The 55,165-nt window shown below is 47.7% G+C and carries 69 protein-coding genes, 1 rRNA gene and 2 other annotated features (1 of these 72 cut by a window edge); of the genes, 2 read left to right on the top strand and 68 right to left on the bottom strand.

Annotated features, from left to right (window positions below; all coding sequences use genetic code 11):
- The 32 genes from ASG16_RS00395 to rpsJ form a co-directional block, all read right to left on the bottom strand.
- On the bottom strand, nucleotides 1-604 hold the 5' portion of the coding sequence (locus ASG16_RS00395; RefSeq protein WP_056493554.1) for an energy-coupling factor transporter ATPase. It extends 269 nt beyond the left edge of the window; 604 of the gene's 873 nt are visible here — the first part of the coding sequence; it begins with the start codon at nucleotides 602-604; its stop codon lies beyond the left edge, outside the window.
- Nucleotides 580-1,431 carry an energy-coupling factor transporter ATPase gene (locus ASG16_RS00390; RefSeq protein WP_056493524.1) on the bottom strand — a complete coding sequence of 284 codons (852 nt, stop codon included), beginning with the start codon at nucleotides 1,429-1,431 and terminating at the stop codon, nucleotides 580-582. Before ASG16_RS00390 ends, ASG16_RS00395 begins: the two co-directional genes overlap by 25 nt.
- A gap of 168 nt (nucleotides 1,432-1,599) precedes the next feature.
- Complete coding sequence (gene rplQ, locus ASG16_RS00385) at nucleotides 1,600-1,959, bottom strand: 50S ribosomal protein L17 (RefSeq protein WP_012684000.1); 360 nt, start codon at nucleotides 1,957-1,959, stop codon at nucleotides 1,600-1,602.
- A 56-nt stretch (nucleotides 1,960-2,015) separates the two neighbouring features.
- The gene (locus ASG16_RS00380) at nucleotides 2,016-2,960 is read right to left on the bottom strand and encodes a DNA-directed RNA polymerase subunit alpha (protein WP_005828801.1); all 945 of its coding nucleotides are present in this window, start codon (nucleotides 2,958-2,960) and stop codon (nucleotides 2,016-2,018) included.
- Between the two features lie 156 nt (nucleotides 2,961-3,116).
- Nucleotides 3,117-3,518 (bottom strand): 30S ribosomal protein S11, encoded by a 402-nt coding sequence (rpsK, locus tag ASG16_RS00375; protein WP_005828803.1) that lies wholly within the window; start codon nucleotides 3,516-3,518, stop codon nucleotides 3,117-3,119.
- 16 nt (nucleotides 3,519-3,534) lie between these two features.
- On the bottom strand, nucleotides 3,535-3,903 hold the full coding sequence (gene rpsM / locus ASG16_RS00370) for a 30S ribosomal protein S13 (protein ID WP_012683999.1): 369 nt from the start codon (nucleotides 3,901-3,903) through the stop codon (nucleotides 3,535-3,537).
- A 21-nt stretch (nucleotides 3,904-3,924) separates the two neighbouring features.
- Nucleotides 3,925-4,038 carry a 50S ribosomal protein L36 gene (gene rpmJ, locus ASG16_RS00365; RefSeq protein ID WP_003333770.1) on the bottom strand — a complete coding sequence of 38 codons (114 nt, stop codon included), beginning with the start codon at nucleotides 4,036-4,038 and terminating at the stop codon, nucleotides 3,925-3,927.
- Between the two features lie 34 nt (nucleotides 4,039-4,072).
- Entirely contained in the window at nucleotides 4,073-4,291 is a 219-nt protein-coding gene (gene infA / locus ASG16_RS00360) for a translation initiation factor IF-1 (RefSeq protein ID WP_003333772.1), read from the bottom strand.
- A gap of 118 nt (nucleotides 4,292-4,409) precedes the next feature.
- Nucleotides 4,410-5,156: a type I methionyl aminopeptidase gene (map, locus tag ASG16_RS00355; RefSeq protein WP_048035663.1), complete on the bottom strand. Its 747-nt coding sequence runs from the start codon at nucleotides 5,154-5,156 to the stop codon at nucleotides 4,410-4,412.
- 6 nt (nucleotides 5,157-5,162) lie between these two features.
- Nucleotides 5,163-5,807, bottom strand: a complete 645-nt coding sequence (locus ASG16_RS00350) for an adenylate kinase (protein ID WP_048035662.1) — start codon at nucleotides 5,805-5,807, stop codon at nucleotides 5,163-5,165.
- 60 nt (nucleotides 5,808-5,867) lie between these two features.
- Nucleotides 5,868-7,163: a preprotein translocase subunit SecY gene (gene secY, locus ASG16_RS00345; RefSeq protein WP_056493521.1), complete on the bottom strand. Its 1,296-nt coding sequence runs from the start codon at nucleotides 7,161-7,163 to the stop codon at nucleotides 5,868-5,870.
- Entirely contained in the window at nucleotides 7,163-7,603 is a 441-nt protein-coding gene (gene rplO / locus ASG16_RS00340) for a 50S ribosomal protein L15 (protein ID WP_007716272.1), read from the bottom strand. Before rplO ends, secY begins: the two co-directional genes overlap by 1 nt.
- Before the next feature lie 33 nt (nucleotides 7,604-7,636).
- The gene (gene rpmD, locus ASG16_RS00335; protein WP_012683995.1) at nucleotides 7,637-7,822 is read right to left on the bottom strand and encodes a 50S ribosomal protein L30; all 186 of its coding nucleotides are present in this window, start codon (nucleotides 7,820-7,822) and stop codon (nucleotides 7,637-7,639) included.
- Nucleotides 7,823-7,838: 16 nt separating this feature from the next.
- Nucleotides 7,839-8,336, bottom strand: coding sequence for a 30S ribosomal protein S5 (gene rpsE / locus ASG16_RS00330; RefSeq protein ID WP_007716268.1), 498 nt, complete (start codon nucleotides 8,334-8,336; stop codon nucleotides 7,839-7,841).
- A gap of 18 nt (nucleotides 8,337-8,354) precedes the next feature.
- Nucleotides 8,355-8,717: a 50S ribosomal protein L18 gene (rplR, locus tag ASG16_RS00325; protein WP_047074697.1), complete on the bottom strand. Its 363-nt coding sequence runs from the start codon at nucleotides 8,715-8,717 to the stop codon at nucleotides 8,355-8,357.
- A gap of 32 nt (nucleotides 8,718-8,749) precedes the next feature.
- Nucleotides 8,750-9,286, bottom strand: coding sequence for a 50S ribosomal protein L6 (gene rplF, locus ASG16_RS00320; protein ID WP_048035660.1), 537 nt, complete (start codon nucleotides 9,284-9,286; stop codon nucleotides 8,750-8,752).
- Between the two features lie 35 nt (nucleotides 9,287-9,321).
- Nucleotides 9,322-9,720, bottom strand: a complete 399-nt coding sequence (gene rpsH / locus ASG16_RS00315) for a 30S ribosomal protein S8 (RefSeq protein WP_048035659.1) — start codon at nucleotides 9,718-9,720, stop codon at nucleotides 9,322-9,324.
- A 27-nt stretch (nucleotides 9,721-9,747) separates the two neighbouring features.
- Nucleotides 9,748-9,933: a type Z 30S ribosomal protein S14 gene (locus ASG16_RS00310; protein ID WP_007716256.1), complete on the bottom strand. Its 186-nt coding sequence runs from the start codon at nucleotides 9,931-9,933 to the stop codon at nucleotides 9,748-9,750.
- 24 nt (nucleotides 9,934-9,957) lie between these two features.
- The gene (gene rplE, locus ASG16_RS00305) at nucleotides 9,958-10,500 is read right to left on the bottom strand and encodes a 50S ribosomal protein L5 (protein ID WP_007716254.1); all 543 of its coding nucleotides are present in this window, start codon (nucleotides 10,498-10,500) and stop codon (nucleotides 9,958-9,960) included.
- A 26-nt stretch (nucleotides 10,501-10,526) separates the two neighbouring features.
- Nucleotides 10,527-10,841, bottom strand: coding sequence for a 50S ribosomal protein L24 (gene rplX / locus ASG16_RS00300; protein WP_007716253.1), 315 nt, complete (start codon nucleotides 10,839-10,841; stop codon nucleotides 10,527-10,529).
- A 49-nt stretch (nucleotides 10,842-10,890) separates the two neighbouring features.
- On the bottom strand, nucleotides 10,891-11,259 hold the full coding sequence (rplN, locus tag ASG16_RS00295) for a 50S ribosomal protein L14 (RefSeq protein WP_012683990.1): 369 nt from the start codon (nucleotides 11,257-11,259) through the stop codon (nucleotides 10,891-10,893).
- A gap of 41 nt (nucleotides 11,260-11,300) precedes the next feature.
- A complete protein-coding gene (gene rpsQ / locus ASG16_RS00290) occupies nucleotides 11,301-11,567 on the bottom strand; it encodes a 30S ribosomal protein S17 (RefSeq protein WP_012683989.1) in 267 nt (88 codons plus the stop codon).
- A 22-nt stretch (nucleotides 11,568-11,589) separates the two neighbouring features.
- A complete protein-coding gene (rpmC, locus tag ASG16_RS00285) occupies nucleotides 11,590-11,787 on the bottom strand; it encodes a 50S ribosomal protein L29 (protein WP_012683988.1) in 198 nt (65 codons plus the stop codon).
- Complete coding sequence (rplP, locus tag ASG16_RS00280) at nucleotides 11,777-12,211, bottom strand: 50S ribosomal protein L16 (RefSeq protein ID WP_007716249.1); 435 nt, start codon at nucleotides 12,209-12,211, stop codon at nucleotides 11,777-11,779. Before rplP ends, rpmC begins: the two co-directional genes overlap by 11 nt.
- Before the next feature lie 2 nt (nucleotides 12,212-12,213).
- A complete protein-coding gene (gene rpsC, locus ASG16_RS00275; RefSeq protein WP_048035658.1) occupies nucleotides 12,214-12,876 on the bottom strand; it encodes a 30S ribosomal protein S3 in 663 nt (220 codons plus the stop codon).
- A gap of 13 nt (nucleotides 12,877-12,889) precedes the next feature.
- Entirely contained in the window at nucleotides 12,890-13,222 is a 333-nt protein-coding gene (rplV, locus tag ASG16_RS00270) for a 50S ribosomal protein L22 (RefSeq protein ID WP_047074707.1), read from the bottom strand.
- Nucleotides 13,223-13,251: 29 nt separating this feature from the next.
- A complete protein-coding gene (gene rpsS / locus ASG16_RS00265) occupies nucleotides 13,252-13,533 on the bottom strand; it encodes a 30S ribosomal protein S19 (protein ID WP_007716246.1) in 282 nt (93 codons plus the stop codon).
- Nucleotides 13,534-13,582: 49 nt separating this feature from the next.
- Nucleotides 13,583-14,413, bottom strand: coding sequence for a 50S ribosomal protein L2 (rplB, locus tag ASG16_RS00260; RefSeq protein WP_012683985.1), 831 nt, complete (start codon nucleotides 14,411-14,413; stop codon nucleotides 13,583-13,585).
- 32 nt (nucleotides 14,414-14,445) lie between these two features.
- On the bottom strand, nucleotides 14,446-14,736 hold the full coding sequence (rplW, locus tag ASG16_RS00255) for a 50S ribosomal protein L23 (RefSeq protein ID WP_007716243.1): 291 nt from the start codon (nucleotides 14,734-14,736) through the stop codon (nucleotides 14,446-14,448).
- On the bottom strand, nucleotides 14,736-15,359 hold the full coding sequence (gene rplD / locus ASG16_RS00250; RefSeq protein WP_016742844.1) for a 50S ribosomal protein L4: 624 nt from the start codon (nucleotides 15,357-15,359) through the stop codon (nucleotides 14,736-14,738). The genes rplW and rplD overlap by 1 nt, the downstream gene beginning before the upstream one ends.
- A gap of 20 nt (nucleotides 15,360-15,379) precedes the next feature.
- Nucleotides 15,380-16,009, bottom strand: a complete 630-nt coding sequence (gene rplC, locus ASG16_RS00245) for a 50S ribosomal protein L3 (protein WP_056493518.1) — start codon at nucleotides 16,007-16,009, stop codon at nucleotides 15,380-15,382.
- A 149-nt stretch (nucleotides 16,010-16,158) separates the two neighbouring features.
- A complete protein-coding gene (rpsJ, locus tag ASG16_RS00240; RefSeq protein ID WP_005828858.1) occupies nucleotides 16,159-16,467 on the bottom strand; it encodes a 30S ribosomal protein S10 in 309 nt (102 codons plus the stop codon).
- A 356-nt stretch (nucleotides 16,468-16,823) separates the two neighbouring features.
- On the opposite strand from rpsJ, the gene ASG16_RS00230 reads away from it, so the two are divergent.
- Entirely contained in the window at nucleotides 16,824-17,210 is a 387-nt protein-coding gene (locus ASG16_RS00230; protein ID WP_056493514.1) for a globin domain-containing protein, read from the top strand.
- Between the two features lie 25 nt (nucleotides 17,211-17,235).
- On the opposite strand, the gene ASG16_RS00225 is transcribed toward ASG16_RS00230, so the two are convergent.
- The 26 genes from ASG16_RS00225 to ASG16_RS00100 form a co-directional block, all read right to left on the bottom strand.
- Nucleotides 17,236-18,171, bottom strand: coding sequence for a DMT family transporter (locus ASG16_RS00225; RefSeq protein WP_056493511.1), 936 nt, complete (start codon nucleotides 18,169-18,171; stop codon nucleotides 17,236-17,238).
- A 153-nt stretch (nucleotides 18,172-18,324) separates the two neighbouring features.
- The gene (gene tuf, locus ASG16_RS00220) at nucleotides 18,325-19,515 is read right to left on the bottom strand and encodes an elongation factor Tu (protein ID WP_012683980.1); all 1,191 of its coding nucleotides are present in this window, start codon (nucleotides 19,513-19,515) and stop codon (nucleotides 18,325-18,327) included.
- 120 nt (nucleotides 19,516-19,635) lie between these two features.
- Complete coding sequence (gene fusA / locus ASG16_RS00215; RefSeq protein WP_048035653.1) at nucleotides 19,636-21,714, bottom strand: elongation factor G; 2,079 nt, start codon at nucleotides 21,712-21,714, stop codon at nucleotides 19,636-19,638.
- Between the two features lie 69 nt (nucleotides 21,715-21,783).
- Nucleotides 21,784-22,254 (bottom strand): 30S ribosomal protein S7, encoded by a 471-nt coding sequence (gene rpsG / locus ASG16_RS00210; protein ID WP_007716226.1) that lies wholly within the window; start codon nucleotides 22,252-22,254, stop codon nucleotides 21,784-21,786.
- A 57-nt stretch (nucleotides 22,255-22,311) separates the two neighbouring features.
- Nucleotides 22,312-22,746: a 30S ribosomal protein S12 gene (rpsL, locus tag ASG16_RS00205; protein ID WP_012683978.1), complete on the bottom strand. Its 435-nt coding sequence runs from the start codon at nucleotides 22,744-22,746 to the stop codon at nucleotides 22,312-22,314.
- Nucleotides 22,747-22,868: 122 nt separating this feature from the next.
- Entirely contained in the window at nucleotides 22,869-23,123 is a 255-nt protein-coding gene (locus tag ASG16_RS00200) for a 50S ribosomal protein L7ae-like protein (protein WP_017247041.1), read from the bottom strand.
- 138 nt (nucleotides 23,124-23,261) lie between these two features.
- Nucleotides 23,262-26,888, bottom strand: coding sequence for a DNA-directed RNA polymerase subunit beta' (rpoC, locus tag ASG16_RS00195; protein ID WP_048035652.1), 3,627 nt, complete (start codon nucleotides 26,886-26,888; stop codon nucleotides 23,262-23,264).
- A 29-nt stretch (nucleotides 26,889-26,917) separates the two neighbouring features.
- A complete protein-coding gene (gene rpoB / locus ASG16_RS00190; protein ID WP_048035651.1) occupies nucleotides 26,918-30,457 on the bottom strand; it encodes a DNA-directed RNA polymerase subunit beta in 3,540 nt (1,179 codons plus the stop codon).
- A 309-nt stretch (nucleotides 30,458-30,766) separates the two neighbouring features.
- Nucleotides 30,767-31,363 (bottom strand): class I SAM-dependent methyltransferase, encoded by a 597-nt coding sequence (locus ASG16_RS00185; protein ID WP_056493508.1) that lies wholly within the window; start codon nucleotides 31,361-31,363, stop codon nucleotides 30,767-30,769.
- Nucleotides 31,364-31,465: 102 nt separating this feature from the next.
- Nucleotides 31,466-31,828: a 50S ribosomal protein L7/L12 gene (gene rplL / locus ASG16_RS00180; RefSeq protein WP_047074728.1), complete on the bottom strand. Its 363-nt coding sequence runs from the start codon at nucleotides 31,826-31,828 to the stop codon at nucleotides 31,466-31,468.
- A gap of 55 nt (nucleotides 31,829-31,883) precedes the next feature.
- Nucleotides 31,884-32,399: a 50S ribosomal protein L10 gene (gene rplJ, locus ASG16_RS00175; protein ID WP_016742852.1), complete on the bottom strand. Its 516-nt coding sequence runs from the start codon at nucleotides 32,397-32,399 to the stop codon at nucleotides 31,884-31,886.
- Nucleotides 32,400-32,423: 24 nt separating this feature from the next.
- Nucleotides 32,424-32,587: a sequence feature (ribosomal protein L10 leader region), on the bottom strand.
- 42 nt (nucleotides 32,588-32,629) lie between these two features.
- Nucleotides 32,630-33,313: a 50S ribosomal protein L1 gene (gene rplA, locus ASG16_RS00170; RefSeq protein WP_048035649.1), complete on the bottom strand. Its 684-nt coding sequence runs from the start codon at nucleotides 33,311-33,313 to the stop codon at nucleotides 32,630-32,632.
- 89 nt (nucleotides 33,314-33,402) lie between these two features.
- Nucleotides 33,403-33,828 (bottom strand): 50S ribosomal protein L11, encoded by a 426-nt coding sequence (gene rplK, locus ASG16_RS00165; protein WP_005828886.1) that lies wholly within the window; start codon nucleotides 33,826-33,828, stop codon nucleotides 33,403-33,405.
- 186 nt (nucleotides 33,829-34,014) lie between these two features.
- Nucleotides 34,015-34,551, bottom strand: coding sequence for a transcription termination/antitermination protein NusG (nusG, locus tag ASG16_RS00160; protein ID WP_048035648.1), 537 nt, complete (start codon nucleotides 34,549-34,551; stop codon nucleotides 34,015-34,017).
- 45 nt (nucleotides 34,552-34,596) lie between these two features.
- Nucleotides 34,597-34,845 (bottom strand): preprotein translocase subunit SecE, encoded by a 249-nt coding sequence (secE, locus tag ASG16_RS00155; protein WP_012683970.1) that lies wholly within the window; start codon nucleotides 34,843-34,845, stop codon nucleotides 34,597-34,599.
- Nucleotides 34,845-34,994 (bottom strand): 50S ribosomal protein L33, encoded by a 150-nt coding sequence (rpmG, locus tag ASG16_RS00150; RefSeq protein ID WP_003392018.1) that lies wholly within the window; start codon nucleotides 34,992-34,994, stop codon nucleotides 34,845-34,847. The genes secE and rpmG overlap by 1 nt, the downstream gene beginning before the upstream one ends.
- 237 nt (nucleotides 34,995-35,231) lie before the next feature.
- Nucleotides 35,232-35,882, bottom strand: coding sequence for an RNA polymerase sporulation sigma factor SigH (gene sigH / locus ASG16_RS00145; RefSeq protein ID WP_005828894.1), 651 nt, complete (start codon nucleotides 35,880-35,882; stop codon nucleotides 35,232-35,234).
- Between the two features lie 83 nt (nucleotides 35,883-35,965).
- Entirely contained in the window at nucleotides 35,966-36,490 is a 525-nt protein-coding gene (locus tag ASG16_RS00140) for an NYN domain-containing protein (RefSeq protein ID WP_048035647.1), read from the bottom strand.
- A 1-nt stretch (nucleotide 36,491) separates the two neighbouring features.
- On the bottom strand, nucleotides 36,492-37,247 hold the full coding sequence (gene rlmB, locus ASG16_RS00135) for a 23S rRNA (guanosine(2251)-2'-O)-methyltransferase RlmB (protein WP_056493505.1): 756 nt from the start codon (nucleotides 37,245-37,247) through the stop codon (nucleotides 36,492-36,494).
- 1 nt (nucleotide 37,248) lies between these two features.
- On the bottom strand, nucleotides 37,249-37,653 hold the full coding sequence (locus ASG16_RS00130; RefSeq protein WP_007716204.1) for a Mini-ribonuclease 3: 405 nt from the start codon (nucleotides 37,651-37,653) through the stop codon (nucleotides 37,249-37,251).
- Between the two features lie 17 nt (nucleotides 37,654-37,670).
- Nucleotides 37,671-39,077, bottom strand: coding sequence for a cysteine--tRNA ligase (cysS, locus tag ASG16_RS00125; RefSeq protein ID WP_056493502.1), 1,407 nt, complete (start codon nucleotides 39,075-39,077; stop codon nucleotides 37,671-37,673).
- Nucleotides 39,058-39,723, bottom strand: a complete 666-nt coding sequence (cysE, locus tag ASG16_RS00120) for a serine O-acetyltransferase (protein WP_048035644.1) — start codon at nucleotides 39,721-39,723, stop codon at nucleotides 39,058-39,060. The genes cysS and cysE overlap by 20 nt, the downstream gene beginning before the upstream one ends.
- Before the next feature lie 89 nt (nucleotides 39,724-39,812).
- Nucleotides 39,813-40,072, bottom strand: a binding site (T-box leader).
- 27 nt (nucleotides 40,073-40,099) lie between these two features.
- A complete protein-coding gene (gene gltX / locus ASG16_RS00115; protein WP_056493499.1) occupies nucleotides 40,100-41,566 on the bottom strand; it encodes a glutamate--tRNA ligase in 1,467 nt (488 codons plus the stop codon).
- An 87-nt stretch (nucleotides 41,567-41,653) separates the two neighbouring features.
- Nucleotides 41,654-42,127: a 2-C-methyl-D-erythritol 2,4-cyclodiphosphate synthase gene (gene ispF / locus ASG16_RS00110; RefSeq protein WP_056493496.1), complete on the bottom strand. Its 474-nt coding sequence runs from the start codon at nucleotides 42,125-42,127 to the stop codon at nucleotides 41,654-41,656.
- Nucleotides 42,128-42,130: 3 nt separating this feature from the next.
- Nucleotides 42,131-42,817 carry a 2-C-methyl-D-erythritol 4-phosphate cytidylyltransferase gene (gene ispD / locus ASG16_RS00105; RefSeq protein WP_056493493.1) on the bottom strand — a complete coding sequence of 229 codons (687 nt, stop codon included), beginning with the start codon at nucleotides 42,815-42,817 and terminating at the stop codon, nucleotides 42,131-42,133.
- A 24-nt stretch (nucleotides 42,818-42,841) separates the two neighbouring features.
- A complete protein-coding gene (locus ASG16_RS00100; protein ID WP_048035640.1) occupies nucleotides 42,842-43,930 on the bottom strand; it encodes a PIN/TRAM domain-containing protein in 1,089 nt (362 codons plus the stop codon).
- 286 nt (nucleotides 43,931-44,216) lie between these two features.
- Here ASG16_RS00100 and ASG16_RS00095 point away from each other — a divergent pair, with 286 nt between their 5' ends.
- The gene (locus tag ASG16_RS00095; protein ID WP_007716195.1) at nucleotides 44,217-44,612 is read left to right on the top strand and encodes a nucleoside triphosphate pyrophosphohydrolase family protein; all 396 of its coding nucleotides are present in this window, start codon (nucleotides 44,217-44,219) and stop codon (nucleotides 44,610-44,612) included.
- 95 nt (nucleotides 44,613-44,707) lie between these two features.
- Here ASG16_RS00095 and pssA read toward each other — a convergent pair whose 3' ends face one another.
- The 10 genes from pssA to ASG16_RS00045 form a co-directional block, all read right to left on the bottom strand.
- The gene (gene pssA / locus ASG16_RS00090) at nucleotides 44,708-45,436 is read right to left on the bottom strand and encodes a CDP-diacylglycerol--serine O-phosphatidyltransferase (protein ID WP_016742861.1); all 729 of its coding nucleotides are present in this window, start codon (nucleotides 45,434-45,436) and stop codon (nucleotides 44,708-44,710) included.
- Nucleotides 45,437-45,550: 114 nt separating this feature from the next.
- Nucleotides 45,551-46,627 (bottom strand): DNA integrity scanning diadenylate cyclase DisA, encoded by a 1,077-nt coding sequence (gene disA / locus ASG16_RS00085; RefSeq protein ID WP_048036021.1) that lies wholly within the window; start codon nucleotides 46,625-46,627, stop codon nucleotides 45,551-45,553.
- 8 nt (nucleotides 46,628-46,635) lie between these two features.
- Nucleotides 46,636-48,003, bottom strand: coding sequence for a DNA repair protein RadA (gene radA, locus ASG16_RS00080; RefSeq protein WP_048035639.1), 1,368 nt, complete (start codon nucleotides 48,001-48,003; stop codon nucleotides 46,636-46,638).
- Nucleotides 48,004-48,109: 106 nt separating this feature from the next.
- The gene (locus ASG16_RS00075) at nucleotides 48,110-50,560 is read right to left on the bottom strand and encodes an ATP-dependent Clp protease ATP-binding subunit (protein WP_016742864.1); all 2,451 of its coding nucleotides are present in this window, start codon (nucleotides 50,558-50,560) and stop codon (nucleotides 48,110-48,112) included.
- A 66-nt stretch (nucleotides 50,561-50,626) separates the two neighbouring features.
- A complete protein-coding gene (gene mcsB / locus ASG16_RS00070; RefSeq protein ID WP_056493490.1) occupies nucleotides 50,627-51,700 on the bottom strand; it encodes a protein-arginine kinase McsB in 1,074 nt (357 codons plus the stop codon).
- A gap of 19 nt (nucleotides 51,701-51,719) precedes the next feature.
- Entirely contained in the window at nucleotides 51,720-52,238 is a 519-nt protein-coding gene (mcsA, locus tag ASG16_RS00065) for a protein-arginine kinase activator protein McsA (protein WP_048035637.1), read from the bottom strand.
- A 16-nt stretch (nucleotides 52,239-52,254) separates the two neighbouring features.
- Nucleotides 52,255-52,719 carry a CtsR family transcriptional regulator gene (locus ASG16_RS00060; RefSeq protein ID WP_048035636.1) on the bottom strand — a complete coding sequence of 155 codons (465 nt, stop codon included), beginning with the start codon at nucleotides 52,717-52,719 and terminating at the stop codon, nucleotides 52,255-52,257.
- A gap of 188 nt (nucleotides 52,720-52,907) precedes the next feature.
- Nucleotides 52,908-53,594: an HAD hydrolase-like protein gene (locus ASG16_RS00055; RefSeq protein ID WP_056493487.1), complete on the bottom strand. Its 687-nt coding sequence runs from the start codon at nucleotides 53,592-53,594 to the stop codon at nucleotides 52,908-52,910.
- Nucleotides 53,595-53,623: 29 nt separating this feature from the next.
- A complete protein-coding gene (locus ASG16_RS00050) occupies nucleotides 53,624-54,745 on the bottom strand; it encodes an MGDG synthase family glycosyltransferase (protein WP_056493484.1) in 1,122 nt (373 codons plus the stop codon).
- A 240-nt stretch (nucleotides 54,746-54,985) separates the two neighbouring features.
- Nucleotides 54,986-55,165: ribosomal RNA gene (locus tag ASG16_RS00045) — 23S ribosomal RNA — on the bottom strand; the annotation flags it as partial.

Below are 55,165 nucleotides of genomic sequence, written 5' to 3'. Positions count from 1 at the left end.
TAACCAATAGTGTCGTGAGGTTTTGTTCCCGATGAATCCGGTAGATCCCTTCCAGAATCGTTACTCGTCCAGCAGGATCAAGGCCCGCAGTTGGTTCATCCAATACCAGAACCTTCGGCTGCATGGCAAGAACACCAGCCAAAGCAACACGTCGCATTTGCCCGCCACTCAAATGAAACGGCGAGCGATCCTTGATCGTGGCATAATCTAGGCCAACAATTTCAAGGGACTCCTTTACGCGGGCTTCCACCATTTCCGTTGGCAAGTCAAAATTGAGCGGTCCAAAAGCAACATCCTTCGCAACCGTTTCTTCAAACAACTGATGTTCAGGATATTGAAAGACGAGCCCAATATCGCGCCTTTGAGCATGTGGTAATCGCCGCTTTGGAGTAATGACCGCATCACCCAGGGTAATCTGCCCTGAACTAGGCATCAGCAAACCGTTCAAGTGCTGAATCAGCGTTGACTTACCTGAGCCCGTGTGGCCAATAATTCCGACAAACGAACCGGATGGAATCGTCAGCGAAATATTGTGTAAGGCAACTCGTTCGAACGGTGTTCCCTTTGCGTAGATATGGCTTACTTGGTCAAAAGTAATTTGCATACGTGCTCCACCAGCTCCTCTTGATGCAGGACAAACGGTAAATCAATCCCTTTGGAATGAAGTGCGTGTCGCAGTCGAACGGCAAATGGCACATCAAGTCCCACCTGTTTCAATCGATCTACCTCATTAAACACTTCAGTTGGATTACCTTCCATCAGGACCTCACCCGCATTCATAACGATGACCTTATCTGAATAGATGGCTTCTTCCGGAAAGTGGGTAATGTTAATGATCGTGAGTCCCTCGTCACGGTTCAGTTGACGAGCCAGATTCAGCACTTCCATTCTCCCTTGTGGATCAAGCATCGCTGTCGCTTCATCCAAGATGATGACAGAAGGACGCATCGCCATAATCCCTGCGATCGCCACACGTTGCTTTTGACCCCCAGACAGACGATGTGGTTGTGCCTGTAAATAAGACTCCATCCCTACAGAAACGAGCGCCTCATCAATGCGTTCTCGCATCTCTTTGGGGTCCACACCCATGTTTTCTAGGCCAAAGGCGACATCATCTTCCACTGTAGCCCCAACAATCTGATTGTCCGGGTTCTGAAAGACCATGCCAACATGTCGTCGGATTTCCCAAAGCTGCTCCCCATCTTTCGTATCCATTCCACTGATAAGTACTGTACCGCCTTCTGGAAGCAACAGAGCATTCATCAGCTTTGCCATCGTTGATTTGCCGGAACCGTTGTGACCCAGTACGGATACAAAGGAACCTTTTTGAATGGTAAGGTCAACACCTTGTAATACCGGAACCCGTTGGCCATCCTCACCATCGTAGGTATAAGAAACATCTCGCAATGCCAGCAGGTTATCTTCATTCATGAGGCATTCACAACCTCCCCAGCCTTCACAGGGAACTGACTAGCAGGATTTCGATGAGAAAGGAAAAAAGGGTTGAATCAGAGTCCAGCCTATGACCAGATCTGCCCCCACCCTTTTCGCGGTAATCTACCAGGCTTAAAACCTGAGTAAACGACCAGTTTACATGTATTAAACGAATTCGATGTACGCCATTGGAGCAGCGTCGCCACGGCGAGGGCCGGCTTTCAGGATACGAGTGTATCCACCGTTGCGCTCTTTGAAGCGAGGAGCGATTTCATCGAACAGTTTTTGAACAGCATCGCGGCCTTCAGCATTCGCAACTTCTTTGCGAACGAAAGCAGCAACTTGACGGCGAGCATGCAGATCGCCACGTTTCGCGAGCGTGATCATTTTCTCAGCGATTGGGCGCAGTTCTTTCGCCTTCATCTCTGTAGTTTCGATGCGCTCGTTGATGATCAGGTCTGTTACCAAGTCGCGGAACAGCGCTTTGCGAGCTGAGCTACGACGACCCAATTTACGTTGTGCCATGTGGTTTACCTCCCTCTTAATCGAGAGAACAAAAGTTTGCCTCTTGGTTTGCTATTCTAATCGTCACTGCGCAGGGACAAGCCCAGTTCAGCTAACTTTTCTTGAACTTCTTCAAGAGATTTGCGCCCCAGATTGCGTACTTTCATCATGTCCTCTTCGGTCTTCTGCGTCAGCTCTTGCACGGTATTAATACCGGCACGCTTCAAGCAGTTGTAGGAACGAACGGAAAGATCGAGCTCTTCGATAGTCATCTCCAAGACTTTCTCTTTCTTGTCCTCTTCCTTCTCTACCATGATTTCTGCATCCTTCGCCTCGTCAGTCAAACCGACGAACAGGTTCAGGTGCTCCGTCATGATTTTTGCGCCGAGACTCACGGCTTCTTCCGGACTGATGCTACCGTTAGTCCAAACCTCAAGTGTTAACTTGTCATAGTTGGTCATTTGCCCTACACGGGTATTTTCCACTTGATAGTTAACGCGCTTGATCGGCGTGTAGATCGAATCAATCGGAATCACACCAATAGGCAGATCCTCAGATTTGTTTCCGTCAGATTGAACATAACCACGACCACGTCCAGCTGTCATGCGGATATGCAGACGACCGCCATTGGCCAACGTTGCAATATGAAGATCAGGGTTTAAGACCTCCACATCACTGTCAGCACGGATATCTCCCGCTTTGACAACGCCTTCGCCTTCTGCATCGATCTCGATTACTTTTTCTTCATCGGAATGGATCTTCAGCGCCAAGCCTTTGATGTTCAGGATGATCTCGGTTACATCTTCAACGACGCCTTCAACCGTAGAGAATTCGTGAAGAACCCCATCGATTTGAACAGTACGAACTGCCGCGCCTGGCAAGGACGAAAGAAGAATTCGTCTCAGCGAGTTGCCAAGGGTAGTTCCGTATCCGCGCTCTAGAGGTTCTACAACAAACTTTCCATACGAGTTGTCGTCGCTAACTTCCACAACCTCGATTTTTGGTTTTTCTATTTCTATCATTAAACAAACCCTCCTTCAAAACGTCGAAATCCTTGGGTGGGCCGCATACGTGCCCACTCAGGAATTTCCCCGGCGGTTTACCGTTTGCGTGCATGACAAGCTATAAATCAGAATTTACCATTCTAGTATGGACATGTTCTGAACGATATAAACCAGTTACACGCGGCGACGTTTTGGTGGACGGCAACCGTTGTGCGGAATTGGCGTCACGTCTTTAATCATGTTCACTTCAAGACCAGTTGCTTGCAGGGAACGGATCGCAGCTTCACGACCAGCACCTGGGCCTTTAACCGATACTTCAAGGGAACGCATACCGTGTTCCATAGCAACGCGTGCAGCCGCTTCAGCAGCCATTTGCGCAGCAAATGGAGTGCTTTTACGGGAGCCTTTGAAGCCGAGGGAACCAGCACTGGACCAAGAGATCGCGTTACCGTGTGGATCCGTGATAGTGACAATCGTATTGTTGAAAGTTGAGCGGATGTGTGCTACGCCGACTTCAACATTCTTACGGTCACGACGACGGGTACGAGTTGCTGTAGCTTGTTTTCTTTTCGCCATGTCAGATTACCCTCCTTTACTTCTTCTTGTTTGCTACTGTACGGCGTGGACCTTTACGCGTACGAGCATTTGTTTTAGAACGTTGACCGCGAACTGGAAGTCCACGACGATGACGGATGCCACGGAAGCAACCGATTTCCATCAGACGCTTGATGTTGAGGGAGATCTCACGACGGAGGTCACCTTCCACCTTCACAGTTTTGTCAATGTACTCACGAAGTTTGTTCACTTCATCTTCTGTCAGATCGCGAACACGAGTGTTCATGTCTACGCCAGTAGCGGACAGAATTTTTTGAGACGTGGGGCGGCCAATACCAAAAATGTAGGTAAGAGCAACTTCAACGCGTTTTTCGCGCGGCAAGTCTACGCCTGCAATACGTGCCATGTGTCAAAAGCACCTCCTTGTTTACCCTTGTTTTTGCTTATGCTTCGGATTTTCACAAATAACCATTACGTTACCTTTGCGACGGATAACCTTGCATTTCTCGCAGATCGGTTTAACCGAAGGTCTCACTTTCATGGTTCTTGCCTCCCTTTTCTAGGGGTTTTGCTTACTATTTATAGCGGTACGTAATACGTCCGCGGGTTAAGTCGTACGGCGACAGTTCAACAGTTACTTTATCCCCCGGCAGGATACGGATAAAGTGCATGCGGATTTTTCCTGAGACGTGAGCAAGGACTTTATGTCCATTCTCTAATTCTACTCGAAACATAGCATTTGGCAAAGGTTCGATTACCGTACCTTCCACCTCAATTACATCATCTTTTGCCATGGTAAACTCTCCTTTCTTCTGCTCTTCAGTCGGACCATGAGTTTTGCGAAATGATCACACAACGAACTTATCGTCGACACGTTGGACGACAATCCCGAACCGTTCGGAACTACCGTTTTTATGTCCGTGTAAAAATCTCATAGCCATCTTCCGTAATCGCGATGGTGTGTTCAAAATGAGCACAAGTTTTCCGATCCACTGTTACTACCGTCCAATTGTCCTCCAATGTGCGGACATAACGTTCGCCGGCATTTACCATTGGCTCAATTGCCAACACCATGCCTGGTTTTAACCGCGGTCCTCGATCAGGAGGTCCGTAGTTAGGAACCTGCGGATCTTCGTGCAAGTTTTGCCCGATCCCATGCCCCACATACTCGCGAACGAGTGTGAAGCCGGCAGCTTCTGCATGAACCTGAATCGCATGAGAGATATCGGATAAGCGTCCACCCGGAACAGCTTTTTCAAGCCCTTTGTACAACGACTCTTCCGTTACTCTGAGCAGCTTCTGGTTTTCTGTTGAAATCTGACCGACCGGATACGTCCAAGCGGAGTCGCCATGGTAACCCTGAAACTGGGCACCAATGTCGATACTGATAATGTCTCCTTCTTGCAACGCCCGTTTACCTGGGATCCCGTGTACGAGTTCTTCATTGACTGAAGCACAGATACTTCCTGAAAAGCCACCATAGCCTTTAAACGATGGAATTGCTCCCATGCTTCGAATAAAGGTCTCGGCAATTTCGTCTAGCTGCTTCGTCGTGACACCAGGCTTGATCGCCTTGGCCAGTTCTTGATGGGTGAGTGCGACGATACGACCAGCTTCGCGCATAACCTCAAGTTCTGCTTTCGACTTTAGGATAATCATTCGCAATTACCCTCGCAACAAAGACTTAATTTCCGCAAACACTACCTGGATATCTTGTTCTCCATCGATATCTCGCAGAAGTTCCTGTGCGGAGTAGTAGTCGATAAGTGGCTGTGTTTGAGCGATATTTACGTCAAGGCGTTGTGTTACCACTTCGATCTTGTCGTCATCACGCTGATACAGCTTACCACCATCTTTATCACATACGCCAGCCTCTTTTGGAGGATTGAACATCGTGTGATAGCTAGCACCGCAAACAGGGCAGATCCAGCGACCGGTCAGACGTTCAATCAATTGCTCGCGTTGAACGTTGATGTTAATTACATGGTCAATTTCGCGTCCCAGCTCTTTTACTGTAGCTGTCAACGCTTCCGCCTGAGGAACTGTGCGCGGAAAACCATCTAAGAGGAATCCCTTTGCGCAGTCATCCATCGAAAGGCGCTCCCGCACAATACCAATGACGACCTCGTCTGGGACGAGATGACCTTTATCCATATAGGATTTAGCCTCTAGTCCGAGCGGCGTTTCGTTTTTGACCGCAGCTCGGAACATGTCGCCAGTCGAAATGTGCGGGATGTCAAACTCTTTTACGATACGTTCTGCCTGTGTCCCTTTACCGGCTCCAGGCAGTCCCATCAGAATTATATTCACGTCCATTCCCTCCGTCCCATCAAAAAAGCTACAGAAGCTTTTCTGTAAACATCCAAGTCATTACTTGATAAACCCTTGGTAGTGGCGTTTGATCATCTGGCTTTCAATCTGCTTCATCGTATCCAAGCATACCCCAACCACGATCAACAGTGATGTACCACCGATGTAAATGGATTGCGGCAAGTTTGCAATACTACCGAAGAAGAATGGCAAAATCGCAATAAGCATCAAGAACAAAGCGCCCGCCAATGTTAACCGGTTTAAAGTACGAGTAATGAAAACCTCAGTGTTTTTACCAGGTCGGATACCAGGAATGTAACCGCCATTTTTTCTCATGTTTTCTGCCATTTGTACAGGGTTGATCTGTACGAATGTATAGAAGTAGGTGAATCCGAGAATCAAGATAGCGTAAAGCGTCATTCCTAATGGTTTGTTGACTTGGAAGTTCTGATAAATCCAGTTAGCAAATCCTTGTCCAGATGCATCCACCCAGAACTGAGCAATCGTTGACGGGAACATTACCAGCGATACCGCAAAGATAACAGGAATAACACCAGCAGAGTTGATTTTCAGCGGAATGTGGGTAGATTGACCACCGTACATTTTGCGTCCAACCACTCGTTTCGCATATTGCACTGGAATCTTACGAAGACCTTGCTGCATAAAGATAACCCCGACAATAATGGCGAGGACCACCAATAGGATAAGCAGAACTTTGACGATGCTGAAAAAGATATTTACAGATGGATCACCGAACATCGTGGAGTAGATCGTCGTAGCTGCATTAGGCAGTCCAGCAACGATCCCGGCAACGATCAGGATCGAAATCCCGTTACCGATACCCTTCTCTGTAATCTGTTCCCCCATCCACATCATGAATGCGGTCCCAGCTGTCAAAGTCAACGCAATGAGTGCATAGCTGCTAACCGACGTGTCGTTTAGCAAACCAGGCGCCATATTGTTGAATCCAATCGTCATCCCTACAGACTGAATCAAACCAAGGATAATTGTAGCGTAACGGGTAACGGTGGCAATCTTGCGACGACCAACTTCCCCTTCACGAGCCCATTGCGTAAGCTTAGGCACAACATCCATGGACATCAGCTGCATGATAATCGATGCCGTAATGTACGGCATGATACCCATGGCAAAAATCGAGAAGTTATGCAGTGCTCCACCAGAGAAGGTGTTCAACAAGCCCAATAGTTGGTTTGTATTCTGCTGAAACAACTCGACATTTACGTTAGGAACTGGCACATAGCTTCCGATACGGAAAACAACCAGCATCATGAGCGTAAAAAGGATCTTGCGACGAAGGTCGCTAATTTTAAAAATGTTAGTTAAGGACGCTAACATTAGATCACCTCGGTTGTTCCACCGACTTGAGCGATCTTCTCAGCAGCTGCTCCGGAGAACTTGTGAGCTTTTACAGTCAGCTTCACAGTCAGTTCACCGTTAGCAAGAACCTTAACACCGTCGCGCAGCGCGCTGATAACACCAGTTTCTTTCAACAGCTCAGGTGTTACTACAGTGCCCTCTTCGAAACGGTTCAGCGCGTCCAAGCTAACAATCGCAAATTCTTTGCGGCTGATGTTAGTGAAACCACGCTTAGGCAGACGACGGTACAATGGGTTTTGACCACCCTCGAATCCTGGGCGAACACCTCCGCCGGAACGAGCGTTTTGACCTTTGTGACCTTTACCAGCAGTTTTGCCAGTACCGCTACCAATACCGCGACCGATGCGCTTACGAGTGTGACGGGATCCTTCTGCAGGTTGCAGTTCATGCAATTTCATACGTTGCACCTCCTAACTAATTGAGATGTTCAATTAAGCTTCTACTTCTTTCACTTCTACCAAGTGCTTCACTTTGAAAACCATTCCACGAATTGCAGGATTGTCTTCCTTCACTACAGTGGAGTTGATTTTGCGAAGACCCAGAGCTTTTACAGTGTCTTGCTGATCTACTGTACGTCCGATCAGGCTGCGTTTGAGGGTGATTTGCAATTTTGCCATGTTCATTCCCTCCTTATTAACCCAACAACTCGTCAACAGTCTTACCGCGCAATTTCGCGACATCTTCCGCTGTTTTCAGACGGCCGAGACCTTCCAGCGTAGCGTTGACCATGTTGATAGGATTGTTGGAACCAAGAGACTTACTCAAAATATCGCCTACACCAGCCAGTTCGAGTACGGCACGAACAGGTCCACCAGCGATAACACCTGTACCAGGGGCAGCAGGCTTGATGAGAACCTTACCAGCGCCAAATTGGCACAGTACTTGGTGCGGAACAGTTGTTCCTCTCATCGGTACACGAATCAATTTTTTCTTAGCATCGTCAATCGCTTTGCGAATGGCGTCTGGAACTTCTTGAGCTTTACCCATACCAGCACCTACGTGGCCGTTACGGTCTCCCACAACAACCAAGGCGCTGAAGCTCATACGACGTCCACCTTTAACCGTTTTTGCTACACGGTTAACTGCGACTACTTTTTCTTCGAGCTCTAATTTGCTAGGGTCGATACGCATTCCTTACCCTCCTTGTTGTTAGAATTGCAGACCAGCTTCACGAGCTGCTTCTGCCAGTGCTTTAATACGTCCATGATAAATGTAACCACCGCGGTCAAAAATCACTTCTGTCGCACCTTTTTCTTGTGCACGCTTAGCGATCAGTGTGCCAACAGCTGTAGCAGCTTCCACGTTAGCGCCATTTTTCAGGCCCAGCTCTTTATCCAAAGAAGATGCAGATACCAGTGTTACGCCAGTTGCATCATCGATCAATTGAGCGTAGATATGCTTAGAAGAACGGAAAACGTTTAGACGCGGGCGAATGGTAGAACCAATCACGCGTTTGCGGATTCGCAGGTGGCGTTTTTTCCGAGCTTTGTTTTTATCAGCTTTCGTAAACATTAAGCGGCCTCCTTTCTCATGAAGCTAGAAGCTTATTTACCTTTTTTACCTTCTTTACGACGAACAACTTCATCGCTGTACTTGATACCTTTACCTTTGTATGGCTCAGGTTTACGCAGAGAACGGATTTCAGCAGCAATTTGGCCTACGCGCTCTTTGTTGATACCTTTTACCACCAAAGTGGTTTGGTTTGGTACATCGATTTCGATACCCTCTTCTGGAGTAACTTCCACTGGGTGGGAGAAACCAAGAGAGAGAGTAACACCGTTGCCAGACTTGGCAGCACGGTAACCTACACCGACCAGTTCCAGGGTACGAGTGAAGCCTTCAGATACGCCAGTTACCATGTTGGATACCAGCGCACGAGTTGTACCATGCAGGGAACGGTGAAGTTTGTTATCGCTTGGACGCTCAACGATTACTTCGTTTTCAGCGATGTTGATTTTGATATCTTCATGGAAGCTACGAACGAGTTGACCCTTAGGGCCCTTTACCGTCAGCTCAGTACCGTTCAGAGTGAGGGTAACGCCTGCAGGGACCACGATCGGTTTTCTACCGACACGAGACATGTGGTGCACCTCCTGTGCTATTTACAATCTGTTAATTACCAAATGTATGCGAGAACTTCTCCACCTACATGAGCTTGACGAGCTTGCTTGTCAGTCATTACACCAGTGGATGTAGAGATGATCGCGCAACCGAGGCCACCCAAAACCTTTGGCACTTCGTTGTTTTTCGCATATACACGAAGACCTGGTTTGGAGATACGCTTCAGACCTGTGATGACGCGCTCGTTGTTAGTACCGTACTTCAGGAATACGCGGATGATTCCTTGTTTGTTGTCTTCAACAAACTCCGCATCGCGGATGAAGCCTTCTTCTTTCAGAATGCGCGCGATTTCCTTCTTGATGGTAGACGCCGGGATTTCCACCTTCTCGTGGCGAACCATGTTGGCGTTACGGATGCGAGTCAACATATCTGCGATTGGATCAGTCATAACCATGAGAGAAAACCTCCTTCCCGTTTCAAATTACCAGCTTGCTTTTTTCACGCCTGGAATTTGACCTTTATAAGCAAGTTCACGGAAGCAAATACGGCAGAGTTTGAATTTGCGCAATACGGAGTGAGGACGTCCGCAACGCTCGCAACGAGTGTACGCGCGTACTGCAAACTTCGGCTCCCGCTGTTGCTTGATGATCATTGATTTCTTTGCCACATTCTTCCCTCCTTACGAGTGGGTTTATTTACGGAATGGCATACCCATTTGAGTCAGCAACTCACGAGCTTCCTCATCCGTTTTCGCGGAAGTAACAATAACGATGTCCATACCACGAACTTTATCAATTTTATCGTACTCGATCTCAGGGAAGATCAGTTGTTCCTTCAGACCAAGTGTATAGTTACCGCGACCGTCAAAAGCCTTGGAAGAAATTCCACGGAAGTCACGAACACGCGGGAGAGATACGTTCATCAATTTGTCGAGGAAGTGGTACATACGCTCGCCACGCAGAGTTACCTTCGCACCGATCGGCATACCTTCACGCAATTTGAAACCCGCGATGGATTTCTTAGCCTTTGTTACTACAGGCTTTTGACCAGCGATGATTTGCAGGTCTTCAATTGCAGTATCCAAGGACTTAGCGTTAGCTACCGCTTCGCCAACACCCATATTGATGATGATCTTTTCTACTTTCGGCACTTGCATGATGGAAGTGTAGTTGAACTTGCTCATCAAACCAGGCACGATTTCGCTCGTATACTTTTCTTTCAATCTTGTTGCCATCTAGGATATCCTCCTTTCCAACCTGACTACTTGTCGAGTACTTCGCCAGACTTTTTCGCGTACCGAACTTTCTTGCCGTTATCCAAAACTTTGTAACCGATGCGAGTAGCTTTTCCGGACTTCGGATCGATCAAAGATACGTTGGATACGTGAATAGCTGCTTCTTGAGTCACAATGCCACCTTGCGGGTTAGCTTGGGACGGACGGCTATGTTTCTTCACGAGGTTGATACCTTCAACCAGAACGCGTTCTTTCTTTGGATAAGCAGCGAGAACGCGACCTTTTTTGCCTTTATCTTTGCCCGCATTTACGATAACAGTGTCGCCTTTTTTAACGTGCATCGCTTGGTGCACCTCCTATCGAACAAACTGCCTGAGTTTTGCCGTTCAATTAGATAACCTCTGGAGCCAGAGAGATGATCTTCATGAAATCCTTATCGCGGAGCTCACGAGCCACAGGTCCAAAGATACGAGTACCACGTGGGGATTGATCGTCTTTGATAACTACAGCTGCATTTTCATCGAAACGGATGTAAGAACCATCGTTACGACGAACGCCGCTTACTGTGCGTACTACTACCGCTTTAACTACTTGACCTTTCTTGACAACGCCGCCGGGTGTAGCGGATTTTACGGAGCACACGATAACATCACCGATGTTCGCCGTTTTACGACCGGAACCACCCAGAACCTTGATGCACATGAGTTCCTTTGCACCGGAGTTGTCAGCAACAGCCAATCTCGTCTGAGTTTGGATCATTTACTGTTCCTCCTTTCGGAATTAATATCCGAAAATCTGACTTATACGATTACTGCCTCTTCGACGATACGTACCAAACGGAAACGCTTGTCTTTAGACAATGGACGAGTTTCCATGATTTCTACGATGTCGCCCACTTTTGCCGTGTTGTTCTCGTCGTGAGCCTTGAACTTTTTCGAGAATTTCATGCGTTTGCCGTACAAAGGATGTGTCTTGTAAGTTTCAACAAGAACAACAATGGTTTTATCCATTTTGTCGGAAACAACGCGACCTACAACTGTTCGACGCATATTGCGATCTGCGGTCATCGTTCAAACCTCCTTCCTATAATTAGCCGATTCCCAATTCTCTCTGGCGCAGGACGGTTTTCGCACGAGCAATATCCTTACGCACTTGTTTAATACGAGATGTGGTTTCGAGTTGACCCGTAGCCAGCTGGAAACGAAGGTTGAACAACTCTTCTTTCAAAGAAGTAACGTTTTGTTCGATCTCGGCAGTGGTCAAATTACGGTACTCATTAGCCTTCATGTGCGTCACCACCCACTTCTTCACGCTTCACGAACTTGCACTTGATTGGCAGTTTGTGCATAGCCAGACGCATAGCTTCGCGAGCGACTTCTTCAGGAACACCAGCAAGTTCGAACATGATCTTGCCTGGCTTCACTACCGCTACCCATTTCTCAGGAGAACCTTTACCGGAACCCATGCGGACTTCGAGCGGTTTTTGTGTTACTGGTTTATCTGGGAAAATTTTGATCCAAACTTTACCACCACGTTTGATGTAACGAGTCATCGCGATACGAGCTGCCTCGATCTGACGGTTAGTTACCCAAGATGGCTCCATTGCTTGCAATCCGTATTCACCGAACGCAACAGTAGTACCGCCTTTTGCGTTACCAGCCATTTTCCCGCGGTGTTGTTTACGGTGTTTCACGCGTTTTGGCGTCAACATGATTACTTGCCTCCTTCCTCAGTAGCGACGTTCTTTCTCGCTGGAAGGACTTCTCCACGATAGATCCACACTTTAACACCGATGCGACCATAAGTGGTATGTGCTTCAGCAGTACCGTAGTCGATGTCAGCGCGCAATGTGTGAAGTGGAACAGTACCTTCGCTGTAACCTTCAGAACGTGCGATGTCCGCGCCGCCAAGACGACCGCTTACCAAGGTTTTGATACCTTTAGCACCAGAGCGCAGCGTACGAGTGATCGATTGCTTTTGCGCACGGCGGAAAGAAATGCGGTTTTCCAATTGGCGTGCAATATTTTCAGCTACCAGAGTAGCATCCAGATCCGGACGTTTGATTTCGTTGATATTGATATGAACGCGTTTGCCAGTCAGCTCAGTCAAAGATTTGCGCAGAGTTTCAACCTCAGCTCCACCTTTACCAATTACCATACCAGGCTTAGCGGTGTGAATCGTAACGTTCACGCGATTAGCTGCGCGTTCGATTTCGATCGTGGATACAGCAGCATCTTTCAGACGCCCTTTTACATACTTACGGATTTTCAAGTCTTCGTGCAACAGAGTTGCGAAGTCCTTGTCAGCGTACCATTTGGACTCCCAGTCACGAATGACACCGATCCGAAGACCTACCGGGCTTACCTTTTGACCCACACGTAATCCCTCCTTATTTCTCGTTTAGTACCACTGTGATGTGGCTCGTGCGTTTATGGATGCGGCTAGCGCGACCCATAGCGCGCGGACGGAAACGCTTCAACGTAGGACCTTGGTCTACGAAGATTTTACCCACTACGAGGCTGTTAGGATCCATCTCATAGTTGTGCTCAGCGTTTGCAATAGCCGACTTCAGTAGTTTTTCAACAACTGGAGAAGCTGCCTTTGGCGTGTGTTTCAAGATCGCCAAAGCTTCACCTACTTGCTTGCCTCTGATCAAGTCTACCACCAGGCGGACTTTACGAGACGCGATGCGAATATTGCGTGCAACTGCTTTTGCTTCCATCTTTGTACCTCCTCTCTGTCAAGAGAAAATTAGCGCTTCTTGGACTTCTTGTCGTTGTCGACGTGACCCTTGAAGGTACGAGTTGGTGCGAATTCACCCAATTTATGACCAACCATGTCTTCCGATACGTATACTGGTACATGTTTGCGGCCATCGTAAACTGCAAACGTGTGTCCTACGAAATCAGGGAAGATGGTGGAACGGCGAGACCAAGTTTTGATCACGCGTTTCTCGTTCTTTTCATTTTGCTCGTCAACTTTTTTCATCAAGTGGTCATCCACGAAAGGACCCTTTTTTAAGCTACGTCCCATTAGTGAACCTCCCTTCGCCAAAGGCGTTCGGTTATAGTATCAGCCTACCTTACTTCTTGCGGCGGCGGATGATGTATTGGTCGGACTTGTTCTTCTTCTTACGAGTCTTGAGACCCAGGGTTGGTTTACCCCAAGGAGTAACAGGTGCTTTACGACCGATTGGCGCGCGACCTTCACCACCACCGTGTGGGTGATCGTTCGGGTTCATTACGCTACCGCGAACTGTTGGACGGATACCCAACCAGCGGGAACGTCCTGCTTTACCGATGTTCAGCAGTTCGTGATCGAGGTTACCTACTTGACCGATAGTAGCGCGGCATACGTTGTGGATGCGGCGAGTTTCACCGGAAGACAGGCGAACGATTACGAACTCACCATCACGACCAAGCAATTGAGCAGATGTACCAGCAGCGCGCACCAATTGGCCGCCTTTACCAGGTTTCAGCTCGATGTTGTGGATGGTAGTACCTACCGGGATTTTCTCCATTGGCAGTGCGTTACCGATTTTGATGTCGGCATCTGCTCCGGATACGATCTGGTCGCCCACTTTCAGGTTGTGTGGAGCGATGATGTAACGCTTTTCACCGTCTGCATAGTTGATCAGCGCGATGTTAGCGGAACGGTTTGGATCGTATTCAATGGTTGCTACGCGACCAATGATACCATCTTTGTTACGTTTGAAGTCGATAATACGGTATTTACGTTTATGACCGCCACCTTGATGACGAACGGTAATTCTACCTTGGTTGTTGCGACCAGCTTTTTTGCTGAGAGGCGCCAACAAGGATTTTTCGGGAGTCGACGTGGTGATCTCCTCGAAAGTAGAAACCGTCATTTGGCGACGACCAGGAGAAGTCGGTTTAAACTTTTTGATACCCATGTTAATACCCTCCTTTTCGGTAGTCGTCGAGGTTATACTCCCTCGTAGAAGGCCAATTCTTTGCTGTCATCAGTCAGCTTAACGATTGCTTTCTTCCACTCGGATGTGTAACCGGAGTATTTTCCGTAGCGTTTTGGTTTCGCAGGTACACGAACTGTGTTAACTGCTTCTACTTTTACGCCAAATACTTTTTCAACAGCTTGTTTGATTTCTGTTTTGTTGGCTTTGAGAGGAACTTCGAAAACGTACTTCTTCTCAGCCATCATATCAGTGGTGCGCTCGGTAATGACAGGGCGTTTAAGGACATCATGAAGGCTCTTCATTATGCGAGCACCTCCTCTACTTTCGCAACCGCTTCTTTCGTCACGATTACTTTGTCATGCGCTACCAGATCAAGAACGTTAATGCCTGCAGCATCTACGATTTTTGCACCTGGGATATTGCGGGAAGCGAGCGCTACGTTTTGGTCGTACTCGGAAGTAACGATCAGAACTTTGCGATCTACTTTCAGGCTGCTGAGTACAGCAGTCATTTCCTTAGTTTTAGGAGCTGCGAAGTTCAGAGCTTCCAATACCAGGAGTTCGTTGTTTTGTACTTTCGTGGAAAGTGCAGATTTCAGAGCCAAACGGCGAACTTTACGGTTCAGTTTGTAACCGTATTTGCGCGGAGTTGGACCGAATACAACACCGCCACCTTTCCATTGCGGAGAGCGAATGGAACCTTGGCGTGCACGACCTGTACCTTTTTGGCGCCATGGCTTGCGGCCACCACCACGTACTTCAGAACGGTTCTTTACATCATGTGTACCTTGGCGTTGGGATGCTTGTTGCATCACGATCGCATCGTACAGAACTGCGCTGTTAGGCTCGATACCAAATACGCTGTCTGCCAGATCGATTTCGCCAACTTGAGAACCGGTTTGGTTATAAAGAGCTACTTTCGGCATGTCAGTTCCTCCTTTCCTTACTAGTTCTTCTTGACTGCCGTGGATACCAGTACGCAGCTGTTTTTCGGACCAGGCACGGAGCCTTTTACGAGAACCAGATTGCGTTCTGCATCTACTTTAATTACTTCCAGGTTTTGAATAGTAACGTTGTCGCCACCCATTTGACCTGGCAGTGTTTGACCTTTAAATACGCGGTTCGGAGCTACAGCACCCATGGAACCTGGACCGCGATGGTAACGCGAACCGTGAGCCATAGGACCGCGGGATTGATTGTGACGTTTGATCGCACCTTGGAAACCTTTACCCTTGGATACGCCAGCTACGTCAACCATTTCTCCCTCGGCAAAAATGTCAGCCTTCAACTCTTGACCAACCTCGTAATCAGCGAGGTTAACTCCGCGAATTTCGCGAACGAAGCGCTTAGGAGCAGTATTAGCTTTTGCTGCATGTCCTTTTTCCGGCTTGTTAGCGCGCTGTTCTTTTTTGTCTTCGAAGCCGATTTGAATCGCTTCATAACCGTCAGTCGCAACGTCTTTCTTCTGAAGAACAACGTTGGAACCAACCTCGATGACCGTTACAGCAGTCGCTGTTCCGTTTGGACCAAAAACTTGAGTCATGCCAAGTTTTTTCCCTAAGATTCCTTTGGTCATTTGTGCCACCTCCTGTGCTTATTTCAGTAAAACGTTTTTATGTTGTATCAAGTCCCCACCGATGCGCAGGGGTGCCATTTTAAGGGTTTGTTGCTTGGTGTAACACGCTTATCAAGACAACGTCTGCGCGTGTATCGCTTTTTGGGACCTTACAGTTTAATCTCAATATCCACACCAGATGGCAGATCCAGACGCATCAAAGCATCTACTGTTTGTGGTGTTGGGTTCAAGATGTCGATCAAACGTTTGTGTGTACGCATCTCGAATTGCTCACGAGAATCTTTGTACTTATGAACCGCACGCAGGATCGTGTAAACTGCTTTCTCCGTAGGGAGTGGAATTGGACCGGATACGTTAGCACCGGAACGCTTCGCAGTGTCCACAATTTTTTCTGCGGACTGATCCAGGATTTTGTGATCATACGCCTTCAAACGAATACGAATCTTTTGCTTTGCCATTGAAGTCCCTCCTTTTTCGCCCATTTTTTAAACAGACATTTCTCCGTGGAAATATCCTGCACCCCGGTCATGGCAAAGGGGCCGGGTGTGTCAGCAACCTCCCACATCATCGCAAGTCCATGACCAACATTCAATATTGTACTAAAAAGATTTGGGCAACGCAAGTTTTTTCTTGGGTTTCCGTATATTTTTTTGTACATAGTGTGCCTACTGAATGGCTCACCTTGAACATATTACAGATTTCAGGGAAGAAAGGCAAGCGGGATTACCTACCAACTCTCCAACTCATCTTTCTATAATAGAAGGAAGACGTTATACTTATGGTTGTAATCGTTATGAAATGGAGGGTTTCCTCAATGTCTGATGTAAATCAAACCCCTTATGAAATCATTGGCGGTGCAGATACTTTGTCCCGTCTTGTCGATACCTTTTACGATCTGGTAAAGCAGCATCCCGACATTACCGAGCTCTTCCCTGAAGATTTAACCCACGTGAAAGAACGTCAATATCAGTTTTTAACACAGTTTCTCGGTGGCCCAAGCCTGTATTCGGACGCCCATGGTCATCCGATGTTGAGAGCACGACACATGCCGTTCCCTATTGGACCTATACAGGCAGAGGCTTGGCTCTCTTGTATGGATAAAGCCATGGACCTGACTGGCCTGGAAGGCGAAATTCGCAAGCAAATCTTTGATCGCTTGCGATTAACTGCTCACCATATGGTCAATAAGTGGGATCAATAAGAAAAAGCGTAGGACAATTACTGTCCTACGCTTTTGTTGTTAAATCAGAGGTTGCTGCCGCACGTGTAGCTTTCGGTCTCACCAAGCTACGAGATCCCAAATATACACCACCTACGATCATACACAGTGCTAGTAAGTGTACAAGTTGAAGGCTTTCTCCCAGGAATATCGCCGCAAATACCAAACTGGCCATCGGCATTCCATTTAGGAAAACGGCTGTTCGACTTGCTCCGAGCTGACGTATCCCATAATTCCAGCCTATCGAACCAAGTGCAGTTGATAGCGCACCTGAAGCAAAAATCACAAGCCACTGGAAGGAAGAAACGTCCAAAGATAGATAATAGGAAGCTGGTTGAACAGTCAATGCGACTCCCCACAAGAAGATGACCCCAAACATTTGCGATAAAGCCGTAATTAAGAGTACCGGTACACCTCTTACGACCAACTTCCGAATGAGTAAGCCACCCGTTACATACATGAGCATGGAGAAAAACATAATAGCATCTCCCCAGCCATTCATATGAAGTCCGCCGTGTTGAGAGATGACAACAATCAACACTCCTGCAAAACCCATTCCAATGCCAAGCGCTTTTTTCAACGACATGCCTTCCCCTAAGAAAAGCATTGCCAAGAGCGCCGTTGCCAACGGATTTAATCCAAGAATAAGCGATGCATTCCCTGCCGTCGTGTATTGAACACCGGCTGCAAGCGTTATTTGATGAAGTGCGATAGAACTAGCACCGACTCCAGCCAACAAGAACCAATCTGTTTTGCTAAAACGCAAACTCTTTCGGTATATGAAGATGAGTGGCGATAAACAGATTCCACCAACAGTCATGCGTATAGCCGCGACATATAATGGAGGAAACGTTGTTAAATACTTGACCATGACGACGTTCAAGCCCCACAGCGTGACAACACCCGCAAGCATAAGAAACAATAATCGCTCATTATTTTTCATCTCTAATATCCCCCATCCAATCCTGATGGTATTGTAGCATATTGCTACAAGAGGCAAATTGAATGATTTTGATGGGAGTTATTTAAAAGTTCGATAATTGCACATAAAAAAACCCGACAACCAAAGTTGTCGGGTTTTTTGTATCCGTATATCTTACGCGTCGATAGAAGCTACAACGCCAGCGCCTACTGTACGGCCACCTTCGCGGATCGCGAAGCGAGTACCTTGTTCCATCGCTACTGGAGCGATCAGTTCTACAGTGAACTCAGTGTTGTCGCCAGGCATGATCATTTCAACGCCTTCTGGCAGTTGGATGATACCTGTTACGTCAGTTGTACGGAAGTAGAATTGTGGACGGTAGTTAGCAAAGAAAGGAGTGTGACGTCCGCCCTCTTCTTTGGACAGAACGTAAACTTCTGCTTTGAACTTAGTGTAAGGCTTAACGGAACCTGGTTTCGCCAAGCATTGTCCACGCTCGATGTCGTTACGGTCTACACCGCGCAGCAGAGCACCGATGTTGTCACCAGCTTGAGCTTGATCCAGCAATTTGCGGAACATCTCAACACCAGTTACAGTTGTGTTTTTAGTTTCTTCAGCCAGACCAATGATTTCTACTTGGTCACCGACTTTAACAATACCGCGCTCTACACGACCAGTAGCAACAGTACCACGACCAGTGATCGTGAACACGTCCTCTACAGGCATCAGGAACGGCTTGTCAGTTGCACGCTCAGGAGTTGGGATGTAGCTGTCAACAGCTTCCATCAGTTCGCCAATTTTCTTAGCCCACTCGCCAGTTGGGTTATCCAAAGCTTCTTTAGCAGAACCTTTGATTACTGGAGTGTCGTCACCTGGGAACTCATATTGAGACAACAGGTCACGGATTTCCATTTCAACCAGTTCCAACAACTCTTCATCGTCTACCATGTCGCATTTGTTCATGAATACTACGATGTAAGGTACGCCTACTTGTTTGGAGAGCAGGATGTGCTCGCGAGTTTGTGGCATAGGGCCATCAGCTGCGGATACAACCAGGATTGCGCCGTCCATTTGAGCAGCACCAGTAATCATGTTTTTCACATAGTCCGCGTGACCAGGGCAGTCAACGTGAGCATAGTGACGGTTTTCAGTTTCATACTCAACGTGAGCAGTGTTGATAGTGATACCGCGCTCTTTTTCTTCTGGAGCAGCGTCGATAGAAGCATAGTTCATTGCTTGTGCTTGACCTGTTTGTGCCAAAACAGTTGTGATAGCAGCAGTCAGGGTAGTTTTACCGTGGTCAACGTGACCGATGGTACCAATGTTAACGTGCGGTTTATTACGCTCAAATTTCGCTTTTGCCATGAGAGAAAAGCCTCCTTATAGATAAGGGTTTTATGGTTTGAAGAAAGGTTTACCTTACGAATGGTTGTCCCTTCAATATTGTAAACCTTTCTGATTGCAAGATAAAGCTGTAACCTGTAATTATTCGCCTTTAGATTTCTTGATGATCTCTTCAGCGATAAATTTAGGTACTTCTTCGTAGTGGTCGATCACCATGGAGTAAACGCCACGGCCTTGGGTACGGGAACGAAGAATTGTGGAGTAACCAAACATCTCGGACAGTGGTACCATTGCACGGATTACTTGTGCATTTGCACGAGCTTCCATACCTTCGATACGACCGCGGCGGGAGTTCAGGTCGCCCATAACGTCGCCCATGTACTCTTCTGGCATTGTAACTTCTACTTTCATGATTGGCTCGAGCAGTACAGCGCCACATTTTTTCGCAGCTTCTTTCAGAGCGAGAGAACCTGCTACTTTAAATGCCATCTCGTTGGAGTCAACATCATGGTAGCTACCGTCTACGATAGTAGCTTTGATATCAACCAGCGGGAAGCCAGCGATAACACCATTTTTCATAGACTCTTCGATACCCGCTTGAACAGCAGGGATGTATTCGCGTGGTACTACACCACCAACGATTTTGTTTTCGAATTGGAAGCCTTGACCCGGCTCGAGAGGAGCGAATTCCACCCAAACGTGACCGTATTGACCACGACCACCGGACTGACGAACGAATTTACCTTCCACTTTGGCTGTGTTACGGAATGTTTCACGGTAAGCAACCTGTGGAGCACCAACGTTCGACTCAACTTTAAATTCGCGTTTCAGACGGTCTACGATAATCTCCAGGTGAAGCTCACCCATACCGGAGATGATTGTTTGACCAGTCTCTTCATCTGTGCGAGTTCTGAACGTTGGATCCTCTTCAGCCAGCTTGGACAGGCCGATACCCATCTTGTCTTGGTCTGCTTTGGATTTTGGTTCAATCGCAACAGAAATAACTGGCTCTGGGAAGTCCATAGACTCAAGGATTACAGGAGCCTTTTCATCACACAGAGTATCACCAGTTGTTGTATCTTTCAAACCTACAGCTGCAGCAATGTCACCGGAGTAAACCGTTGTGATCTCTTCACGGTGGTTTGCGTGCATTTGCAGGATACGACCAACGCGCTCACGTTTACCCTTGGTAGAGTTGAGAACGTAAGAACCGGAGTTCAGTACACCGGAGTATACGCGGAAGAAAGTCAAACGACCAACATACGGGTCAGTCATGATCTTGAACGCAAGAGCAGAGAACGGACCGTTGTCGTCAGCTGGACGATCAACTTCTTCTTCAGTATCTGGCAATGTACCTTTAATTGCAGGGATATCTACCGGAGACGGCAGGTAAGCAACTACGTTGTCCAGCATAGGCTGAACACCTTTGTTCTTGTAAGAAGAACCGCACATTACCGGCGTCAGTTTGCACTCGATAGTACCCTTACGCAGAGCAGCACGAATTTCGTCGTTGGTCAGCTCTTCGCCTTCCAAGTACTTCATCATGAGCTCTTCGTCTTGTTCAGCTGCTGCTTCAACCATAGCCATGCGAAGTTCTTCGCAACGTGCCAGAATGTCAGCAGGAATTTCAGCGGAGTCAGAAGTTTTACCCAAGTCATCAGTATATACGATTGCCTTCATTTCAATCAGGTCAACCATACCTTTGAATTGATCTTCTGCACCAATTGGATATTGGATAGCTACTGGATTTGCACCGAGGCGAGATTTGATCTGACCCAAGCACATATCAAAGTTAGCACCCATGATATCCATTTTGTTGATGTAGCACATGCGCGGTACGCCATAGCGGTCAGCTTGGCGCCATACTGTTTCGGTTTGCGGCTCAACGCCACCTTTTGCGTCAAAAACGGTTACAGCACCGTCAAGAACGCGCAGGGAGCGCTCAACTTCTACAGTGAAGTCTACGTGACCTGGTGTATCAATGATGTTGATACGATGACCAGCCCATTGAGCAGTAGTAGCAGCCGAAGTAATGGTAATACCGCGCTCTTGCTCTTGTTCCATCCAGTCCATGGTAGCTGCACCTTCGTGCACCTCACCAATTTTATGAACACGACCAGTGTAGAACAGAATACGCTCAGTAGTCGTCGTCTTACCAGCATCGATGTGAGCCATGATACCGATATTACGCGTATTCGGCAAAGAGAACTCGCGAGCCATTAGGTATGCTCCTTCCATACTCGAGTTTGAGAATAAACGGGTATCCAAAACGGACACCCGATTCAATTTCTACCAGCGATAGTGAGCAAACGCTTTGTTCGCTTCAGCCATCTTGTGCGTGTCTTCACGCTTTTTAACTGCTGCACCGGTGTTGTTAGCAGCGTCCATGATCTCGTTAGCCAAGCGTTGTTCCATGGTTTTCTCTCCACGGTTACGGGAGTAGTTAACCATCCAACGCAGACCAAGAGTGGTACGGCGCTCCGGTTTTACTTCGATTGGTACTTGGTAGTTAGCACCACCTACACGGCGAGCTTTAACTTCCAGTACTGGCATTACGTTTTTCAGTGCTTCTTCAAACACTTCCATCGGGTTGCGACCTGTGCGCTCCTGGATGATGTCAAATGCGTTGTAGAGAATGTTCTGAGCTACACCGCGCTTACCATCCAACATCAGGCGGTTAATCAAGCGAGTAACCAACTTGCTGTTGTGAATAGGATCAGGCAGCACGTCACGACGGGTTACAGGACCTTTACGAGGCATCGTATTCCCTCCTTCTTTTCGATATAAATTCACGCCACTTCACAGGCGCTTTTTTTATTACTTCTTCGCTGCTGCTTGACCTGGCTTCGGACGCTTAGTACCGTATTTGGAACGACCTTGTTTACGGTTGTTCACACCAGCAGTGTCAAGAGCACCACGAACGATATGGTAGCGTACCCCTGGCAAGTCTTTTACACGACCGCCGCGCACCAGCACGACGCTATGCTCTTGCAGGTTGTGGCCAATACCACCGATGTAAGCTGTTACCTCGATTCCGTTTGTCAAACGCACACGAGCGTATTTACGCAACGCGGAGTTCGGTTTTTTCGGAGTCATGGTACCTACACGAGTGCAAACACCACGTTTTTGAGGAGAGCTTTGGTTGGTTTGGCTTTTCTTGAAGCTGTTGTACCCCTTTTGAAGAGCTGGGGACTTCGACTTCACAACCTTATCCTCGCGACCTTTACGCACCAATTGGTTAATTGTAGGCATGATGTTACCTCCCTTCTTAATACCCAATCTTCAAGACCACAGATCCAGGTGAGTCATTTTTAGGTCAAATAGAAAGTCCTTGTCCATCATTACGCAACGTGTAACCACAGACAAAAACATCGTTAACCACTTTTTTTAATCGCAGCGGTAGCCGCTCCCACTTCAATTCCACACGCTTTGCCTAAACGACGCATGGAATCTACATGAATGACTGGAACACCCTTCTCTTTGCAAAGGAGCTCGACTTTTTGGGTCAAACGCTTATCTGCATCAACAGCGATATACACCGCTTCTACCTGTTGGCTTTCAACAGCTTTGATCGTCTGCTTAATGCCGATTGTCAAGTCCTTGGCCCGCTCTACTTTTTCATAAGACATGATTCTCATATCCTCCAAAGTACAGATGTCAGGCACACTTGAATATAATATCAGGTGGGCTAGTTGTTGTCAACGCCCATCTCATATTTTTTATTTAGGAAAGCGCCCACCAATCGGTGATGGGCGCTTTTCCCGCCATTACTCTACAGAAACTGCTTCTTGCTCAGCTTTCGCTGCTTCCAGCTCTGCTTCGTAATCTACTTGACTAGCAACTTTTACATTGCGGTAACGTGACATACCGGTACCTGCTGGAACCAGCTTCCCGATAATAACGTTCTCTTTCAAACCTAGCAAGCGGTCCACTTTTCCTTTGATCGCTGCATCGGTAAGAACGCGAGTCGTTTCCTGGAAGGATGCTGCCGACAGGAAGGAGTCGGTTTCGAGGGATGCTTTGGTGATCCCCAGAAGAACCGGACGGCCCACTGCTGGATTTCTGCCTTCCATGAGAACTTTTGCGTTCGCTTGCTCAAATTCAGGAACCTCAACATAGGAACCTGGCAAGAGGTCTGTATCTCCGCTGTCGATAACGCGCAGTTTGCGCAGCATCTGACGAATCATAACCTCTACGTGCTTGTCGTTAATTTCTACCCCTTGCATACGGTAAACTTTTTGTACCTCTTGCAAGATGTAGTTGGAAACGCCGCGCATACCACGAACTTTGAGCATTTCTTTCGGGTCTACGGAACCTTCCGTGAGCTCGTCACCGGCATTCAGCTTGAGACCAACAGAAACCTTGATGCGCGAGCCATACGGTGCTGCATACACTTTGTTCTCCGCTTCCCCACGTACCTCGATCTCGCGACGATCTTTCCCTTCGCGAATATCAACAACTTCACCATCGATTTCGGAGATGACTGCTTGCCCTTTCGGATTACGCGCTTCGAACAACTCCTGAATACGCGGCAAACCTTGGGTAATATCGTCTCCCGCAACCCCACCAGTATGGAAGGTACGCATGGTCAACTGGGTACCCGGCTCACCAATGGATTGTGCAGCGATAATACCGACTGCTTCTCCCACTTCCACCTCGGCTCCTGTTGCCAGGTTGCGTCCGTAGCACAATTTGCAAACACCATGGCTGGTGCGGCAAGCGAGTACGTTACGGATATAAACGTTAGTGATTCCTACTTTTTCGATATACTCGGCAACCTCTTCAGAGATCTCCTCATTGCGGTGCACGATGATTTCTTTTGTCTCAGGGTGGCGCAAAGTCTCGAAGCAAGTACGTCCAACCAGACGATCAGACAACTTCTCGATTTCTTCCTTACCATCCTTGATTGCTGTTACACGGATACCTTTATCTGTTCCGCAATCAGTTTCGCGTACAATCACGTCTTGGGCAACGTCTACCAGACGACGAGTCAGGTAACCCGAGTCCGCTGTACGCAAGGCTGTATCGGCGAGACCTTTACGCGCACCGTGCGTGGAGATAAAGTACTCCAATACCGTCAGACCTTCACGGAAGTTGGATTTAATCGGCAACTCGATGATTCGACCGGATGGGTTCGCCATCAGACCGCGCATACCAGCCAACTGAGTGATCTGGGATACGTTACCACGGGCACCGGAGTTCGCCATCATGAAGATCGCATTGAACTTATCCATGGACTTCATCAAAACGTCTGTTACTTCATCCTTCGCTTTGGACCAGATAGAGATTACGCGGTCATAGCGCTCGTCCTCGGTGATCAAACCGCGACGGAACTGCGTCATGACAGTTGCAACCTTTTCATCCGCTGCGTCGAGAATGTCTTTTTTCTTTCCTGGTACCGCAATGTCCGCTACGGCAATCGTGATACCTGCTTTTGTCGAGTACGTGAAGCCCAGTTCCTTGATTCTATCGAGGATCATGGACGTTTTCATCGTACCGAAGCGACGGAAGCACTCGGAAATGATGGTTCCCAAGAAGCCTTTTTTCACCGCGCCTGGATCAGGCAGGTTCTTGATGAATTCTGTAACGTTGGTACCTTTATCGAAAATAAAGTATTCGTCAGGAACCATGTTTTGCAGGTTGCCTTTCGTTGGTACGTTGATGAACGGCAGATCTGCAGGGAAAATTTCATTGAAAATTACTTTACCTACTGTCGTTACGAGAAGCGCGTTCTCTTGACGCTCAGTAAAGCTGGTTTTGCTCAAGCGTTTTGCTGGCAGTGCGATGCGCGTATGCAGGCTGATAAAGCCTTGCTGATAAGCGGCAATCGCATCGTGAGGATCGCGATAAATCGTACCCTCGCCTTTGTCGCCTTCGCGCTCCAGTGTCAGGTAGTAAGAACCAAGCACCATGTCCTGGGATGGAGTTACTACCGGTTTACCGTCTTTCGGGTTCAAGATGTTCTGCGCTGCCAGCATGAGGATACGGGCTTCCGCCTGTGCTTCAGCAGACAACGGAACGTGAACCGCCATTTGGTCACCGTCAAAGTCCGCGTTGTACGCTGTACAAACGAGCGGATGCAGACGGATCGCACGGCCTTCAACCAGAACTGGTTCGAATGCCTGGATACCCAGACGGTGCAAGGTAGGGGCACGGTTCAACAGTACCGGGTGCTCACGAATAACGTCCTCGAGAACGTCCCATACTTCTGGCTGAACGCGCTCAACCTTGCGCTTTGCGCTCTTGATGTTGTGAGCGAGGCCTTTGGAAACCAGCTCTTTCATCACGAACGGCTTGAAGAGCTCCAGTGCCATTTCTTTAGGCAAACCGCACTGATACATCTTCAGGTTAGGTCCTACAACGATAACGGAACGACCGGAGTAGTCAACACGCTTACCGAGCAGGTTCTGACGGAAACGACCTTGTTTACCTTTCAGCATGTGGCTGAGAGATTTCAAAGGACGGTTACCTGGTCCTGTTACCGGACGTCCACGACGACCGTTGTCGATGAGCGCGTCTACTGCTTCCTGCAGCATGCGTTTCTCGTTTTGTACGATAATGTCAGGAGCACCCAGTTCGAGCAGGCGCTTCAGACGGTTATTACGGTTGATTACACGGCGGTACAGGTCATTCAGGTCGGAAGTGGCAAAACGTCCACCATCCAACTGAACCATTGGACGAAGCTCTGGCGGGATAACCGGCAGTACGTCGAGAACCATCCAATCCGGGTGGTTACCGGAGTTGCGGAATGCCTCGAGCACTTCCAGACGCTTGATCGCACGGTTGCGACGCTGGCCTTGTGCAGTTTTCAAATCTTCTTTTAACGTTTCCACGTCTTTATCCAGATCGATTTCTGCAAGCAGGCGTTTGATTGCTTCTGCTCCCATCATCGCTTGGAAGGAGTGGCCGTATTTCTCACGATAGTTGCGATACTCTTTTTCGGAGAGCAATTGCTTTTTATCGAGAGGAGTGTCACCTGGATCTGTTACTACGTAAGAAGCAAAGTAGATTACTTCCTCCAGGGAACGAGGGGACATGTCGAGCACCAAGCCCATACGGCTTGGAATCCCTTTGAAGTACCAGATGTGAGAAACTGGGGCAGCCAGTTCAATGTGCCCCATACGCTCACGCCGTACTTTGGCGCGGGTCACTTCCACGCCACAACGGTCGCACACTACACCTTTATAACGAACACGCTTGTATTTACCGCAATGGCATTCCCAGTCCTTGGTTGGTCCAAAGATGCGTTCGCAGAACAAGCCGTCTTTTTCCGGTTTCAGTGTGCGGTAGTTGATCGTCTCTGGCTTCTTCACTTCCCCGAAAGACCACGAACGGATCTTATCGGGGGAAGCCAAGCCGATCTTCATATATTCGAAGTTGTTCACGTCAATCACAGGGCGTTACCTCCCTTGGTACCGGAATCTTACTCTTCGTTCAAGCTTCCGCCTTCGAGAACGAGGTTCAGTTTTTCACCGTTGCCTTCATCCTCGTCTTCCATTTCACGCATTTCAATCTCCTGCTCGTCTCCGGACAGAATCTTCACGTCCATACCCAAGCTCTGGAGTTCCTTAATCAATACCTTGAAGGACTCTGGAACACCTGGTTCTGGAACGTTTTCGCCCTTAACGATCGCTTCATACGTTTTCACGCGGCCCACGACGTCATCCGACTTGACAGTAAGAATTTCTTGCAAGGTGTAGGCAGCACCATATGCCTCCAATGCCCAAACCTCCATCTCCCCGAAACGCTGTCCACCGAATTGAGCTTTACCACCCAATGGCTGCTGCGTAACAAGAGAGTAAGGACCAGTAGAACGAGCATGGATTTTGTCGTCAACCAAGTGAGCCAGTTTCAGCATGTACACGCAACCTACCGTTACACGGCGGTCAAACGGTTCACCTGTACGACCATCAAACAAGATCGTTTTTCCGTCACGATCCAGACCTGCTTCTTCCAACGTTTCGAATACTTCTGCCTGACGTGCACCGTCGAATACTGGCGTTGCTACGTGGATACCCAGAAGTTTCGCTGCCATACCCAAGTGAGTCTCCAATACCTGACCGATGTTCATACGCGAAGGTACGCCCAACGGGTTGAGTACGATCTCTACTGGAGAACCATCTGGCAGGAACGGCATATCTTCTTCCGCCATGATGCGGGCGATAACCCCTTTGTTACCATGTCGACCGGCCATTTTGTCACCCACGGAGATTTTCCGTTTTTGGGCGATGTAAACGCGAACGAGTTGGTTTACGCCTGGTGGCAATTCGTCGCCATTCTCACGCGTAAATACTTTTACGTCTACGATGATACCGGAACCACCATGCGGTACGCGCAGGGATGTATCACGAACTTCACGAGCTTTTTCACCGAAGATAGCATGCAGGAGGCGTTCTTCTGCTGTCAGCTCAGTAACCCCTTTAGGTGTAACCTTACCAACGAGAATGTCGCCGTCCTGAATCTCCGCACCAACACGGATGATACCGCGTTCGTCCAGGTTTTTCAGAGCATCTTCCCCGACGTTTGGAATATCGCGAGTGATTTCCTCTGGACCCAGCTTGGTGTCGCGAGCTTCGGACTCGTATTCTTCAATATGGATAGACGTATACACGTCATCTTTTACAAGTTTTTCACTCAGAAGAATCGCGTCTTCGTAGTTGTATCCTTCCCACGTCATAAACGCAACGATTACGTTACGACCGAGAGCCAATTCACCTTTTTCAGTGGATGGGCCGTCCCCAATGATATCGCCTTTTTCAATCCAGTCTCCAGTGCTTACGATTGGACGCTGGTTGATGCAGGTACCTTGGTTGGAACGGATAAACTTGTGCATTTTGTATTTATCGAGATCGCCAGCAACTTTTCTGCCGTCGATTTCTTGGTAACGACGAATCCAGATTTCGCGAGCCGTTACGCGCTCAACTTGACCCGGGTGCTTGGCAACGATCGCTACACCAGAGTCTTGCGCTGCTTTATGTTCCATACCCGTACCGACAAACGGTGCTTGTGGAATCAAAAGCGGAACGGCCTGCCGCTGCATGTTTGAACCCATCAGTGCGCGGTTGGCGTCATCGTTCTCGAGGAACGGAATCAGCGCTGTCGCAACGGATACAACCTGCTTCGGCGATACGTCCATGAAGTCTACCTTGTCGCGCGGTACGCTCAAGATCTCACCTTTACGACGGCAGATTACCATGTCGTTTACGAAACGGCCATCTTCATCAAGTGGCTGATTCGCCTGTGCCACGTTGAACACGTCTTCCTCATCAGCAGTCAAGTAGCTGATATCAGTCAACACGAAGCCTGTTTCCGGATCAACTTTACGACGAGGTGTTTCGATAAATCCGTAGTCGTTGATGCGTGCAAAGGACGACAGGGAGTTGATCAAACCAATGTTTGGTCCCTCTGGCGTCTCAATTGGACACATCCGACCGTAGTGGGAATGGTGAACGTCGCGCACTTCGAAGCCCGCGCGCTCACGCGTCAAACCACCAGGTCCGAGTGCGGACAGACGGCGTTTGTGCGTCAGCTCAGCCAATGGATTTGTTTGATCCATGAACTGGGACAACTGCGAGCTACCAAAGAACTCCTTCAGTGAGGCAATCACTGGACGGATGTTAATGAGAGCTTGCGGTGTAATTTGGTTTTGATCCTGGATGGACATGCGCTCACGAACCACACGCTCCATACGGGACAAACCAATACGGAACTGGTTCTGCAACAGTTCACCAACGGAACGCAGACGACGGTTACCCAAGTGGTCAATATCGTCTGTGGAACCTACACTGTGCAGGAGGTTCATGAAATAGTTGATCGCCGATACGATGTCCGCCGGCGTAATATGTTTGAAGGACTTATCTACATTTCCGTTTCCGATTACTTTGATGATCTTGCCATCTTCAATCGGAGAGAAAATATTGATAGATTGCAAATGAATCGCTTCATCTTCCAGTACACCGCCATGTGTGCGAACGTCGATAAAGCCGACATTGCCTTCCAGCGCTGGCACGATGCGATCCAGGACACGACGGTCAATCATTTGACCTGCTTCGGCAAAAATTTCACCTGTTGTCGTATCGATCAGCGTTTCAGCCAAACGTTGGTTGTACAGACGGTTTTTCAAATGAAGCTTTTTGTTCATTTTATAACGACCAACAGAAGCCAAATCATAGCGCTTAGGGTCGAAGAAACGAGAGATCAAGAGGCTCTTCGCATTTTCGACTGTTGGTGGCTCACCCGGACGAAGACGCTCGTAGATTTCAATGAGCGCTTTTTCCGTAGAATCGGTATTGTCTTTTTCCAGCGTGTTCTTGATGTATTCATCTTCACCCAGCAAGTTGAGAATCTCGATGTCGGAACCAAAGCCCAACGCACGCAAAAGAACCGTTACCGGGATTTTTCGCGTACGGTCGATGCGGACATAAATAACGTCCTTCGCATCGGTCTCCAGCTCCAGCCAAGCACCCCGGTTCGGGATTACTGTAGCTGTAAACGTCTGCTTGCCGTTTTTGTCCACTTTGGTGTTGTAATATACACTGGGGGAACGAACAAGCTGGCTGACAATAACGCGCTCAGCACCATTAATAATGAAGGTTCCCGTTTCGGTCATGAGCGGGAAATCCCCCATGAATACTTCTTGTTCCTTCACTTCTCCCGTCTCTTTGTTCAACAAACGTACCTTCACACGCAGAGGCGCCGCATAGGTGACGTCACGTTCTTTCGACTCGTCAACATCGTACTTCGGCTCTCCCAAGCTGTAGTCGATAAACTCCAGCACGAGATTACCTGTGAAGTCCTGGATTGGCGAAATGTCTTGGAACATCTCACGGAGCCCCTCATCAAGGAACCATTGGTAGGACTTTTGTTGAATCTCGATGAGATTTGGAAGGCCCAGCACTTCGTTAATACGTGAATACGTACGACGCTGGCGGTGTCGGCCACTTTGAATCACTTTACCTGCCAACTTATTCACCCCTCAGGTTGTGTTTTCACACATAGAAACTCGGCATTCGGCAACTTTTTTCAGTCGCATTCGAATGCCTAAAAATAAAAATGGGTTAAAGCAGCTTCAACCATTTTTAACCCAGAGAAACTCTATTTTAAAAGAATTCCCATGTTTTCACGCAAACATTCCTATCTCAGGAAAAAAGTAGAAACGCTTGACAGACAGGGAATTGCTGAAAAATAGACATTTATCCCATATTGACATTTTATAATGCTACCACATTCAATTATTCACGTCAAGAAAACTTTTCTAATGATTTCTTCTTGCTTATTTGATTGCCCTGAATATGTGATAGCCTTTTTCCCGATCTACCTCTATTACTTCGCGGTACGTTTCCTGCAACTTTTTCAATGCGGACGGGGCACCTTGCTTCTTCTGAATGACAACCCACATTGCTCCGCCTTCTACCAACAGGTCGTATCCTTCTACAAAAATGCGATGAACGATTTCCTTACCCGCACGGATCGGCGGATTGGTTAGAATGACATCAAACAGCTCACCTTGTACGCCGCTGTAGACATCACTCACTCGAACCTCAACATTTTTTATTCCATTTGCTTCTGCATTACGACGAGCCAGGTTAACCGCACGCTCGTTCACGTCGATCATCGTCACCCGACCATGATCAGCAAGCTTGGCAGCCGTCAATCCCATCGGACCATACCCGCATCCCACATCGAGTACACGCGCATGACTGTCGATTTCCATGTTCTCGATGAGCAATACACTTCCAAAGTCAATCCGGTCTCGGGAAAAAACGCCAGCATCCGTTATGAAGCGAAGTTCATTACCACGGAGCTTGAACGTAAATTGCTGTTCATCATGTGCAGCGCCCGGTTGATTGGTATAGTAATGGTCTGCCACGTGTGATTCACCCTTCCTCATCGTTTAAGAAAAACTCTATCATCAAAAGTTTATAGAAAATCCCCCTGCCGCAGGCAAGGGGATATCCTAAAGGAAGCTAACTTACTTTACTTCTACTTGAGCGCCAGCTTCTTCGAGTTTTGCTTTGAGGGATTCTGCTTCGTCTTTGGAAACGCCCTCTTTGAGTGTTTTTGGAGCGTTGTCTACCAGGTCTTTTGCTTCTTTCAGACCCAAGCCAGTCAGCTCGCGAACAACTTTGATAACGTTGATTTTGGAAGCGCCGCCGCTTACCAGGTTTACAGTGAATTCAGTTTGCTCAGCAGCAGCTTCTGCTCCGCCACCAGCAACTACAGCTACAGGAGCAGCAGCAGTTACGCCGAATTCTTCTTCGATTGCTTTAACCAGATCGTTCAGTTCGAGAACGGACATGCCTTTAATGGCTTCCAAGATTTGCTCTTTAGACATTTGTAAATCCTCCATTCAAGGAATAGTATTTGTAAAACATTAACCGATCAGACGATTACGCGCCTTGACCTTCTTTTTGTTCTGCCACTGCTTTGACTGCCAGTGCAACGTTGCGCATTGGAGCTTGCAGGACGGAAAGAAGCATGGACAAGAGACCTTCGCGGTTCGGCAGGGAAGCCAGAGCTTTAATTTGCTCAGCATCAACTACTTTACCCTCGATAACGCCACCCTTGATTTCCAGCTTGTCGTTTTTCTTAGCGAATTCAGCGATAACTTTCGCTGGAGCGATGATATCGTCTTTGGAGAACGCCAGAGCGTTTGGTCCAGTCAGATATTGATCCAGTTCAGTCAGGCTTTCCTTCTCAGTAGCCAAACGAGTCAGGGAGTTTTTCAACACCTGGAACTCAACACCAGCTTCACGCAATTGCTTACGGAGCTCAGTTACTTGTGCTACTGTCAGACCGCGGTAGTCAGCTACCACTGTAGTTTGGCTTTCGCGAAGCTTAGTTGCGATTTCGTTGATCGCTTGTACCTTTTCTTCACGAATAACGGTTGGACGAATTTCTGCCATTGATTACACCTCCCGTGCTCTAATCCTAGAAAATGAAGAATGCCCTCGCAGACTCACGAGGGCATAATGCTATATCGTCAAAGGAAAACAGCGTTTCCTCATTCGTACATTACACGCCTCGGAGGGATATTAAGCGTTACTCTCACAAGCACCGCACCTTCTGTCTACGGCATATTCTTTTCATCAACAGGGACTATCTTAACAACTCCCATAAAGGAAGTCAAGTGTCATTATTTTACAGCTACGCGTACACCAGGGCCCATAGTAGAGCTCAGGGTTACGTTTCTCATGTAAACACCTTTAGCAGCAGCTGGTTTCGCACGGTTCAGTGCTTCAGTCAGAGCAGCCAGGTTTTCTACCAGTTTGTCAGCATCGAAGGATGCTTTTCCGATAGGAGCGTGGATGTTACCCGCTTTGTCTACACGATACTCAATTTTACCTGCTTTGATTTCGTTAACCGCTTTAGTTACATCGAAAGTAACTGTACCGGTCTTAGGGTTTGGCATCAGGCCTTTTGGACCGAGTACACGACCCAATTTACCTACTTCACCCATCATATCAGGAGTAGCTACTACAACGTCAAAGTCGAACCAGCCACCTTGAATTTTTGCGATCATGTCTGCATCGCCTACGAAGTCTGCGCCAGCTGCTTCTGCATCTTTCGCTTTATCGCCTTTTGCGAATACGAGAACACGTTGTACTTTACCAGTACCATGTGGCAATACAACTGCGCCACGGATTTGTTGGTCAGCACGCTTAGGATCTACGCCCAAACGGAAAGCTGCTTCAACAGTTTCGTCGAATTTAGCTGTAGCTGCTTTTTTAACCAGCTCAACGCCTTCAGCTACTTCGTATACTTTGTTTTTATCAACGAGCTTTACAGCCTCTTGATATTTCTTACCTTTTTTCGCCATGATTAAATCTCCCTTCAATGTGGTCGTAGCGGTTGATCCTCCCACAGACAGGGGGGCACAACCTCTGTGCCCCCTTGCACTCAAGACAATTAGTCTTCGATTACGATACCCATAGAACGAGCTGTACCTTCTACCATGCGCATAGCCGCTTCTACGGATGCAGCATTCAGGTCAGGACGCTTCAGTTCTGCGATTTCACGAACTTTATCACGCTTCAGCGTAGCAACCTTTGTTTTGTTTGGTACGCCAGAACCGGACTCGATACCAGCAGCCTTCTTCAACAGAACTGCAGCTGGAGGAGTTTTTGTGATAAAAGTGAAAGAACGGTCTTCAAACACGGTGATTTCCACCGGAATGATCATACCTACTTCGCTTTCAGTGCGAGCATTGAATTCTTTACAGAATCCCATGATGTTTACACCAGCTTGACCGAGAGCCGGACCTACTGGAGGTGCAGGATTCGCTTTACCTGCTGGGATTTGTAATTTAATTACGCGGATAACCTTCTTAGCCACGTAACACACCTCCTTACTTCACATGTGGTTATTACGGGGGAATGCCCCCTCCCACCGTTTTTTGAAAGTCTCTATGTAAAAGACTTTCGATCTATAGTGAGAGTGCAAGAAACCCCAATTAATGTTGTGGGATTGTTAAAACAAAATGAAATGTACCACATAGCGCGATACTTTTCAAGTTGAATCCTAATCCAATTTTTGAACTTGTGTAAAGTCTAGCTCTACCGGTGTTTCGCGACCGAAGATGTCCACCAACACGCGAACCTTCTGCCTGTCCGGGTAAATCTCGATAATCTCCCCGGTGCGATTGGAAAACGGACCATCTGTGACGCGCACCATATCGCGGAGAGCAAAATCGACTCTGATCTTGGGAATTTCGATTCCCATTTGCTTGAGAATCGTATCGGCCTCTTCAGGACGCAGCGCTGTCGGTTTAGAGCCAGCACCCGTGGATCCGACAAAGCCGGTAACCCCAGGGGTGTTGCGCACGACATACCAAGAGTCGTCCGTCATCACCATTTCAACAAGGACGTATCCAGGAAACACTTTTTTCGTGACGGTGCGCTTCTTACCATCCTTGGTTTCCACCTCTTCTTCAGTGGGAACAAGAACGCGAAAGATCTTGTCTTCCATGCCCATCGACTCGAGTCGCTTCTCCAGATTGGTTTTCACCTTGTTTTCGTAACCTGAGTACGTATGAAGTACATACCATGCTTTTTCCATATCCAACAGGACGTTAACCGTCCGTCCCTCCTAAGACTTGCATAATTACGTTCCTAGAATCAAATCGATCAAGCGCGAGATACCCAAATCAACGACGAAGAAGAATATTGCCAGGAGCACAACCGTAACAAGAACAACGAGCGTATAGGTCGTCAATTCTTTACGGTTGGGCCAACGGACTTTCTTTAGCTCGGACATTACGTCACTAAAAAAACCACCGGTACGGCGAAAACTGGCTCCGATTCGTGATAAAAAACCCACTTTGCCACCCCCTGACTTCGTCGCATCAACCATTACTTCGTCTCGCGATGAAGGGTTTGCTTCTTGTCACGGGAGCAATACTTTTTCAGTTCAACACGTTCAGTAGTGGTGCGCTTGTTCTTCGTGGAGATATAGTTACGCTCGCCACACTCGGTGCACGCCAACGTGATGTTTACTCGCATTTATTGCCACCTCCATCTCATTTCAAACCTGCTATTAGTTAAAAGTACCCCGATGATAAATAGTACGGGAAAACCGCTACTTTTTCCAGACCATTTCATTCACCTAAGTAACCATAGAACAGAGAGATAAGAGTCTATGGCTACCTAAATAAATTTATCATACCGAAATACCCATGTCAAACAAAATGACTTGACAAGAGGTAGTCCTTTTGCTTCCAAAATAAAAAGAGAGATTCTCTACAGATGAATCTCTCTTCCTTCCAAATAGCGCTCTAGCTTGCGCTTTACTCGCTGCAATGCATTATCAATAGACTTGACATGACGTTTCAATTCAACAGCAATCTGCTGATAGGATCGTCCGTCCAAGTAAAGCATAAGGACCTGGCGTTCCAAGTCACTCAAGATTTCGCTCATCTTGCCCTCAATGTCATCGAATTCTTCCCGATTGATAAACAATTCCTCTGGATCGGTCACCTTGGTTCCCGAGATCACATCGAGTAGTGTGCGGTCAGAATCTTCATCGTATATAGGCTTGTCCAATGAGACGTAAGAATTGAGCGGGATGTGCTTTTGGCGTGTCGCTGTCTTGATCGCGGTAATGATCTGACGGGTAATACACAGCTCGGCAAATGCCTTGAACGACGTGAGCTTGTCTCCTCGGAAGTCGCGAATAGACTTGTACAGTCCGATCATCCCTTCCTGCACGATGTCTTCGCGGTCAGCCCCAATAAGAAAATAGGATCTCGCTTTGGCACGAACGAAGTTCTTGTATTTGTTGATCAAATACTCCAAAGCTTCGGCGTCATTATCGCGAACCAGGTCGACTACTTCTTCGTCGGTCATTAGTTCATATTGGGCATGTTTTAACTCCTTGAGGTCAACACTCACAAATGATCCCTCCGCCAACCGGTTTCTCCAATAGATAGCGCTATTATACATGATGCCGTAAAAAAGCGTCAACCGAATCCAAGTTATTCCCTTCTCCATTTTTCGAATATTTTCGCTATTTCATCATTCAGCGTAATCCGCGTGGAGAAACGGTCTTCTTGCGTTTTTTCGACTTGTTTCTTGATTTCCTTGCCCGCATTTTCCATATCGAGCAACAACTCCCGCGCTGATTTGCGCAAAGCTCCCTGCCCAAATATGACACGTTGAGAGGTATAGTCAGAAGTTGCCACATAAATTTGTCGATTTTTATTGTGAAATTGGGAGACTAGCTGCTCAATTTTCTCGTCTGCTGTCTCCTTTTTCTTCGTGAAATACACGTCGACCTGGAAGTCCTCCATTTGACGGCCAATGCCAGGAACGTTGTACGCATCAAAGACAATGATGACCTTCACACCAGTGTAGCTCTGGTACTCTGCCATTTTTGCGATTAATTGATCACGCGCCTCGTCCATCCGCTCTTGATCCTTCAGCAGGCGCAGATCGGGCCAGGCGCCGATGATATTGTATCCATCAACGATCAACAGCTGCTTGGCTTTTCGTTTCGCCATGTCATTTCACCCGCGTCGGAATTGGACTCCTGGAGCGATATACTTCATACATCAACAAGGCAGCTGCTACAGAAGCGTTGAGTGAGGTAACATTGCCCGCCATCGGAAGGCTATACAGAAAATCACAGTTTTCCCGCACCAGGCGACTCATGCCTTTTCCTTCGCTGCCAATGACAATTGCGAGCGGCATCGTATAATCACCCTGGCGGAAATCTTGCTTGGCACTCGCATCTGTTCCTGCGATCCAAACACCGCGTTCTTTGAGCTCTTCCATGGTACGAACCAAATTCGTCACTCGCGCTACTGGCACGTAGTTGATCGCCCCTGCCGAAGCTTTTGCCACTGTTGCCGTAAGACTGACGGAACGTCGTTTTGGAATGATGACACCATGAGCACCGACTGCATCGGCTGTCCGCATGATGGAACCGAGGTTATGCGGATCTTCCAGCTCGTCCAACAGCAAAATGAACGGCGCCTCGTTTTTTTCCTCTGCCCGCTTCAAAATATCGTCTACTTCTACGTAATCGTAAGCTGCGACAGAAGCCACTACACCCTGATGGTTGTCTGACGACACGAGCTGATCCAGCTTTTTGCGGTTGGCTGTCGTGACAATGACACCCTGTTCTTTCGCCAAGGCAAAGACAGGTCCCATCAGATTTTTATTCGTTCCCTCTGCAATCCAAATCTTATTGATCGTACGGCCTGATCGCAAAGCCTCGATGACGGGGTTTTTCCCCAGAATCCACTCTTCACTCATTTCATGATTCTCCTTCCACTATGGCAAAAGCCTGCTGCACAATTTCAGCGATCCGCTCTTCTTTTCCACTCAAATACAAGTACCCGATCAATGCTTCAAAAGCCGTTGCATGACGGTAGTCGATAATATCGGCGTTTTTGGCACTGGAGCCGGATTTGGCATTCCGCCCCCGCTTCACTACATTCAATTCTTCCTCCGGCAATGTGGGCATTAACGTTAACAACACATTGGCCTGTGCTTTCGCTGAAACATAGCGGTTGGCCGCCTTGTGGAGCTGGTTTGGTTTAACCAGCCCCTTGGCGATCAAATGATACCTCACACAATGCGAATAGGTAGCATCCCCGAGGAAGGCAAGCACGAGTGGATTTGTCAGATTAGGATCTCGGGTTAGTTCTTCTTTTTGCATCTATTTTCTTCGGCCCCTTATTTTCGACGCCAGCGAACACCTTGTGGCGTGTCCTCCAGCACGATTCCTTTTGCTGCAAGCAGATCGCGGATTTCGTCAGAGCGGGCAAAGTTTCTTGCTTTGCGAGCTTCTGTGCGCTCTTCGATCAACGCATCAATCTCACTATCCAACAGCTCCTGCTCTTCAGCAATTTCAAGACCAAGAACCTCCGTCAACTCCACCAACAAATCCATGTATGCACGAACTTCGGCTTCGCCTACATTTTGATGACGCAAATACAGGTTGGCTTCCTTCACGACGTCAAAAATAACCGTGATAGCATTCGCTGTATTGATATCATCATCCATCTCCGCAATGAAACGCTCGCGAAGCTCCCCAATGATTCGTGCCTGCTCTTGGGCCTGATCATTCGGCTCTTCTGCGCGCACGGTATCCAGACGATGGGACAGATTCGTATACGCAGTCTTGATTCTATCCAAACCATTGGCCGCCTGTTCGATCAACTCTTCGCTAAAATTGATCGGGTTGCGATAGTGCCCCTGAAGCATAAAGAAGCGAATTAATTGACCTCCGAATTTCTCCGAAAGATCGCGTGCAAGCAAGAAGTTCCCAAGGGATTTGGACATTTTTTCGTTATCGATATTGAGCATGCCGTTGTGTAGCCAATAACGAGCAAAAACTTTACCCGTAAAGCACTCCGATTGAGCAATTTCGTTCTCGTGGTGCGGGAACACAAGGTCTGTTCCGCCCGCATGGATGTCGATTTCCTCACCCAAAAACTTCAGGGCCATTGCCGAGCACTCAATATGCCATCCCGGTCTTCCTTCGCCCCACGGACTGTCCCAGGTAACTTCTCCGGTCTTGGCCGCTTTCCAAAGTACGAAGTCCAGGGGATGTTCCTTTTTCTCGTTGATTTCTACACGAGCACCTGCCTGCAAATCATCCAACGGCTGATGCGATAGCTTTCCGTATTCCTGAAAACGTCCTGTTCGGAAATAGACGTCACCTTCACTCTCGTAGGCAAAGCCTTTTTCAATCAGCCCTTGCACGAATTCAATGATTTCCGGAATTGTTTGCATCACGCGTGGTTGAATATCAGGTGGCGATACGTTCAATGATTTCAGATCAGCATTGTACGCATCTGTGTATCGATCTGCCACTTCTTTGACAGTGACACCTTCCTGATTCGCTACACGAATCAGTTTGTCATCTACATCCGTTATATTTTGCACGAATGTCACTTCGTAGCCACGATATTTCAAGTAACGGCGCAATGTATCAAATACAATGGCAGGGCGCGCATTTCCAATGTGGATGTAGTTGTACACGGTCGGGCCGCACACGTACATTTTTACCTTTCCTGGCTCCAATGTGTGAAACGGTTCCTTCCGCCGCGTCATCGTGTTAGTCAGCTGAATGCCCATCGTTCTGTTTATCCTCCCTCAAAAGCTCCAATTCTTTGCGTAATTGATCAATTTCCTTTTGCATCAAACGAATCGTATCCGCTACCGGGTCTGGCATATTTACATGGTCCAGATCATTTTTGACCCGCTTGCCATCCTGGATGACGATGCGTCCCTTGATTCCTACTACGGTCGAGTTAGGCGGTACCTCCTGCAAGACAACGGCACCAGCCCCTATCTTTGAATTATCGCCAATTTTGAAGGAGCCCAACACCTTTGCTCCCGTGGCAATAATGACATCATTGCCGATCGTAGGGTGACGCTTTCCTTTTTCTTTACCCGTTCCCCCGAGTGTAACCCCTTGATAAATCGTTACATTGTCTCCGATTTCGCACGTCTCTCCGATCACAACACCCATGCCATGGTCAATGAACAGGCCGCGGCCAATTGTTGCGCCCGGGTGAATCTCAATTCCCGTGAAAAAACGGGACAGTTGAGAGACAATTCGGGCGAGTGTACACAGCTCAGCCTTCCAGAGCCTGTGGGCAATCCGGTGCCCCCATATCGCGTGCAAACCTGAATAGGTCATAACGACTTCCAGCGTACTTCGCGCAGCCGGGTCTCGTTCAAAAACAGCATGAATGTCATCTCTCATCTGTGCTAACATTTTGGGGTGGCACCTCCTGCCTGATTTACCTGCCGAGTGTTCAACTTCCTCTAAAATAAAAAACGTCCCTATCCCCTCCATTACGAAGGGACAGAGACGGGTTTACCGTGGTTCCACTCTGCTTAGATCGTCTTGGCTGCAAAGACTTAACAAACAACCTTGAACGATCTCGCTCATATCCCGATAACGGCGGGAAGCCGATGGCGCCTACTGATATCTTTTCAAAAAGATAGGTTCAGCTCATTGCTCACAGGGGCATTTCCATACAGGGCACACCAGATGGCTCTCACCTATCCATCCTCTCTGTAGATGTGCAGACTGTTGTACTTCTCCTGATCGTCGCATTCATGATTTATAAAAGAAAGCCAGCCAATACTTACTGACCGTTTGCAATTACTTGCTGTGCACGTGCAATCACCTTGTCACGTCCAAGCAGATACAACGTCTCAGCCAGATCACGACCATGCGCCTGACCAGTTGCTCCTACGCGGACCGGCATGAACAATGCCTTGCCTTTGTGACCCGTTTCCTTTTGCACGTCTTTGAGTACCGCTTTAATAACATCCACATTATATGCATCCTGGGCAGAAAGGTGTTTCACAAAGGAAGCCAGTACTTCCGGCAATTGCGGTTCTTTCAGCACCAGAGTTGCTTCTTCATCGTACACCACTTCGTCGAGGAAGAAAAGAGCTGCCAACGGAACGATTTGCGCACAGTAGGACATTTGCTCTTGATACAGACCTACGATACTGCGAACCCATTCGCGCTTCTCAGCAGACAAATTCTCTTCAATGAAGCCAGCTTTTTGCAGGTGCGGGATACACATGTCTGTAATCATATCCAGCGGTTGACGCTTCAAATAGAAGTTGTTCATCCAGTTCATCTTCGTTGCATCAAACACAGCTGGCGACTTGTTCACACGGTCCATTGAGAACAGCTTGATCAGATCTTCCATTAAGAAAATCTCTTCTTCGCCACCAGGAGACCATCCCAAAAGAACAAGGAAGTTCACGATTGCTTCTGGCAAGAAGCCGAGATCACGGTACTGCTCAATGAACTGAAGAATGCTCTCGTCACGCTTGGACATCTTTTTGCCATCTTGGTTGAGGATCAGTGCCAAGTGAGCAAAGTCAGGCGCTTCCCAGCCAAACGCTTCATAAATCATCAATTGACGAGGCGTGTTGGACAGATGCTCTTCTCCACGAATGACGTGGCTAATTTTCATCAAATAGTCGTCCACTACAACGGCGAAGTTGTATGTAGGAATTCCATCCGGACGGCAAATAACGAAATCGCCCATCTCGTTGGAGTTGAATGTTACCTGGCCACGAATCAGGTCGTTCACGACATACTCGCGATCATCCTGAACGAGAAAATGAATGGATGGCACTCGACCCTCTGCTTCGTACTGAGCACGTTGCTCGTCCGTTACATGGCGGTGCTTTTCCAAAATACGTGGTGTTTCTCCACGAGCGAGCTGTTCTTCACGCTCTGCATCCAGCTCTTCTTTTGTCGCGTAGCAGTAGTACGCTTTGCCTTCTGCCAGCAGTTGATCGATATATTTCCGATAAATGTCCAGGCGTTCTGTTTGACGGTACGGTCCATATGGTCCACCAACGTCTGTACCTTCTTCCCATGTTACGCCGAGCCATTTCAGGTTTTTCATTTGCTCTTCGTCCGCATTTTCCTTATTGCGGGTTTGGTCCGTATCTTCAATCCGAACGATGAACGAACCACCGTGATGTTTCGCAAAAAGATAATTGAAGAGCGCTGTTCGCGCACCGCCGATGTGTAAATGCCCCGTAGGACTCGGCGCATAACGAGTGCGAATTTCTTTCGCCATTGGTAGCACCATCCTTATGAATGTAAAAGGCTATAGCCTTGACCTAAGTAAAAACGTATCTAAGGCTTTATGTTACACCTTGCCCCTCTACTTGACAAGCAAGCATACTGCCTGTGCAGCGATTCCTTCCCCTCTGCCTGTAAAACCGAGTTTCTCGGATGTCGTCGCCTTCACATTTACTTGCGAGAGATCGTCTACCTCCAGCACGCGTGCAATGACTTCACACATTTGCGGGATGTACGGAGCCATCTTCGGTGCTTGGGCAATGATCGTTGCATCCACGTTTCCTAAACGGTAGCCGCGCTCCCGAACCAACTTCCAAACATGCTCCAGCAGTTTTACACTATCCGCATCCTTAAAAGCAGGGTCTGTATCTGGGAAATGACGGCCAATATCCCCTTCACCAATCGCTCCAAGAATCGCGTCACTAATTGCATGAAGGAGAACATCTGCATCAGAATGTCCTAGCAAGCCTTTTTCATACGGGATGGTGACGCCTCCGATAATGCATGGACGCCCCTCTACTAATTGATGCACGTCAAAACCTTGTCCAATACGCATGAGCTACTCTCCCTTTCGTTTCCGCAATATCTCTTCACCAAACCACAGATCGTCTGGCGTTGTAATCTTAATGTTCTCATAGCTTCCGTGCATAATCGATACCGGATGACCCAGCCACTCAACCAGCATTGCATCATCCGTACCCAGCTTCCCCGCTGCCTCTGCTGCCTGATGTGCCTCTCGCAATAAAGACATACGAAAAGCTTGTGGGGTTTGAACCGCCCACAAGCTTTCCCGTGCCGGGGTTGACTCTACAAGTCCATTTGCCCCCACCACTTTAATCGTATCTTTGACAGGTACTGCCATGATCGTTGCCTGATCTTGTTGCACCTGTTTGATCATGTCACTGATCTGTTTGCGAGTGACGAAAGGACGAGCAGCATCGTGAACTAGTACGTAATCGCAATTTGCGGATAGTGATGCCAAGCCATTTCTCACACTGTCTTGTCGCTCTGCTCCACCCAGCGTAACCACAACCGTCAGCTTTTCAGCCGAGACCCAAGTCATTACTTCTGCGTGGTCTGCTTCGCTCACCACTAGCACAACTTCATCAATGTCGGGATGAGTAGCAAAAAGACGTACCGTATGAGCCAAGATCGGCTCGCCCGCAAGCGGTAACCACAACTTGTTTCGTTGTCCACCCATTCGTTTACCCGAACCGGCTGCAACGATCACGACACCCGTACTCACTGATTCATCCCTCTCCTGTCTTTTCTATAACGCTCGTTCCAGCAACTTTGGTTTGGCGAAGATCATACGTCCTGCGGATGTTTGCAGCACACTCGTTACGAGAACATCGACATCGTTTCCAATGTATTCTCGTCCGCCCTCTACAACAATCATTGTGCCATCGTCCAGATAAGCGACACCCTGACCGTGCTCTTTTCCATCCTTGATGACTTGAACGTTCATCTCTTCTCCAGGTAAAACTACAGGTTTGACTGCATTCGCCAAATCATTGATGTTCAAAACCGCAACACCTTGCAGCTCACATACCTTGTTCAGGTTGAAGTCGTTTGTTACGACCTTTCCGTTAATGAGCTTAGCGAGCTTGATCAGCTTGCTGTCCACCTCGGATACTTCTTCAAAATCGCCTTCCCAGATCTGAACCTTTACCTTCATTTCTTTTTGAATCTTGTTCAAGATATCCAGACCACGACGACCGCGGTTTCTCTTCAGTACATCGGAGGAATCGGCGATATGCTGTAGCTCCTCTAACACAAATCCCGGAATGACCAGTACCCCTTCCAAAAAGCCGGTACGGCAAATATCTGCGATGCGTCCGTCAATGATGACACTGGTATCGAGGATTTTATTTTCCAAGTTAACGGTAGTTGTTGCGCTATCCTTTTTCCTATCCTTACGTCCAATCGAAAATACCGACATAATCTCGTCCCGCTTGCGAAATCCTACCTGGAAGCCCAAATAACCGAGCAACCCGGAAACAATTAACGGCAAAAGATCTCCTACAAATGGAATCGGAATTTTACTGATGGGCAGGAATAATAAGAATGCAACAATAAGACCACTAATCAATCCCATCGCTCCGAACATCACATCGACAACCGGCATTTTGACGAGTGTCTCTTCACCCCATCGAACGATGCGCAGAACATAATCCACAACCCAATTCGCTAAAAAGAAAAACAAGATGGCACCTAGTACAGCCCCAATATATTGCGATCCGGCTACTACACCAAAGTTTAACAGTGGGTCGAGCAACGAAAACAATTCGTCACCAAATCGATACCCCAATCCGCCACCAATCAAAACAAAAATGAATTTTCCTACTCGGCGTAACATGCCTTCACCTCCTTTTACTAATATAGACAGAAGCCTAAGAGTAAAACCCTATTTTTTTCCAAATGATTATAATGCTTCATTTTACTTTCCCTCACTATAGCAAAAAAGATTTTGCCATGTCAAATAGCCAAAAATTTTAACATAGTTGTCATTTTCTCGTCAACCCGGGAACACTCGTTTCCTTCGATGATAAATTGACAGGGAGCTGACTCCCTTCTTATAATGTCAGTATCGTAATGAGAGAAAATTATGACGATACCAACAGCCTAAAGCAGAGGTGAACCAGATGGACAATCGAAACATAGACGACTTTCAAACGCAAGTATCCGAGCTTTTGATCAGACATCGTAGCGTACTGGACGTCATGTCCAAAGTTCAGGAAACGGCATCCCGCATTAACCGTTCACTGACAAAAGCCATCACCGAATGCGGCTGTGTCGAAGTGGTTGCCAAAAAACAGACGTACGATTCGAACAAGAATCTGGAGGACAACAAGTCCCATTTGGACACCCACTTTAACGGACCGCTGTGCGAGCATTGTCGCGATGTAGTTACTGCTGAGCTTGGCAAAAACCTCTTTTACCTCACTGCCTTGTGCAATATTACTGACATTAAGCTAGAAGATGTGCTTCAGAAAGAATCCAACCGATTAAATACTTTGGGTGTCTTCAATCTGTCTTAAAAGTCCGTTACTCGTATTACGAATGAACCCTAAAAAAAGTTGCATACAAAAAAGAAAAACCCGCACATTGAAGTGTGGGTTTTTTTATGCCGTAATTATTCAAACGGTACAGATTCTTCCTCTTTGTTTTTACGCTTGCGTAATTTTTTGACGAGAAAGTCAACGTTTTTTTTTATTCCGTACAGTGCATAAAAAGCAAGTGGCAAGAAGACGATTTTTGGAAATTGCTGCGGATACTTAATCGCTACAATAACCACGATCGCGATGATAATGGGTGTGATCCAGTAAGCAGACTTTGGAATCCCCACTTTTTTGAAGTTAGGATACTTGACCTTTGATACCATCAAAAAGGCAAGGAGCAACATACTTACGGCAAGCAATACCGGAGTGAAGACTTGGTGATAAAGTGCGAGCGTAGCCAGTACGCCTCCCGCTGCCGTAATCGGCAAACCGATGAAATACCCCGGAACCCCGGCCTGTACGTTAAAACGCGCCAAACGCAGCGCACCACAGATCGGAAAAATGGCTGTAATGAGAATCCCAAGCAAATCAAAGTGTTGCAAGACGACAACATACATGATGAACGCTGGCGCAATCCCAAATGTAATGACGTCAGAAAGTGAATCCAATTCCTTTCCGAACTCACTTTGGGCATTCAGCATACGAGCTACACGTCCATCCAGCCCGTCTGCCAGCATACCAATGATCACTGTAATCGCTGCATATTCGACGTATTGATCGCCTCGAAACGCAAGAATAATTGCTAAAACTCCCAGAAACAAATTGCTTACGGTTAGTATGTTCGGTAACGATTTCACGAACATAGACTACCTCCTGATTTCTTTTGCGTAAGGAGCAGGTTATCCTGTTGACCTTGTTTTTATCCAAGTCCCTTAGGCAAATGCTGAATACAAATAATGCCTTTATCCTATTCTACTTTAAATGTGTCTGTCAATGAACACTTGTTCTTGAATCCGTTTCAGTCCCTCTTTAATCGCTCTTGCTCGAACCTCGCCAATGCCTTCCACTTCGTCTAATTCCTGAATCGTTGCCATCATGATTCGCGGCAGATGATGAAAATGCTCTACCAGATTCGAGATGATCGTAACGGGCAAACGCCGGATCTTGTACAGGATTCGATAACCTCTAGGAGAAACGGATTCATCCAGCATACTGGCATTGGAGGAATACCCCAGCGTTCGCAAAAAAGAAGTGAGCTCCAGCATTTCCTCCGAGTTCAATTTTTTCATGTCCCGAAGCACAAGATCAGGTGAATAGGATGGATCTCGGGAATAATCCCGAATAAGCATATGGGCTTCTTCCTCAATGTTTGAAACCAGTTCCTCCAACTGCATACTGACGAGCCTTCCTTCTACCCCTAGCTCACATATGTATTTGGAGACCTCTGTCTTAATACGTAATACCATCTCAATCCGTTGCAAAACCGACGCAACTTCATGTAACGTAACGAGCTCCTCGAATTCTAACGCACCGAGATTCGTCAGTGTTTGATCAAGCACAGCCTTGTATTTCTCAAGGGTAGATACAGCTTGATTCGCCTTGGCCAAAATGACGCTGATTTCGCTTAAGACATACCGGAAATTTCCTTGGTAAAGCGTGATCACATTGCGCCGTTGAGAGATAGCAATCACCAGATGGTTGGTTTGAATGGCTGTCCGTTGCGCTGTACGATGACGTGTCCCCGTCTCGCTTGTAGGGATTGAAGAGGGTGGGAAGATTTGTGTATTCGCGTACAGAATGCGTTTTGCGTCTTCACTTACTATAATCGCCCCATCCATCTTCGCTAATTCATATAAATGGGCAGGAGAAAAATCACAATTGATGGAAAAACCGCCATCGACAATTGACTTCATCTCCGGACCGCACCCAATGACGATCAAGCCCCCGGTTTTGGCCCGTAAAACATTTTCCAACCCTTCACGAAGCTGTGTGCCGGGTGCCACGAGACGAAGCACATCACCGAATTGCGGAGCTCTTTTGATGTTCCCCTGCATGCCCACTCCTACCTCCTTATCACCTCGTTCAACGCATCGGCAATATTGCTCACACCAATTACTTGAATATCTGCAGGCGCATCCAGACCGCGGATGTTTTTCTCAGGGATGATGACACGCTTAAAGCCTAACTTATGTGCTTCTCGTACTCGTTGCTCAATACGGGAGACACCGCGCACCTCACCAGTCAGGCCAATTTCGCCGATGACGACATCATGCGGATTGGTAGCGTGGTCACGGAAACTGCTTGCAATGCTTACGGCAATCGCCAAATCAACGGCTGGCTCATCCAATCTGACCCCGCCTGCTACGTTTACATAAGCATCCTGATTTTGCAGCATCATGCCCATGCGCTTTTCCAACACTGCCATGATCATCGCCACACGCTGATGATCGACCCCTGTTGCCGTTCTGCGTGGCGTTACAAAGCTGGTTGGGGCAACGAGAGCTTGCAGCTCAACCAAAACGGGACGCGTGCCCTCCATACTGGCTACGACCGTGGAGCCCGCAACACCAAATGGACGCTCTGCCAAAAATATCTCAGATGGATTCGCCACTTCCTCCAAACCGCGATCCTTCATCTCGAAAATCCCGATTTCGTTTGTCGAACCAAAGCGGTTTTTGACGGCGCGCAAAATTCGAAATGTATTGTGACGCTCTCCTTCAAAATAAAGAACAGCATCCACCATATGCTCAAGCATACGTGGACCAGCGATGGAGCCTTCCTTGGTAACGTGACCGACGATGAAGGTACCAATTCCTTTCCCTTTTGCAATCCTCATCAATTGGGCAGTAGCCTCCCGCACTTGTGCGACACTTCCCGCAGCCGATTGGATGGTCGGGTGAAACACAGTCTGGATCGAGTCAATAATCAGCACATCCGGGTCTACTTGATTAATATGCTGTTCGATCAAATCCAAATCATTTTCTGCCAATACAAACATCGGCGGCGTTTGCAAATGGAGTCGATCCGCGCGAATTTTAATTTGCTTTGCCGACTCCTCTCCCGATACATAGAGAACCTTCGCCCCTTGATGAGCCAAGGCAAAAGATGTCTGCAAAAGCAATGTCGACTTTCCGATTCCCGGGTCTCCCCCCACCAAAATGAGTGAACCCGGAACAAGTCCTCCACCAAGAACACGATTCAATTCTCCGATCGTCGTATCCATGCGTGGCTCTTCTTCACTAGCTACCTGGGTCAATGGAATCGCAGATTGGCGCTGGCCGCCGCTGAGCCCTTCGTGGCGATGTGCCGTTTTAACCGTCACTTCCTCCACCAAAGTGTTCCAACTGCTACATCCCGGGCATTTTCCCATCCATTTTGGCGATTCATAGCCACATTCTTGACACGCGTATTTCGTTTTATACTTTGACATAATCGCACCCTCACTTGGATTTCTTTCTCTACTTTTATCATAATTACGCACCCAAAAAAAGAATACCTCCCGAATCAGGAGGCATTCTATTACGTTTCAACCCAGCTTACGATTTCGTTTTTTCAAGGCGCTTGACTACCAGCTTGCCTTCTTCAGCTTCGATATTGACGGTATCGCCTTTACTGATCGTACCCTTGAGCAGTTCCTCGGACAAATTATCCTCGATGTGGCGCTGGATAGCTCGACGCAGAGGACGCGCACCATAGGCCGGATCAAAGCCTTCTTTTGCCAATACTTTCTTGGCTTCTTCGGTCAATTGGAAATCAATGTCTTGCTCTTTCAATCGTTTACGCAGCTCTTCTGTCATGAGAGATACGATTTGCTCGATGTGCTCTTGCTCCAAGGAGTGGAACACGATGACTTCGTCGATACGGTTCAAGAACTCAGGACGGAAGCTCTTCTTCAGCTCATCCATGACTTTGTCCTTCATATCCTGGTACTTTCTTTCCGAATCGTTGGTCGTGAAGCCGAGCGTCGTATTTTTCTTGATCATGCTGGCTCCGACGTTGGAAGTCATAATGACAACTGTATTGCGGAAATCGACGGTACGTCCCTTCGAGTCTGTCAGACGACCATCATCCAAAACTTGCAAGAGAATGTTGAATACGTCTGGGTGAGCCTTCTCGATTTCGTCCAGCAAAATAACGGAGTACGGTTTGCGACGCACTTTTTCGGTTAGCTGACCGCCTTCGTCAAAGCCTACGTAGCCAGGAGGGGCACCTACCAGCCGAGCGGTGGAATGCTTCTCCATGTACTCGGACATATCTACACGAATCATGGCATCCTCGTCACCGAAAAGCGTCTCTGCCACGGCACGAGCCAATTCGGTTTTACCCACACCGGTTGGTCCCAGGAAGATAAACGAGCCAATTGGGCGTTTTGGGTCTTTCAGACCAGCACGGGCACGGCGGATCGCACGCGAGATGGATTTGACTGCTTCATCTTGGCCAATGACGCGATCATGTAAAATCTCTTCCATCTTCAGCAAGCGCTCTGTTTCTTCTTCCTTCAGCTTCAACACAGGAATACCCGTCCAGCTCGCCACTACTTGTGCGATGTCTTCTGGCGTAACCTCCATGTTTAGCTGACCTTGGCGCTCTTTCCAGTCTTTTTTCGTTTTATCCAGTTCTTCACGCAGTTTTTGCTCCTGATCGCGAAGAGCTGCTGCTTCCTCGAATTCTTGTGATTGTACGGCAGCGTCTTTTTCCTTGCGCACCTCTTCCAGACGTCCCTCCAGCTCTTTGAGGTTTGGTGGAACCGTAAAGGATTGCAAGCGAACCTTGGATGCCGCCTCGTCGACCAAGTCGATAGCCTTGTCAGGCAGGAAGCGTTCCGTAATATAGCGGTCAGACAGTTTTACTGCCTGCTCGATTGCTTCATCGGTAATTTTGACACGATGGTGGGCTTCGTAACGATCACGAAGGCCATGCAGGATACGAATAGCATCCTCCGCTGTCGGTTCATCAACCTGAATCGGTTGGAAACGACGCTCCAGTGCCGCGTCTTTTTCGATGTACTTGCGATATTCATCCAGCGTAGTAGCACCTACGCACTGTAGCTCGCCACGTGCCAGAGCAGGCTTCAAAATGTTGGAGGCATCAATAGCGCCTTCTGCTCCACCTGCACCAATCAGGGTGTGCAGCTCATCAATAAACAGGATGATGTTTCCTGCTTGGCGAATTTCGTCCATGATTTTTTTCAGACGATCTTCGAACTCACCGCGATATTTGGTTCCCGCAACAACGGTTCCCATATCGAGGGTCATGACGCGTTTATCACGGAGGGTCTCCGGAATTTCGTTGTTGACGATTTTTTGGGCAAGACCTTCTGCGATCGCTGTTTTCCCGACGCCAGGCTCCCCAATCAATACAGGGTTGTTTTTGGTGCGTCTGCTAAGTACTTGGATCACACGCTCGATTTCTTTTTGGCGACCGATGACAGGGTCCAGCCCGCCATCACGAGCGATTGCAGTCAGATCCCTTGCCAAGCCGTCCAGTGTCGGCGTATTCGCCGCTGGGTTCCCTCCAGACGGTTGATGAGATGCCATCATTTCCGAGCTGCCAAGAAGCTGGAGCACCTGTTGACGTGCCTTGTTCAGGCTAACGCCCAAATTGTTCATGATTCTCGCAGCAATGCCTTCTCCTTCACGGATCAAGCCAAGCAGAATATGTTCAGTCCCCACATAGGTATGACCCAGCTTGCGGGCTTCGTCCATCGACAGTTCAATAACCTTTTTGGCGCGAGGTGTATAGTTTGGTGTGTAATTACTACCGGACTGCTCTGTTCCTCGCCCGATTAACGACTCCACTTCGCTCTGGATTTTATCGAGGCCAAGCCCAAGTGATTGCAATGCCTTCGCCGCAATCCCTTCGCCTTCTCGAATGAGTCCCAGCAGCACATGCTCTGTCCCAATATCTTTGTGTCCGAGACGAACCGCCTCTTCCAGGGCAAGCGCCAGTACTTTTTGTGCTCGTTCTGTAAAACGTCCAAACATCATATCGTACACCTCCGTATAACCGTGTTTTTTCTCTATATGGTTAACAATTGCGTGATACCATTACGATTACTCTTGTGATTCTACTACGCGCAGACGTTCGCGGATCAGCCTTGCCCTTCTTTCATCGCGTTGGTCCGGAGTGAGCTTTTGTCCAGCGTGGTGTTGTAAAAACCCTGGCTGTGTCGTGACTAACAGTTCGTTTAGGACCAGCGGAGATACATCCGGAATGATGTCTAGATCTATCCCCAGACGTACATCGGACAGACGCTGTGCCGCCTCCTTGGACTCTACCGTGCGGGCGTACATCAGGATACCATACGATCGAAAAATCCGATCCTCCAACGAGACCCGAGTATGCTCCAGCAAATAAGTACGTGCCACACGCTCTTGCTCAATAATCTGTCTAGCTACACCGTAGAGATTGGAAAGGATATCCGACTCAGACATCCCCAGTGTGACCTGATTGGATAACTGAAAAAGATTCCCTAGAGCTTCGCTGCCCTCTCCGTAAATTCCTCTAACGACTAGACCAACTTGATTAATTGCCTGTAAAATTCTGCTGATCTGCTGCGTCATCACCAGCGCCGGCAAGTGCAGCATCACAGATGCACGAATTCCCGTACCCACATTGGTTGGGCAACTTGTAAGATATCCACGTGTCTCGTCGAACGCGTAGTTCAAGTTTTTCTCAAAAATGTCGTCTATCTTCGTACCTATTTCCCATGCCTCGTTCAAACGAAACCCGGGTAATAGTACCTGTATTCGAATGTGATCTTCTTCATTAACCATAATGCTGACAGACTCATCTTCCCGAAGTAATACGGCACCTTTGCGAGATTCCTCTGCCAGATGGGGGCTAATTAGATGCTTTTCTACGAGCACGCGTTTTTCTAACGGGTTAATTTGATCCATATGGATAGCCTGGAGCTGATGCCGTTTGCGCATTGCCTCCGAATCGCTTACTTCCGTTACCTTTCTGACGACTTCCTCGCCCTGCGAGTCCGTTGCCAATAACGGAAAGGGGTGCTGGCGCAGGTTACGGGCGATACGCAGCCGTGTACTAATGACAATGTCGGAATCAGGACCTTCTCCTTTCATCCAATTGCTCCACGGGTTTTGCATAAACTGCTTTTGGGACATAACCAGCTAACCTCCCTTGCTACGATTGGGCCATTTTTTGTTCCAATGCTCGAATTCGATCACGCATTTCTGCTGCCTTCTCGAACTCTTCACTGGCGACATGACTTTGCAGCGCTTGCTTTAGTTGTTCCAGCTCTTTACGGATCTTCAGTTTGCCACCCATCCGCTCTGGTACTTTTCCACTATGCTGTGTGTTTCCATGAATCCGGCGGAAAAGGGGGTCCAGTCGATCACCCAAAAAAGTGTAGCAATCACTACAGCCAAATCGGCCACTTTTACTAAATTGAGAATATGTGAGACCACATGTTTCGCATTGAAGCGGCTTATTCGTTGCCGTTTCGCGTCCATTCTTTTGCATGGGATCAAATTTTAAAAGTCCTGACAGGAGATTGTTGATGCTGAAGTTGTGAAAGCCGGTAAAGACGTCCCCTTTTTCATGAGCACACTGCTCGCAAATATGGTATTCGGTTTTTTCGCCATTGACGATTTTCGTCAAATGAAGTGTCGCCGGTCGTTTTCCGCATTCCTCACAGTTCATAACATCATACCTCCTTTTACTTCAACAAGATTGCTGCGATCATCTGCTTTAAAATATTTGCCCGCAAACGATCCCGCAATTCAGCTTCTAGCGTTAATACATTTCGCGAGGTAGCGATTTTCATTAAGGTGGCTTCTCTGATGTTGACTAATCCTTCTTCAAATAGTCTTTCTACGATCGCATTTCCCACGCTCTGACTGATGCTCTCACCAATTAGTTCCTCTGTCAGCAATTCTTGCAAGCGTGCTTTGCTGACAATCTGCACCTTGCGTATGCGAATATACCCGCCGCCCCCGCGCTTACTCTCTACAATGTACCCTTTTTGAACGGTAAAGCGCGTATTGATGACGTAATTGATCTGAGACGGCACACATTGAAAATGGTCGGCAAGCTCACTACGCTGAATCTCGATCGATCCATTGGGACTGTTTGTAATGATGCTTTTCAAGTGATGTTCAATGATGTCCGAGATGTTACGCAAGTCATCGCCTCCTATTCCTCTGTGTATGTTCTTCTGAGGTTACCTATTGACTTTGACTATCTTTGACGTTAATTATAATGGGTTTAGTGCGTGCCCGCAAGTGTCCCTTACACATTCTAGTGTGGGCAAAAGAGGGTCGCTTGAAACTAGGACATGATCAACAAAAAAACCACTCCCTGAGGAATGGTTTATGTTTGTTCTTGTGTATTGGTGTCGATTGCTGGCAAATGATTCAGTAGCTGTGTGAAGCTGGTGATGATGACATCTGCCCCGTCAAGTTCACCTGGTTTGGCAAAACCAAAGTCGCATCCAATGGTAAATAAACCGTTTGTCTTGCCTGCTTCCACGTCGGAGTGACGATCCCCTACCATGATGGCCTGCCCGATTTTGTAATCAGACAACAATTTTGCAACCAGATCATTTTTGGAATGTGTGCGGAAACGGCCAGCTGAGTACAGATCGGTCATTAGCGGCTTTAATTCGTATTCCTGGCAAATGGCATCGATGTACTCTTCCTGCCCATTACTTGCTATAAACAAAGCAAATCCTTTTTCTCGCAGCGTTTCCAAGGTTGATTTTACATTCGGATATAGCTCGGTCACTCTTTCTTTGAGTAACTGGATTTCATTGTCTAGCAAGAAGGCGTCAGCTAAGCGAATAGCTTCCTCACTCGCACCCGGCAGTAATTTGTCCCAGATCTGCTCGATCGTCATTCCCAGTACATTGATCAATTCACGTTCGTCTGGGGTTTCCCCTTGCCATAGCCCTTTTTGACGAAGCTGGTCAAACGTTCGAATAAATGCTGGAGTGGACAGCTTTTCTGTTTGCAGTAACGTGCCATCCATATCAAATAATATGGCGAATGGTACAGTCATGGGTTCCTCCATTTTGTCTGGCTAGGCCGCTATTCTACTTTTCCTGGCAACATATTCATATCATCCATGATGAACTCGGTAATTCTTTGTGCAGCATCTGGCTTCGAGATTTTCTGTCCCATTCTACGCATATAATCCACCTTGGACGGGCTATGCAATAGTTCATCGATAAAGTAAATCAATTGCTCCGACAGATTCGCATGTACCGCACATCCATTATTGAGCAAAAAGTGGCTGTTCCTCTCTTCCTGTCCAGGCAGAGGGTTGTAAACAATCATGGGTACCCGTTTACTCATTACTTCAGCTGATGTAAGTCCGCCTGATTTGGTGACAATTAAATCAGCCGTTTCCAAGTATTCGTGGAAGTTATTGATGAATTTTAGCGGCACGACTTCATGGCGATACGTACGATTTGTCACTTTATTGTACAGCTTGTCGTTTGTCCCTGTTAACACAAAGGTTTTCAGAGGAATGTTAATCTCTTCTAACCCATCTAATACCTTTTCCATCGAGCCGAGACCCAATCCGCCCCCCGAAAGAATAATGCTCTTTTGTCCAGGAGCGAGGCCCAGCTTTTGCCGAATCAAATCGGCGTCCAATGGCAAGCTGAATTTTTTCATGATGGGAATGCCCATCGGAATGAATTTTTGATGATCCTGTCGATAAACGTCTAACAGGTAATACAGTTGCTCATGGCCGATGAAGTAATAATTGATATGGTGATTAATCCATGAAGGATGGATGGTATAGTCAGTAATGATCGTATAGATTGGTTCCTTCCAATCATTTCTCCCTTTCAGTACGGAGAGCATACAGCTTGCAAACGGATGCGTAGCAATAAAGGCATCAGGCTGTACACTGTTGATCAGCTTTTTCAGTTTGTTTGCCAGTAACTTATTCATCAGCACATTCATATCGAAGAAACGGGTTTTTTCCGTATTATGGTAAATTCTGCCCCACATCTTGGGTGACAGCCTTAACAGATTCATATAGCTTTCCAGCAAAATCTTGTGAAAGGTGGGGCTAATATATTCCAACGTATCGATGATCATTGATGTGCAACCACTCTCAGCCAAGCTTTCTTGCATGGCCCGCGCTGCCTGGTTGTGTCCGTTACCGATGGAAGCGGAAAAGATTAGAATTTTTTTCATGAACGATTCTCCTTCATAACCTCGCCTACTCCAACGCCTGGATCAGGTACCTTCTCATGTTAGTCTACCCCAAGACCCGTCTGCAAGAGGGAACTTGTCGGTCATTCGGCCTAACTTATCGACAAAATAATCGCGAGTTTGACTTTTTGCTGTAAAAACGAAAAACCTCCTTACCCATTCTGGGGTAAAGAGGTTGGTTTCATTCCCTGAAAACTGAATACGCATGATTGCTAAGAATGTGTGGATAAGTCCTCGACCGATTAGTATTCGTCAGCTCCACGCGTTACCGCGCTTCCACATCGAACCTATCAACCTCATCGTCTATGAGGGGTCTTACCAGCTTGCGCTGTGGGAAGTCTCATCTTGGAGGGGGCTTCACGCTTAGATGCTTTCAGCGCTTATCCCGTCCGCACATAACTA

The organism is Brevibacillus sp. Leaf182 (assembly GCF_001423865.2).
GTDB lineage: Bacteria > Bacillota > Bacilli > Brevibacillales > Brevibacillaceae > Brevibacillus > Brevibacillus brevis_C.
The sequence above is the reverse complement of the archived record's forward strand: the minus strand, read 5'-3'. Positions and strand labels throughout refer to the sequence as shown.

What these genes read in the sequence shown, in the direction of transcription:
- rpmC (WP_012683988.1), bottom strand. Translation starts at nt 11,787, where the DNA reads ATGAAGGCTAATGAGTACCGTAATTTGACCACTGCCGAGATCGAACAA.
- rplN (WP_012683990.1), bottom strand. Translation starts at nt 11,259, where the DNA reads ATGATCCAAACTCAGACGAGATTGGCTGTTGCTGACAACTCCGGTGCA.
- rplL (WP_047074728.1), bottom strand. Translation starts at nt 31,828, where the DNA reads ATGTCTAAAGAGCAAATCTTGGAAGCCATTAAAGGCATGTCCGTTCTC.
- rpsK (WP_005828803.1), bottom strand. Translation starts at nt 3,518, where the DNA reads ATGGCGAAAAGAAAACAAGCTACAGCAACTCGTACCCGTCGTCGTGAC.
- rplD (WP_016742844.1), bottom strand. Translation starts at nt 15,359, where the DNA reads ATGCCGAAAGTAGCTCTTTATAACCAAACCGGTTCTCAAGTTGGCGAA.
- rplJ (WP_016742852.1), bottom strand. Translation starts at nt 32,399, where the DNA reads ATGGCAGAAATTCGTCCAACCGTTATTCGTGAAGAAAAGGTACAAGCG.
- ASG16_RS00075 (WP_016742864.1), bottom strand. Translation starts at nt 50,560, where the DNA reads ATGATGTTTGGACGTTTTACAGAACGAGCACAAAAAGTACTGGCGCTT.
- rpsM (WP_012683999.1), bottom strand. Translation starts at nt 3,903, where the DNA reads ATGGCACGTATTGCAGGCGTAGACTTGCCGCGCGAAAAACGCGTTGAA.
- rplV (WP_047074707.1), bottom strand. Translation starts at nt 13,222, where the DNA reads ATGGAAGCAAAAGCAGTTGCACGCAATATTCGCATCGCGTCTCGTAAA.
- rpsS (WP_007716246.1), bottom strand. Translation starts at nt 13,533, where the DNA reads ATGGGACGTAGCTTAAAAAAGGGTCCTTTCGTGGATGACCACTTGATG.
- map (WP_048035663.1), bottom strand. Translation starts at nt 5,156, where the DNA reads ATGATTATCCTAAAGTCGAAAGCAGAACTTGAGGTTATGCGCGAAGCT.
- ASG16_RS00095 (WP_007716195.1), top strand. Translation starts at nt 44,217, where the DNA reads ATGGACAATCGAAACATAGACGACTTTCAAACGCAAGTATCCGAGCTT.
- ispF (WP_056493496.1), bottom strand. Translation starts at nt 42,127, where the DNA reads ATGCGTATTGGACAAGGTTTTGACGTGCATCAATTAGTAGAGGGGCGT.
- rplQ (WP_012684000.1), bottom strand. Translation starts at nt 1,959, where the DNA reads ATGGCACAACGTAAATTGGGTCGTCGTAGCTCAGCTCGCAAAGCGCTG.
- cysE (WP_048035644.1), bottom strand. Translation starts at nt 39,723, where the DNA reads ATGTTAGCACAGATGAGAGATGACATTCATGCTGTTTTTGAACGAGAC.
- ASG16_RS00225 (WP_056493511.1), bottom strand. Translation starts at nt 18,171, where the DNA reads ATGAAAAATAATGAGCGATTATTGTTTCTTATGCTTGCGGGTGTTGTC.
- rplP (WP_007716249.1), bottom strand. Translation starts at nt 12,211, where the DNA reads ATGTTGACGCCAAAACGCGTGAAACACCGTAAACAACACCGCGGGAAA.
- mcsA (WP_048035637.1), bottom strand. Translation starts at nt 52,238, where the DNA reads ATGAACTGTGAGGAATGCGGAAAACGACCGGCGACACTTCATTTGACG.
- rpsL (WP_012683978.1), bottom strand. Translation starts at nt 22,746, where the DNA reads ATGCCTACAATTAACCAATTGGTGCGTAAAGGTCGCGAGGATAAGGTT.
- rpmJ (WP_003333770.1), bottom strand. Translation starts at nt 4,038, where the DNA reads ATGAAAGTGAGACCTTCGGTTAAACCGATCTGCGAGAAATGCAAGGTT.
- ASG16_RS00230 (WP_056493514.1), top strand. Translation starts at nt 16,824, where the DNA reads ATGTCTGATGTAAATCAAACCCCTTATGAAATCATTGGCGGTGCAGAT.
- rplX (WP_007716253.1), bottom strand. Translation starts at nt 10,841, where the DNA reads ATGCACGTTAAAAAAGGCGACACTGTTATCGTAAATGCGGGCAAAGAT.
- ASG16_RS00390 (WP_056493524.1), bottom strand. Translation starts at nt 1,431, where the DNA reads ATGAATGAAGATAACCTGCTGGCATTGCGAGATGTTTCTTATACCTAC.
- mcsB (WP_056493490.1), bottom strand. Translation starts at nt 51,700, where the DNA reads ATGTCCCAAAAGCAGTTTATGCAAAACCCGTGGAGCAATTGGATGAAA.
- rpsE (WP_007716268.1), bottom strand. Translation starts at nt 8,336, where the DNA reads ATGCGTATCGACCCTAGCAAATTAGAGCTCGAAGAAAAAGTAGTCGCA.
- gltX (WP_056493499.1), bottom strand. Translation starts at nt 41,566, where the DNA reads ATGGCGAAAGAAATTCGCACTCGTTATGCGCCGAGTCCTACGGGGCAT.
- cysS (WP_056493502.1), bottom strand. Translation starts at nt 39,077, where the DNA reads ATGGGCATTCAGCTGACTAACACGATGACGCGGCGGAAGGAACCGTTT.
- rpsJ (WP_005828858.1), bottom strand. Translation starts at nt 16,467, where the DNA reads ATGGCAAAGCAAAAGATTCGTATTCGTTTGAAGGCGTATGATCACAAA.
- rpsQ (WP_012683989.1), bottom strand. Translation starts at nt 11,567, where the DNA reads ATGACCGCAGATCGCAATATGCGTCGAACAGTTGTAGGTCGCGTTGTT.
- ASG16_RS00055 (WP_056493487.1), bottom strand. Translation starts at nt 53,594, where the DNA reads ATGACTGTACCATTCGCCATATTATTTGATATGGATGGCACGTTACTG.
- secY (WP_056493521.1), bottom strand. Translation starts at nt 7,163, where the DNA reads ATGTTAGCGTCCTTAACTAACATTTTTAAAATTAGCGACCTTCGTCGC.
- rplA (WP_048035649.1), bottom strand. Translation starts at nt 33,313, where the DNA reads ATGGCGAAAAAAGGTAAGAAATATCAAGAGGCTGTAAAGCTCGTTGAT.
- ASG16_RS00200 (WP_017247041.1), bottom strand. Translation starts at nt 23,123, where the DNA reads ATGTCTTATGAAAAAGTAGAGCGGGCCAAGGACTTGACAATCGGCATT.
- secE (WP_012683970.1), bottom strand. Translation starts at nt 34,845, where the DNA reads ATGGTTGATGCGACGAAGTCAGGGGGTGGCAAAGTGGGTTTTTTATCA.
- pssA (WP_016742861.1), bottom strand. Translation starts at nt 45,436, where the DNA reads ATGTTCGTGAAATCGTTACCGAACATACTAACCGTAAGCAATTTGTTT.
- rpmG (WP_003392018.1), bottom strand. Translation starts at nt 34,994, where the DNA reads ATGCGAGTAAACATCACGTTGGCGTGCACCGAGTGTGGCGAGCGTAAC.
- rplC (WP_056493518.1), bottom strand. Translation starts at nt 16,009, where the DNA reads ATGACCAAAGGAATCTTAGGGAAAAAACTTGGCATGACTCAAGTTTTT.
- rplR (WP_047074697.1), bottom strand. Translation starts at nt 8,717, where the DNA reads ATGTTTACGAAAGCTGATAAAAACAAAGCTCGGAAAAAACGCCACCTG.
- radA (WP_048035639.1), bottom strand. Translation starts at nt 48,003, where the DNA reads ATGTCAAAGTATAAAACGAAATACGCGTGTCAAGAATGTGGCTATGAA.
- ASG16_RS00140 (WP_048035647.1), bottom strand. Translation starts at nt 36,490, where the DNA reads ATGGCGAAACGAAAAGCCAAGCAGCTGTTGATCGTTGATGGATACAAT.
- disA (WP_048036021.1), bottom strand. Translation starts at nt 46,627, where the DNA reads ATGCAGGGGAACATCAAAAGAGCTCCGCAATTCGGTGATGTGCTTCGT.
- rpsG (WP_007716226.1), bottom strand. Translation starts at nt 22,254, where the DNA reads ATGCCTCGTAAAGGTCCTGTAACCCGTCGTGACGTGCTGCCTGATCCT.
- nusG (WP_048035648.1), bottom strand. Translation starts at nt 34,551, where the DNA reads ATGGAAAAAGCATGGTATGTACTTCATACGTACTCAGGTTACGAAAAC.
- rplB (WP_012683985.1), bottom strand. Translation starts at nt 14,413, where the DNA reads ATGGGTATCAAAAAGTTTAAACCGACTTCTCCTGGTCGTCGCCAAATG.
- fusA (WP_048035653.1), bottom strand. Translation starts at nt 21,714, where the DNA reads ATGGCTCGCGAGTTCTCTTTGCCGAATACGCGTAATATCGGTATCATG.
- rplO (WP_007716272.1), bottom strand. Translation starts at nt 7,603, where the DNA reads ATGAAATTGCATGAACTGCAACCTGCAGAAGGATCCCGTCACACTCGT.
- rplF (WP_048035660.1), bottom strand. Translation starts at nt 9,286, where the DNA reads ATGTCTCGTGTCGGTAGAAAACCGATCGTGGTCCCTGCAGGCGTTACC.
- rpmD (WP_012683995.1), bottom strand. Translation starts at nt 7,822, where the DNA reads ATGGCAAAATTGCAAATCACCCTCAAACGCAGCCTGATCGGACGTACA.
- tuf (WP_012683980.1), bottom strand. Translation starts at nt 19,515, where the DNA reads ATGGCAAAAGCGAAATTTGAGCGTAATAAACCGCACGTTAACATTGGT.
- rplW (WP_007716243.1), bottom strand. Translation starts at nt 14,736, where the DNA reads ATGAAGAGCCTTCATGATGTCCTTAAACGCCCTGTCATTACCGAGCGC.
- infA (WP_003333772.1), bottom strand. Translation starts at nt 4,291, where the DNA reads ATGGCAAAAGATGATGTAATTGAGGTGGAAGGTACGGTAATCGAACCT.
- ASG16_RS00380 (WP_005828801.1), bottom strand. Translation starts at nt 2,960, where the DNA reads ATGATAGAAATAGAAAAACCAAAAATCGAGGTTGTGGAAGTTAGCGAC.
- ASG16_RS00130 (WP_007716204.1), bottom strand. Translation starts at nt 37,653, where the DNA reads ATGCAAAAAGAAGAACTAACCCGAGATCCTAATCTGACAAATCCACTC.
- rpsH (WP_048035659.1), bottom strand. Translation starts at nt 9,720, where the DNA reads ATGGTTATGACTGATCCAATCGCAGATATGTTGACTCGCATCCGTAAC.
- ASG16_RS00050 (WP_056493484.1), bottom strand. Translation starts at nt 54,745, where the DNA reads ATGAAAAAAATTCTAATCTTTTCCGCTTCCATCGGTAACGGACACAAC.
- rlmB (WP_056493505.1), bottom strand. Translation starts at nt 37,247, where the DNA reads ATGAGTGAAGAGTGGATTCTGGGGAAAAACCCCGTCATCGAGGCTTTG.
- ASG16_RS00100 (WP_048035640.1), bottom strand. Translation starts at nt 43,930, where the DNA reads ATGTTACGCCGAGTAGGAAAATTCATTTTTGTTTTGATTGGTGGCGGA.
- rplE (WP_007716254.1), bottom strand. Translation starts at nt 10,500, where the DNA reads ATGGCAACAAGATTGAAAGAAAAGTATACGAGCGAAATCGTGCCTGGT.